The sequence below is a fragment of the Phormidium tenue FACHB-1050 genome (assembly GCF_014696925.1).
Classification (GTDB): domain Bacteria; phylum Cyanobacteriota; class Cyanobacteriia; order Pseudanabaenales; family Pseudanabaenaceae; genus Pseudanabaena.
This window is the reverse complement of sequence record NZ_JACJQY010000029.1, coordinates 1-57,671: the sequence shown is the minus strand read 5'-3', so window position 1 is coordinate 57,671 and position 57,671 is coordinate 1. Positions and strand designations below refer to the sequence as shown.

Genomic DNA, 57,671 nt, shown 5'->3' with positions numbered 1-57,671 from the left:
AAGAAAATATGTTTTTGAGAGGAATAATTATCAATGTCAAAGCTGCCACAAAATCGACCTTACTGCTAAAAACTTACAAGTCGATCATATTATTCCCCTCGCGCAAGGTGGAGCTAATGACTTGAGTAATCTTCAAACTCTTTGTGCAAAATGTAATCGAGAGAAAAGTGCCAAACTTGATCCACGCTTTCGGAGATTGTATAGCGATTAAAACAAAAGCGGCGCATTGCGCCGCTTTGTTTAGACTGGTTGAAAATAGAATGCAAATCCTAGAATTGCGTATGTCGCTACTAGCAAAGAGCCTTCTAGCCAATTCGATCGCCCATCGGAACTAATCGAGTTGGCAATCAGTACTGCTACCGCAACCGCCACTAACTCAAAGGGATTAAAGTTTAAATCCATTGGTTGCCCCATAAACCAACCAATAATCACCAGCAACGGTGCAACAAATAGCGCGATTTGCATACTTGAACCCACGGCAACCGATACCGATAGTTCCATTTTGTTCTTCATCGCTACCGTAATCGCTGTTGTATGTTCGGCAGCATTACCGATGATTGGTAATAGGATTACCCCAGTAAATAGTTCTGTTAGTCCGAGTTGAGCAGTTGCTTCTTCTAAAGTTCCTACTAAAAGCTCAGATTCTAAAGCAACTAACAAAGTCACACCAAGTAGAACGGAAATCCACAATTTAAGATTGATTTCCTGTGGATGCCCTTCCTTCTCCTCAGCATCATCTGCTTCTGATTTGCCCACATCATAGAGATAGGCATGAGTTTTCATCGAGAAGAGGAGCGTTAAACAATAAACAACGATCAGCACGATCGCCACTGAGATCGATAGGTTTTGTAAAATTTCTTCACTGATCCCCGCAGTTGTAAAATTTGCAGCCGTTGGTAACAAAATTGCAATTACAGCTAAATTCATGACAGAAGCATTTAATCTCGCCATAGTTGGCTGAAATTCCTGTTCTTTATAACGTAGTCCACCCAAAAACATGGACAAACCCATCACCAGCAACAGGTTGCCAATAATTGAACCCGTGATACTAGCTTTGACCACGCCAGTAAATCCTGCATTCAGAGCCACGATCGCTATGATTAGCTCCGTTGCATTACCAAAAGTCGCATTTAACAAACCGCCCCATGAAGGCCCCAAAACTACCGAGATTTCCTCAGTTGCCGTGCTAAGCCAACCTGCTAAGGGCAAAATTGCGATCGCTGAGGTCACAAACACCAGTGTCGAATTCCATCCTAGCAAGTGACCAATGACCGATATCGGTACAAACGCAAGCAAACCATAGGAGAAGATTTTCTTAAACATATTCAGCCGTTGTAGCGTCAAGGCTAAATATACCAACAAAACCCCAAAAAGTTAGGGTTGGTTGCGAAGTAACCGACCCTAACTTTTTGGGGTTAATTTTTTCTAAGCATTATGACGGTTGCGATAAAATGTTTTAGCAACTCAATACTTGACTGCCGCTCAACAGGAATCCTTTATGACTGAACTTACTGCCGAACAACATCGCACCAAGATGCAACGCCGCCAAGAGGTACAACATCAGCGAGTCGCAGAGCGTAAACTCGAAAAAGGGCTGATTATTATCAACACTGGTGATGGCAAGGGTAAAACTACAGCCGCTTTGGGGATGGTATTGCGATCGCTAGGGCATGGATATAAAGTTGCGATCGTCCAATTTATCAAAGGTGCATGGGAACCTGCGGAAAAGAAAGTATTTGAAATGTGGCAAGATCAACTCGTTTTTCAGGCTTTGGGTGAAGGATTTACATGGGAGACCCAAGACCGCGATCGCGATATCGCAAAAACTAAAGAAGCTTGGGAAGTAGGACTGGGCTATATCAAAAATCCTGAATACAAACTAGTTTTGCTAGACGAGGTAAATATTGCTCTCAAACTCGGCTATCTTGATGTGGAAACGGTGATTACTGGTTTAAAAGAGAAACCTGCTGATTCCCATGTGATTCTCACTGGTCGTGGCGCTCCTGCCGAACTAATTGAAGTTGCTGACTTAGTAACAAGAATGGAACTTGTCAAACATCCTTTTAGAGAGCAAGGTGTTAAAGCTCAAGCAGGAATAGAGTTTTAGAAAGAGTGCTTTGCACTCTTTCTAAAGTGGTTTCTTATTTAAAATTTACCCCACCCTAACCCCCCCCTTGCAAAGGGGAGGGAATAAGATTTCTAGTTTTCCCCCTTTGCAAGGGGGAATTAAAGGGGGTAAGTCCGACTCAAATCATTCAAACAATAAAAAATATGTCGAAAATTGGTGTTGGTATTATTGGAACAGGATTTGGTCAGATTATCCATATTCCTGCTCTACAAATTCATCCTGATACAGAAGTTGTGGCGGTATACCATCGCGATCGCCTCAAAGCTCAGCAAATAGCTGATAAATTTAATATTCCTCATGCTTGCGATCGCCTTGAAGATTTACTTGCACTGCAACAAGTCCAAGCTGTCACCATCTCCACACCGCCAAGTTTTCATTATGAACAAGCAAAAACCGCGATCGAAGCTGGCAAGCATATTTTGCTAGAAAAGCCTGTGACCATGAATTTTCAAGAAGCGATCGCACTTTATCGTCTTGCTCAAGAACGACAAGTGATCACTGCTACCGACTTTGAATTTCGTTGTGTCCCGCAATGGCAATATTTCAAACATCTCCTAGATCAGAATCATGTGGGCAAAAAAAGACTGATTCAAATCGATTGGCTAGTGCAAGGACGTGCCGATCCTAAGCGGGTTTGGAATTGGTATAGTCAAAAAGCTTTTGGTGGTGGTGCATTAGGTGCGATCGGTTCCCATGCCTTTGATTATGTACGTTGGCTATTTGGCGATATCAAAAGTCTCTCAGGTCAACTCAGCACAGGCATTACTGAACGTCCCGATGCAGACGGTGTTATGCGTCCCGTCGATGCTGACGACACCTGTAACATTCTTCTAGAACTTGCCGATGGAACTCCCTGCAATATTTCCCTTAGTACTGTCACCTATCGCGGTCGTGGGCATTGGCTGACGGTTTACGGTGAAAACGGAACCCTTGTACTGGGTAGCTCCAATCAATCGGATTATGTTCATGGCTTCAGTTTGCGACAGGGCAAAATTGATCGCACCGACATGGAAATCCTACCAATTCCAACCGAATATGAACTTCCAAAAACCTATACTGATGGTCGCCTTGCGCCTGTGCTAGCCATATGCGATCGCTGGGTCAAGTCAATTCAAACTGGTCAACCGATGACCCCGAGTCTTTATGAAGGTGCATGGTCACAGTTGCTCATGGATTTAACTCAAGAGTCTCACCAGCAAAAAAAATGGATGAATGTACCTTTGTCTATCTAAACTGACGAGAGTTCGATATCGCCATTTGTGGCGTGCGAAGCACGCCGCAAATGGCAGACAATGGCGTTAACCTGATGTTACAGGCAGCAATTCTAATTATAAAAATCGATTGTTTGAAAGTCCGCCGTTGGCGGGCTTTCAAACAATCGATTTAGGTATTTCCAGCGCCGAAGGCGCTGGAAATACCTAAATATAAGAATTGCTGTGTTACAGGAATGAAGATTGTTAAACATTCCTTAATGCATGATTAGCAACAAATCAAGGCAAATCAATCTATGATTTTAGTCAACCTGTAGACTGATGTGTTATGCAAACAAATCGTAAACCTTATACACAATCACAGATTTCCGCTTGGTTACGCGGACTCATGAGCGTAGCCCTTGCAGATAATGATTACAGTGAACAAGAGCGTACCCTTTTCGATCAAATTAGCCATAGTGACGAATGGGGAGAAGAAATAACAATTTCTAATTTTGAACCAATTAGTGCTCAAGAATTGGTTGACGCATTGGGTAGCGATCGCGAGGTAGGCGAAAACTTCTTGCGAATGGCTGTGATGATGGCTCTTGCCGATGGTCAATATACAGATACTGAAGATCAGGTCATCCAAGGATTTTGCAAGGCGCTCAACCAAGAAGTAAAACCCATTAACGATTTACGTAAAAACCTAGAAGCTAACTCTCACCACGAAGAACATCACCCCAGTGTATTAGAGCCTGTTAAAGAATGGCTTGATCATATGGATATTCATGATTCACGCCTTGCTAATTTAATCTGTAAGGTTGTTCCTGCACAATGCCCTTTTGAGCGTGATATTGTCTTGTTCGGACGCAAAATTATGCATATACCTGCAATGTGCGAGATTAATCCTCTATATGATCAATTAGTGGGATTGCGGTTTAGATCGCTAAGTTATCTCGCTGATAAAGGTGAAGATGTCTCAAAATATTGTTAGTAATAGGGGCGCAAAGCGCCCTTATTACTTTTTTGGAAGAAAGCGGAAAACGTTATAGTATTTACTGGTTTCATAAGCAGCCCCACTAAAACAATGCCCAGAGAACTAAAAAATTCCAAAAAAGAAGACGACAACAGTGATGTCTCGCCCAATGTCTTGCGCGTTGTTTTAGCATTTCGGCGGTGGGGCTGGACTGCTTTTTGGACACAAGTCGTTTTATGTGTAGTTTCTTCGGTTGTCTTACTGCAACTTTTCTTGTTTCCTAGGGCTGGACAAGTAGTTAGTCCCACAGGATTGGATACTAGTCCTGCGACATTACCAGGACTGAGCTTTGCTTGGGCAGGTGTGGCTGTATTAGGTGCAAGTATTTTTTGGAATTATCGTTATACGCAAATGGCAAAAAAGCTGCGATCGCCTGATCGTCCAACTAAAAGCCAAACTGTATTTCAAATCAAAATTGGATTGATTATTAATCTGATTGGAATGTTTGTTACTTTACTGGGAGCCTTTGCGATTATCGGTGCTTTAACACTAAGAGCAGGACAAGGACAAGCAATATTACCTGGTGCAGGCAGCTTTAACTCCGTAATTCAGCCCCTCGACTTTCAAATTATTCAAGCTAGTTTCAATATTATCTTTGCTCACTTTGTTGGTTTGGTCTGCTCTTTATGGCTACTAAACAAAGCCACCGATAAACCTAATCGCGAATAAAAGTTTATTGGTATTTACTATAAAATAAGAGCCTTTTTATTTATATCAGCACGATGATCATGGCATCAATGAAGTTTGGCAAACATGAATAAATTATATTCACTTATCTTGATAATTATTGGTGTGATAGGTCTATTTTGCACAATTTTTTATACAATTAATTTACTTTTATTATCTGTATTTACTGGAAAAAATTTATTCCTAATATTAGCGATATTGTTACCACTTATAGTGGCTCCAAGTTGTGTTTGCTTAATCAGATTTGGTCATAGACTAGAAAAAGACGATTAAGATAAATTTTCTTTTTCTCTCAAAGCATATTACAGCAGCAAAACCCAAGAAGAGAATGGCGGCGCTTCGCGCCGCCATTCTCTTCTTGGGTTTTATGTCCTCATACATTTAATCACCAGATGCGAGATCGCTGCCCCATTCTAGAGTTATAGCAATGTAAGAGATAGCTCGGACAAAAATCAAAACCCAAAAGATGAGTGGCGGCGCGAAGCGCCGCCACTCATCTTTTGGGTTCAATGTCCTAAGCAAAACTTACATTGCTATAGAAGCTACTGAAATAATACCAATTCCCGAAAGTGTGGCTACACTTTCGGGAATTAAAAACTAAACCCAGTAAGGGTTTTAAAATCACAAAATGGCGTAGCCATTTTGTGATTTGGTATAACTCTCCAAATAGTAATTCGCTTAATCCGCAATTCGCATTTTTATTCGCGATAGAATATATAAAGAAATGTAAAGAATGGCAAAAACGATGGAGTGGAAGCAAATCGAAGATAACTGGGTATTAACACCACCCAAACCCAAGGGCGTAATTCACTTTTTGGGTGGAGCATTTTTTGCGGCGGCTCCCCATGTTGCCTATGGTCGAGTCCTAGAGCAACTTGCTAAAAATGATTATGCGATCGTGGCTACGCCATTTTTAAATAACACCTTCGATCATCGTCAAATTGCTCGCGAAGTCCACACCTCATTTCGCAAGGTACGCAGCAAACTATTTCTCGATTATTTCCCCGTATTTGGTATGGGACATAGCATGGGCTGCAAAATCCATCTATTAATTAATTGCCTGTACAAGCCTACCCGTGCTGGCAACATCTACATTGCCTACAACAACTACAGCGCCGATCGCTCAATTCCGTTCTTCAAAGAACTAGCTGGCAAGATTCCCGAAATGTCGTCAATGGATTTCACCCCCACACCCAAGGAAACTGAACAGCTTATTAATGCCAACTATCAGACCGCAAATAATTTATTAGTCAAATTTGTGGACGATGGTATTGATGAAATTTCCATCCTTGCTCAACTACTCAAACAAAAATTCCCTAAAACTATCAGCTTGCAAACCCTCGAAGGCACTCATCTCACATCTATGGGGCTGGATGTGAAATGGCAAGCAGGTTCTAGTTTTTCGGCGATCGATGCGATCGCGCAATGGGTTAAGCAAGAAATGCACAAAAATAATCAGAGCTTAGAACTAGTCTTACTAGCATGGCTGACACAGCAAATCGTCTAAAAAAGTAGGGGTGCTTTGCACCCCTACTTTTTTTAGCAATAATAGCAATGAGTAAAAATACTCTATTTAAATCAATAGATAAGCTAACAACAAAGTCAGATCAAAATCAATTGATTTTGTATTTATATATAAGTCATTAGGATTTCTAATATTGTTTTAATCTTATTAAAATTCCTAACTATTCATATTAGTTTTTGTGTTGGTATGTATCAGCCGATCACTAAAATAGATTGCGAGATTGCTATTTTTCTTAACATAAACTTATAACTAGACTTATCCACAAATCCTTATTAATCAAGGTTTTGGGGTTGTTGGTTTAGGAATATCTCGCAAAAACAAGTACTAGGGGATATATCTACCTTATTAGAGTTATATAAATTTTTTATATGAATTTGTTACCAAAAATAGCGAGTTTCAAAAATTTTTTTGCAAAAAAAGTAAATGTGGATACGCACTTTATGTTTAAATTAGAGACATCGCTCAAGGAATTCACACGAAGGATTCCTGATAGGATTAACTTATATAAAGCAAAAAATTATTCCAAGAAGAAGCAGACATCAAAGGGCTAATTAGATTTTTAATAGATTTTTAATCTTTCTTTAATTTTCGATTTGACTATTGACTCTGACTCTTAAGTTTTTTTTGCAGAGCTTCGTGCAGTTTACTGATTCTCATTTAAATCTAGTAAGGAGATATTAATGTCTTACTCAAAAACACAGTCTAAAGCTAAGGCTGGGTACGACGCAGGTGTTCAGGACTATAAACTAAAGTACTATACCCCCGATTACACACCCAGAGATACTGACCTTCTCGCCGCTTTCCGTTTCGTGCCTCAACCAGGCGTACCTCCAGAAGAAGCTGCTGCTGCGGTAGCTGCTGAATCTTCTACAGGTACTTGGACAACTGTATGGACAGACTTGTTGACCGACCTCGATCGCTACAAAGGTCGTTGCTACGATGTTGAACCAGTACCCAACGAAGATAATCAATACATCGCTTACATCGCCTACCCTCTTGACTTGTTCGAGGAAGGTTCTGTAACCAACTTGCTCACCTCATTGGTCGGTAACGTATTCGGTTTCAAAGCTCTTCGCGCACTTCGTCTAGAAGACATCCGTGTACCTATTGCATACCTGAAGACCTTCCAAGGACCTCCTCACGGTATTCAAGTTGAACGCGACAAGTTGAACAAGTACGGTCGTCCTCTATTGGGTTGTACCATTAAGCCTAAATTGGGCTTGTCTGCTAAGAACTACGGTCGTGCAGTATACGAATGTCTACGCGGCGGTTTGGACTTCACCAAAGACGACGAAAACATTAACTCTCAGCCTTTCATGCGCTGGCGCGATCGCTTCCTGTTTGTACAAGAAGCAATCGAAAAAGCTCAATCTGAAACTGGCGAAATCAAGGGTCACTACTTGAACGTTACTGCTCCTACCTGTGAGCAAATGATGGAACGTGCAGCTTTCGCAAAAGAAATCGGCACTCCAATCATCATGCATGACTTCTTGACTGGTGGTTTCACAGCTAACACCACTCTTGCTAAGTATTGCCGTGACAATGGCTTGCTCTTGCACATTCACCGCGCTATGCACGCAGTTATTGACCGTCAAAAAACCCACGGGATTCACTTCCGCGTTTTGGCTAAGTGTCTGCGTATGTCTGGTGGTGATCACCTTCACTCTGGAACCGTTGTTGGTAAGCTCGAAGGCGAAAAGGGCATCACCATGGGCTTTGTTGACCTAATGCGTGAAGACCACATCGAACTCGATCGCTCTCGCGGTATCTATTTCACTCAAGATTGGGCTTCTATGCCTGGTGTACTTCCCGTTGCTTCGGGTGGTATCCACGTATGGCACATGCCTGCGCTCGTTGAAATCTTCGGCGATGACTCTTGCTTACAGTTTGGTGGTGGTACTTTGGGTCACCCATGGGGTGCTGCTCCTGGTGCAACCGCTAACCGCGTTGCGCTTGAAGCTTGCGTACAAGCACGTAACGAAGGTCGCGACATGATGCGTGAAGGTGGCGACATTCTTCGTGAAGCTGGTCGTTGGTCTCCTGAATTGAATGCTGCTCTTGAACTCTGGAAGGAAATCAAGTTCGAGTTTGAAGCAATGGATACCGTCTAATTGATTAGCTCCATTACTATAGTGTTTCGCATTGTGAAACACTATAGTAATAAATCTTGGTTAAGTTCAGCCTATGGATATCAAGCGCAGTACTAAGTCCACAGCCAAAATGTTGATCAATTTTTTGACCTTCGAGGCTGTCAAGACAATTGCCGAGCAATTGGAAGAAACCGATAAGTTAAAAGCTCTCTGGTTTAATCAATTCTCGACGCGCGAAAGACTCCAAAATGGCGAGCTTTATATCAAAGACCTCTTTGAGGTTCACCAAGAAATGGCTTTTCGGGTTATGACAGTACGGGAGCATCTTGCTAATGAGATTTTAGAATTTCTGCCAGAAATGACTCGTACTGGCATCCAACAATCAAATATGCAGCTTCGTCGTCAGCATTTTGAGCGCATCATGAATGTTCAGGCTTCTGAAGGATATGCAGAATGTGAGAATCTTAGTTCTGAACCTGATTTAGAGAGTAATCTGGAAATTAGTTCAGAGGTTGTTCTCGAAAGTTCTCCAGAAGTTGCTGCTGACTCAGATGTTGAAGGCGATCGCGCTTCCACACAAAAAAATCAATAGCAATATAATTTCAATCGCGAGGAAATAATGCAAACTTTACCAAAAGAGCGTCGTTACGAAACTCTTTCTTACCTTCCCCCTTTGAGCGATGCTCAAATCACTCGTCAAATCGAGTACACCTTGAAGCAAGGTTTCTATCCTGCGATCGAATTTAACGAAGATTCCGATCCTGCTGTTCACTACTGGACTCTTTGGAAGTTGCCCTTGTTCAACGCCAGAACTCCTCAAGAAGTTTTGAGCGAAGTTCAAGCTTGCCGCTCTAGCTATCCTGGTAGCTTCATCCGTGTTGTTGCTTTCGACAACATCAAGCAGTGCCAAGTCCAAAGCTTCATCGTACACAAGCCTAACAGCGCTCGTTACTAAGCTTTAACAAACAAAAAAACCCCGCATTGCGGGGTTTTTTTGTTTTATGGTTAGAAGTCAAATGTTCTGGATAGTGAAAGATGACATGAATCGAAAGATAAGTGTAAGTGGTTGGCAACTCATCGCCTCGGTCATAATATTTGGTGTAGTCATTTACGAATTGATGACTGGGCAGATTGTTGCAAGGCCTAAAAGCAATCCAATTACGCGAGTAGATCAACCAATTTCATTTTGGGTAATTGTTGTCATAAAAGTGACAGTTGCATCAACCTTCGCAGTTATGGGTATTGCTGGACTTAAAGAAGAATCTAAATAAAATGAAATTTTAGGGGATTTTGACTTGCCAAAGTTGATGTAGGAATTAGAAAATGATAAATTAATTTTTAGTAATGATGCTTGCTCTTACTAGCAATTAATGAAGTTAAATGTTTTACAAGCCGAATAGAATATTTTGTAACTATGGAGTTAGATAAAGTTGATTCCAGATTTTCAGACCGCTATGTTGCCACTACTAGAGAAAATGCAAGACGGTAACATCTATGACTCAAATTTACTCAGAAATCACGCAATAAATTACTTCCAAATAACAGAAGAAGAGAAGCAAACCAAAACGCCTAATGGTAAACAAATACTATTTTTTAATAGAATTGCTTGGTCTATTTCTTATTTAAGGACTGGAGGTCTTATTTTTAGTCCTGAAAGAGGAAAATATAAAATTTCTGATTTGGGGTTAAAGGTTTTAAAATCTCCTCCTAAAAAAATAACCATAAGATTTTTGAAGGAAATTAACCCAAATAAAAATATTGAAAATATAGATACTAATTCATCCAACGAGCAATCTGATATCTCGATCCAAACTCCTGACGAGATGATAGAAGAGGGTTATAAGAGAATTAGAATAGAGTTGTCAAAATTACTACTAAAAAATTTAGAAGATATTTCACCTTACAAATTTGAAGAAATTGTATTAGATCTTCTGATAAAAATGGGCTATGGTGAATCAAATCTTGCTAATGGTAAAGCAACTCAAAAATCTGGTGACGAGGGAATTGATGGAATTATCAAAGAAGATAAATTAGGGCTTGACAAGATTTATATCCAAGCTAAAAGATGGAAAAAAGAGACGAAAATTGGAAGACCAGAAATTCAAAAATTTGTTGGTGCATTAGATGGAAAAAGGGCAAAAAAAGGAGTTTTTATGACTACAGCTTTCTTCACCAAAGAAGCAATCGAATATGCCAATAATACAAGCAATGCAGCTATAGTCTTAATTGATGGTGAAATGTTAACTAATTTAATGATCGAACATGAAGTTGGCGTTACTGTTAAAGAAATAATCAAAATCAGTAAAATTGATTCAGATTATTTTATCGAAGAATGAATAAAACTATTGATGCTTTAGTAATCGCAAGTCATTATTTTGGAGAGATGAATTGGCGATCGCTGGTTCTTGATTTTGATTAGAGGCGATCGCCTTGTTTTGGGAAGATGAAGGGGCGATCGCTTTGAGTAATATTCAAACAACCCATCAAATCGCTTACAATTAAATTTTAAACAATGCAAGATACTGCTGAATATACCTGTGCTTTTTGTGGCGAGACTAATACGACATTTGTTGATTTTAGTGGAGGAATGCAACAGTCGTATGTGGAAGATTGTCAAGTTTGCTGTCAGCCCAATATTCTATATATTGAGATTGATGAAGACACCCTAGATATCGAAATTAACAGTGAGCCAGAAAGTTAGCAAACTTTCTAGTGAGAAATCCATTAACGCTCATTCTTCATATCTTGCAAAAATTTTATCAACAATTACCCGTCATCCTCTTTAATTGACGATAATTACCGTAAAGATAATGGAACTACAAGTCTAATATGACGAATTTGTGGATTGAAGGTGGAAGTAAGAGTGGCAAGACTGAGCGAATAGTTCAGCGGTTTTGTGATTGGGCGGAAACGGATTTTGCTTATCAGTCCAATCCCCAAGCGGCTTCCCAAAAAGTTTTGGTGCTTACCGTCGATTCTCAACAACGCCGTGAACTTAGCGATCGCCTAACCATTGTCACCCACGGCAGCTATCCCGTCACCGCTGTCACCCCCATCAGTTTTTTTCGTGATGAAGTGCGCTTGTTTTGGACATTATTAGTTAAAAATCTCGATCTCAAAGCCCAGTTCCCTTTAATCTTAAGAGTTGAGAATGAGCAGGAACTTGCGAATAAGCTCTGGAAAGATCGCATCGAAACAGGAACTTTGCAAATGGAAGGGATCGGGCGCGATCGCCTAGTTCGGAGATTATTAGACCTATTTCTACTAGCTGCCTATAGTGATCGCCAGATCACCGAAATTCCTGCAATTTTAAATGCTGGTATCGAGACTAATGTAGTCGAAAATCCTGAAGATGCTGGGAATAGCATATTAGAGCAATGGCAAGAGATTGGTGAAGCTTTATTAGAATGGCGCAAATATTGCTGGGAACGAGGCTTACTTACCTATGGAATCATTACGGATCTGTTCGCCCATTACTTGCTTCCTAATCCTCAATATCAACGGAAACTCAAAGAGAGATTTCGTTATGTAATTGTTGATCGCGCCGATGAGATGCCAGCGATCGCCTGTGATTTATGCAAGTTTCTGCTTAAGAATGGTGCGATCGGCATGTTTACTTTTAATCCTGATGGATCGGCAAGGTTGGGATTAGGAGCAGATCCTGAATATTGGCAAGAACTCAAATCTGAATGTGAAATCATCAATTTACCCCATGCTGACAACACTTTGGGTAGTGAAGTCGCTGAATCAGTTTTGCAAGTCGTTAACGAACCAATTTTACAATTTATCGAGCCTTACGCTAACATTCATTCCATTGAATCAGTTTCACGGGCTAAGCTGTTCCGCAATGTTGCTGAAACAATTGTGGAAGCGATCGCCTCTGGTGCAGTCAAAGCCAACGAGATTGCAATCATCGCCCCTGGGTTAGACAATATTGCCAACTACGCAATTATCGAAATTCTTCGCAAAAAGAATATTAAGATTACTCCCCTCGACGATCAGCGTCCATTATCCTATTCCGCTCAAGTGCGATCGCTGCTAACTCTAATCTCACTGGTCTATCCCAACCTTGGTCAACTGGTTAGCCGAGATCACATTGCCGAGATGTTGGTGGTACTTACTGAAGCGATCGATCCAGTGCGGGCGGGAATGCTTGCTGACTATTGCTTTGCCAGACATCCAGAAAATCCACAACTACTAGAAGCTGAAACCTATAACCAATGGAATCGCCTTGGCTATGAAGCTACTCAAGCCTACGAAAAATTACGGCAATGGATTGAACAACAATCGTCCAAGGATGCACCACTATTATTTATTGATCGCGCTATTCAGGCTTTCTTTAAACCGCGCAAGCTTAGTTATGAACATACTGCGACTTTACAATCTCTGATTGAAACTGCTCAATATTACTGGCAACTGGGATATCGTCTCGATCTAGAAGATGCGGTCATTCTCGAAAATTTTATTCAACTGATTCGACAAGGTACTGTCACGGCAAATCCCTATGCGCCTAATCAACCTGAAGATAGCGTTGTCCTCGCAACAATTATTCAATATCGGATGGCAAGGCGATCGCATCGTTGGCAATTTTGGTTAGATGCTAGTTCTGATCTGTGGTTACAGGGTGGAGCCGCTTCTCTCTTTGGTGCGCCTCTTTTTCTCAAAAGTTGGAATGGTGAACGATGGACAATCGAGAATCAACGTGATGCCGATATGCAAAGGTTACAGAGGTTGCTGAGGGATTTGTTGGATCGTACAGGCGATCGCTTATATCTCTGTCATAGTGAACTCAGCACTAATGGACAGATTCAAAACGGGGTATTACTTCCACTAATTGAGATTAGCACCACAATCTCTTCCGATAATATTCAAGAAACCATTTAAGAATTACTTGCTGCGATTAAAAGCCAAGCAGGGCAACCACGGGGGGATTGCCCCTACCTAAAAAATTTAGAACCTTGTAAGGGCTGCGCCCCCGTGCCAGCCCAAGACTCACGCAATTGCTGGAAATCCTTTCACCTAACAACAGTTATGATTAACACATACTAGAACACAAATTGCGGGAGTTATTGGTGTCAGAGTCCTTATTTGATCAGGCAAGCGAGAGACTAGCCGATGCGATCGCCCATGTGAATATTTCTGAAGATGCGATCGAGCGATTAAAATCTCCGAAAGCAAGTTTGCAGGTTTCCATTCCTGTGCGAATGGATGATGGAACCTTAAAAGTTTTTCAAGGCTATCGGGTGCGCTACAACGATTTGCGAGGACCTACTAAAGGAGGGATTCGCTTCCATCCGAATGTGAACATGGATGAAGTAAAGTCCTTAGCATTTTGGATGACATTTAAATGTGCGGCGGTAAATTTACCTTTTGGCGGTGCAAAAGGTGGTGTAGCAGTCGATCCAAAGCAATTATCCAAGTTTGAATTAGAACGTCTCAGTCGTGGCTATATCGATGCGATCGCTGATTTTATCGGTGCAGATGTGGATATTCCTGCGCCTGATGTGCAGACTAATCAGACGATTATGGGATGGATGGTGGATGAATATAGCAATATTCAACGACGGCTCTGTCCAGCCGCAATTACAGGCAAGCCGATCGCAATGGGGGGTAGTCTAGGACGCGAAACCGCAACGGGATTGGGAGCTTTTTTTGCGATTGAAACTTTGCTGCCATTGCTAAAATTGCAACGTGAAAGGACAACCGTGGCAGTACAAGGCTTTGGCAATGTAGGTGCAGCGATCGCCGATCTGTTGAGCAAGGCAGGTTACAAAGTTGTGGCGGTAAGTGATTCTAAAGGTGGGATTTATGCTAAGCAAGGGCTAGATGTACCGAGCATCATTAGTTATAAAAATTCGGCTCGCAGTTTTCAGGCTGTGTACTGTCAGGATTCAGTCTGTAATATTGTCGAACATCAAATCATTACCAATGAAGAATTACTCAAACTAGATGTCGATATCTTGATTCCTGCGGCGCTAGAAAATCAAATCACTGAACATAATGCTCACGAGATCTGTGCTAAATATATTTTCGAGATTGCTAACGGACCAGTCACACCTGCGGCGGATGCAATTTTAGAAAAACGCGGGATCATGGTATTTCCTGACATTTTAGTAAATGCAGGTGGTGTCACCGTTAGTTATTTTGAATGGGTACAAAATCGTAGTGGCTTGTATTGGACAATCGAAGAGGTCAACGATCGCCTCAAACACAGCATGATTGCCGAAACTTTAAGAATCTGGAAGATTGCTGACCAAAAACAAATCTCCATGCGAACCGCAGCCTATGTCCATGCCTTGACACGCCTCAGTGAAGCGATCGATGCTAAAGGTACAAGAGCTTATTACGCGCAATAAACCAAATAAAAAAGTCTTGCTTCGCAAGACTTTTTTATTTGGTTTAGCGATCGCTTCGGTTATCCGAAGCTTGTAATCTCAACAGTCGGGTAATATATACTTGTAGTCCAAAATCGTATTAAATATCACGTTTGGCGCATCCCCTGTTTTAACTGCATTCGGTAGCTATGTTTAACCTAAAAAACCTGATTGGCGATCCTAATAAGCGTAAGCTTGACAAACTCCGTCCCGAAGTGGCTCTCATTAACTCCCTAGCCCCAGAGTTAGCGGTGCTAAGCGATCGCGAATTGCAAGGAAAAACAGGAGAGTTTAAACAGCGCCTCGAAAAAGGAGAACCACTTGATGACCTCCTACCTGAAGCCTTTGCAGTTGTCCGTGAGGCTGCTACGCGCGTTCTAGGCTTGCGTCACTATGATGTGCAGATGCTTGGTGGCATGGTACTGCATCGAGGTGAAATAGCCGAAATGAAAACTGGGGAAGGCAAAACTCTCGTCGCCACATTACCCAGCTATCTCAATGCCCTTTCAGGAAAAGGCGTTCACGTAGTTACGGTTAACGATTACCTCGCCCGTCGTGACGCGGAATGGATGGGACAGGTGCATCGCTTTCTAGGGATGTCGGTTGGCTTGATTCAAAACTCAATGGAGCCATTTGAGCGGCGCAAAAACTATGGCTGTGATATTACCTATGCCACTAACAGTGAGCTAGGTTTTGATTATTTACGCGACAACATGGCGACTAGCATCGAAGAAGTGGTGCAGCGTACCTTTAATTTCTGTGTAATTGACGAAGTTGACTCGATCTTAATTGACGAAGCTCGCACACCCCTAATTATTTCAGGTATGGTCGAGCGTCCAACCGAGAAATATATTGGTGCTGTGACGATCGCCGATCAATTGCAAAAAGAAACCCACTACGAAGTTGACGAAAAGCAGCGCAACGTGATCATGACTGATGAAGGCTTTGAGCTTGCCGAAAAACTACTTGGTGTGACGGATTTATTTGACCAAGCTGATCCTTGGGCGCACTATGTATTTAATGCGCTCAAAGCAAAAGAATTATTCCTCAAAGATGTCAACTACATCGTGCGCGATGGAGAAGTGACGATCGTTGATGAGTTTACAGGTCGGGTCATGCCTGGTCGTCGCTGGAGCGATGGATTGCACCAAGCGATCGAGGCTAAAGAAGGTACAGATATTGAGAATGAAACCCAAACCTTAGCCACAATTACCTATCAAAACTTCTTTCTGCTCTATCCTAAGCTTGGCGGCATGACTGGCACAGCCAAAACCGAAGAAGCTGAACTAGGAAAAATCTATAATCTTGAAGTTACGACCATGCCTACCAATCGCAAGAGTGGACGTAGTGACTGGTCAGATGTAGTTTATAAAACAGAAGCTGCTAAATGGCGTGCCGTGGCTGAGGAATGCCGCGAGATGCATGAAACAGGTCGTCCTGTACTGATCGGAACTACCAGTGTTGAAAAGTCTGAAGTCTTAGCAAGGTTGTTGAGTGAAAAGGATATTCCTCATAATCTATTAAATGCGAAGCCTGAGAACGTGGAACGGGAAGCAGAAATCGTTGCTCAAGCAGGGCGTAAAGGCTCGATCACGATCGCTACCAATATGGCTGGTCGTGGTACAGACATCATCCTCGGTGGTAATGCTGACTACATGGCGCGTTTGAAGGTGCGTGAAAGCTTTATGCCAATGATTGTTCGTCCTGAAGATGATGATGACTTCACCAATGAAGGTCAACGCATGTTTAGCGATCGCCCTCAAAAGGGACAAGGATTCGGCTCAACGGATGGCAAAAAGAAAAAGACTTGGAAAGTATCCGATAGTCTCTATCCTTGCGAACTCTCCAAAGATGCCCAAACGATGCTCAAAGAAGCTGTAGATTTTGCAGTTGAGAAGTTAGGCAGAATGAGTCAATCGGAATTGGAAGCGGAAGAAATGCTGGCGGTTGCTTCTGAAAAAGCTCCTACCGATGATGAAGTTATTCAAAAGCTGCGTGATGTGTTCACCTTAATCAAGCGTGAATATGAAGAAGTCACTGATGCTGAGCATGAGCTGGTAACGAAACTTGGTGGATTGCATGTGATCGGCACTGAGCGTCATGAATCGCGGCGTGTGGATAACCAGTTACGCGGTCGTTGCGGTCGCCAAGGTGACCCAGGTTCCACCAGATTTTTCCTTAGTCTTGAAGATAATCTGATGCGGATTTTTGCAGGCGATCGCGTGGCTGGTTTGATGAATGCCTTCCGCGTTGAAGAAGACATGCCGATTAGTTCAGGAATGTTGACCAGCGCTCTAGAAAACGCCCAAAAGAAAGTAGAAACCTACTATTACGACATCCGTAAGCAGGTTTTTGAATACGATGAAGTGATGAACAATCAACGTCGTGCTATTTACGCGGAGCGTCGTCGCGTGCTGGAAGGTGAAAACTTACGCGATCGCGTGATCGAGTATGCTGAGCGCACGATGGATGATATCGTCAACGCCTACGTGAATCCAGAACTCCCTCCCGAAGAATGGAACCTTGTGGCGATGGTGAAAAAGATCAAGGAGTTTGTGAATCTCCTACAAGATCTTGAACCTGATCAGCTGGATGATATGTTCTTGCCTGAGATGCAAGCTTTCTTGCGGGAAGAAGTTCGCCGTGCCTACGAAATTAAAGAAGCACAGGTGGAGTCATTACAAGTTGGCTTAATGCGTCAGGCTGAACGTTTCTTTATCTTGCAACGGATTGATTCTCTATGGCGCGATCACTTGCAAGCAATGGAAGCTTTGCGCGAGTCAGTTGGTTTGCGCGGCTATGGACAAAAAGATCCTCTGATTGAATATAAGAGCGAAGGTTACGAGATCTTCCTAGAAATGATGACGCAAATTCGTCGCGATGTTGTCTACTCTCTATTCGAGTTCGATCCACGTCCTCAACAACAACCCGAAACCATCGAAGCTGAATTTGTCTAAAAGCAAAGGGAGTGCATTGCACTCCCTTTACTAAATTAGGAGTGGCGGCGCTTCGCAACGCCACCTATCTTTTGAGTTTTGATTTATTACCTATCCCTTGCGTTGTTATATATAGCTGTAGCTACGTTTGAGGTTCTCTATGAAATGAGTTGATAAGTCTCTAATAGCTATTTTTTCCTCATCAGGCTTGTTCTCATAGGCATGAATCATTAGTGACACCCTGCCATTTTCAATGAAGCTATGACGATGCTGATCGACAAAATTCCAATATAGATAATTGAAGGGACAAGCAGAACTACCTGTTTTTTGCTTCACATCATAGGTGCATTGGGAGCAGCAATTACTCATTTTGTTAATGTAATTCCCCCCTGATACATAGGGCTTGGAGGCAAGTACACCACCATCAGCGAACGTAGACATGCCTAGAACATTGGGAAGCTCAACCCATTCGTAGGCATCGACATAGGCAAGCCAGAACCAGTGATTTAGCTGGCGTGGATCAGTGTTGGTTAGATTGCTAAAGTTACTTAAGACCATCAGTCTCTGAATATGATGTGAATAGCCATAATTTAGAACATGAGTAATAGCATCTTTTAGGCAGAGTAAATCGGTATTAGCATCCCAATAAAGTTGCGGTAAATTATTAAAAAATTCAAAATAATTACTCTCTCGCACTTGGGGCATTTGCGCTTCGTAATACACACGAATATATTCGCGCCATCCTAAAATTTGGCGGATAAAACCCTCAACAGACTTGAGAGGGGCGATGTTTTGTTCATAGGCTACGATCGCCATTTTGCAGAGTTCCTGCGGTAATAACAAGCCATTGTTGAGATAGATCGATAACACAGAATGAAATAAAAAGGGTGCGCCAACTTTGATGGCATCTTCATAAGCTCCAAAATTCGCTAAGCGAGTTTTGATGAATACTTTCGCTAGTTCTAGGGCGCGATCGCGGGTTACAGCATAGCCAAATTGGTCTAGTCTTCCAAAGTTATCAGGTAAATAGTTGTTGACTAACTCAATTACTTCCTGAGTAATTGCATCAGGTTCGACTTCAGGAACCATGGGAATCACTACATTTTTCGGTAAAGCTTTACGATTCTCTTTGTCATAGTTCCAATTACCGCCAACGGGTTTACCATCTGCCATCAAGTAACCAGTTTGCTTACGAAGTTCTCGATAGAAAGTTTCTAAGCGATATCCTTTTTTGATTTTTGGCTTAAATTTTTCAGCATCCGCAATAAAAAAGCTATTGGGAAGTATTTCGATGCGATCGCTAAATTGATCATTTAACGCCAACATCTGCGATCGCGTATCCCACTCTGATGGCTGCATATAGGTAAGCTTAAGCTGAGGATATTGCGCCAAAAAATCAGCGATCGCCTCAGCATGAAATCCTTCGGTAAATAAATTTAGTACGGGAAAGCCCTGTTGATGACAGGCGATCGCAAAGTGTCTCTGAGAACTGAGGATATAAACTAATTTTTGCTTATGGTGAGGAATAAATGTGGCATATTTTAGGGATTCTACAAAGATTAATAATGGCTTTTGTGCGAGTAATTCTTTGGGAAATACATCCAGATTTAGTTGATCATGAAGGATAAACAGGGCGCGATCGCTATTTCTTAATTGCTGTTCTATCTTTTCTGAAATCGGATCGTTTTCTATTTGCGAGAGAAATTCACGGGCAGTTTCTAGCATAAATATCGATTTACATACAATAAAGGCGTTGCATTGCAACGCCTTTATTATAGATTAGACCTTTGCTAAACCGCTATGACGGAGTAGTGGTGCAGTGCTAGGTTCACGTCCTCGGAAGGTTTTGAATACTTCCATCGGATGCTTGCTGCCACCGAGGGCAAGAACTGTATCGCGATAGAGTCTACCCGTTGAAGCGATCGCCTCTTCGTTTTCCAATCCTGCTTCCTCAAAAGCAGCAAAGGCATCAGCACTGAGGACTTCCGCCCACTTGTAGCTGTAATAACCTGCGGCATAGCCTCCCGCAAAGATATGACCAAACGAACATAGGAAATTATCTTCTGGCAAGGGTGGAATTACCATTGTGGTTTCCGCAAGGCGCGATCGCAATTGCATTGGCGTTTCCGAGCCGCCGACTTCATAGCGATGGTGTAACTCGATATCGACAAGGCTGAAATGCAACTGACGGAGCATTCCTGAACCGCTCATGTAGTTTTTGGAGTCAATCAACTTTTGGAAGTAGCTTTCGGGAAGGGTTTCGCCTGTTTCATAGTGTTTCGCCATGCCAAACAAAGTAGCGCGATCGTAGCACCAGTTTTCCATGAATTGACTGGGCAATTCCACTGCATCCCATTCGACGTTATTAATACCTGATGCTCCTGAATAGTCAACCTTGGTCAACATATGCTGCAAGCCATGTCCAAACTCATGGAAGAGAGTTTCCACTTCACCAAAGGTCATCAAGCTAGGCTTACCATCAACGGGGGGCGATTGATTACAAATCAGATAGGCAACGGGTAAACGGGTAATCGTCTTACCATTTTCGGTCACCTTGGCACGTCCGATGCAATCATTCATCCATGCACCACCACGCTTTTCCGCAGGACGACTATAGGGATCGAGATAAAAATAAGCGATCGCTTCATTACTCTCATTCTGAATCTCAAAAAAGCGTACACTTTCATGCCAGATTGGTGCTTTCCCATCCGCAGGTACTACCGTCACGCCAAACAAACGTTTAACTAGTGCAAACAGACCTTCAAGAACTTGAGGTAATGGGAAGTAAGGGCGTAATTCTTCAACGGTGAAGTTAAACTTGATTTCACGCTGACGTTCTGACCAGTAAGCCGTATCCCAATGCTTCAGTTCCTCTGTTTCGCCTTGAGACTTAGCAAATTCCTTTAATTCAGCAAACTCCTCAGTCGCTGCATTGTAGCTAGATTGACGCAGTTCTTCTAGCAATTTCTCAACTGCTTCAACATTAGGAGCCATCTTCCGAGCAAGACTGAGTTCCGCATAGGTAGAGTAGCCAAGTAAATTTGCCTTTTGTTTACGCAATTCGAGAATGCGATCGATTAATGGAGAATTGTCAAACTCACCACTTGCGGCGCGACTAACAAAGGCGCGATAGAGTTTTTCTCGCAAATCACGACGACGGCTATGTTGCATAAATGGCACATAACTGGGGTAGTCGAGGGTGATACACCAAGGTCCATCTTCGGGTGTGGCTTTATCATCGCCATCTAGACGCGAAGCTTGAGCTGCTTGAGCTAATAGACTAGGAGGCAAACCTTCAATCTCTTCGGGTTTGTTCAGCGTCATACTAAATTCTTTGGTAGCATCAAGCACATGATTAGAGAAGTTAGTGGAGAGTTCAGCAAGTTCCATTTGGATCGCATTAAACTTCTCTTTGGCTTCACCTTCCAAACCAACGCCCGATAGCTCTGCATCACGGATGGCAGCTTCAACGATACGTTTTTGAGCAGGTTCGAGACTGTCCCACTCCGATGATCCGTAAATTGCCTTATAAGCCTTATAGACTGGCTGGCTCTGACTAAAGCGGTTAAAAAATTCGATAACCTTAGGCTGCACGACTTTGTGAGCTTCACGCAAGGCTGCACTATTTTTTACACTCAATAAATGCTCGATCGCACCCCAGCCCCAACCAATGCGCTCAGTCAAACGCTCTAGAGGTTCGACTAGCCCTGACCATGTGGGCTGGAGGTTTGCTTCTAGTTCAGTCAATCCTGCGCTAGTTTCTTCAAGCAATTGGGTGATCGCAGGAATTACATGTTCAGAAGTAATGTCTGGAAATGGCGGTAAACCTTTGCCAATCAAGAGCGGATTAATAACATCACTCATAAATAATTTTGGTTAATCTTTAAGATTTGTAAATTAGCTATCTTTGATTATATCGCGATCGCTAACCGCATTAGAGGAAAACTGATTAGGCGACTAGGTTAAAGGTTATCGACTCATGTGTGGGTCTGGTTTGGTTTGTGCAAAGTACTGTAATTGTGTACATATACTTAGGGTTAGTTACAGACTTACAGTGCTTCGCGCTTAAACACAAACCAAAAGTTTTTTGGTTTGTGTTTAAGCGCGAAGCACTTTCAAAAAATCTGTTGGTTCGGGTTTGAGCGCAAAGCGCTGTAATAAACGATGGAACTACTTAAGGCTGTAATGGAAGATCCCAAAAGCAACAACAATCAGATGTGGAAACACATCAATAATGCCCAACTAGTTCGTTACTTGTTACTATTCGCTCTTGCTTGGGTGATCGCACAGGTATTGGCATATTTTGCAACAGTTCTAATCATCTTTATTTTTGCTGCCATTCTTGCATTTTTATTGAACTATCCAGTCAAATTTATATCGAGGTTTATGCCGCGATCGATAGCGGTATTACTTGTATTCTTACTTGCTTTACTCGTTATTGGTGGTTTAACGGCTACATTAGGATTAGCAGTCATTGCTCAAGCACAGCAACTAATTGCACAGGCTCCCAAACTTTTAGAAGCGATGATCGCCCAGTTGCAAATAATCCAATCATTTATGGATAATCAAAATATTAAAGTTGATTTCAGTGCTTTTGAAGGACAACTTCGCGATCAGGCTCTCAGTGCTATTGGTAAAGGCTTAACCACATTACAAAATGTGCTATTTAACCTACTAGATATAATTTTGGTTGGAGTGATCAGCTTTTTTATGTTGTTGGATGGCAAGAGATTATGGCATCTAATTATGAGACTATTTCCATCACATTTACGCTACGATCTAACAAAATCAATTCAAAAGAATTTTCTCGGTTTCTTTTGGGGGAGACTGCTGTTGTCGGGTTTCTTTGGAATCTCTGCTTTTGTGGTATTGATCGTACTAAACAGTCCCTATCCATTAGTTTTAGCATCTGTTGTTGGTGCATTTGACCTCATTCCTGGAATTGGAACAACGATTGGAATTAGTTTGATTTGTTTAATTATTTTGCCTCAAGGAATTTTCCTTAGTTTGAAGGTTTTAGCGGCTTGCATTATTTTGGAGCAAATAGAAGAGAACTTACTCATGCCGCGAATTATGAAAGGCTCGATCAACATAAATCCTGTAATTATGTTCTTGGCACTTTTGGTGGGGGCGCGAGTGGCTGGATTGATTGGGGTTTTTCTATCCATCCCCATCACAGGCGTGATCATAAGTATCCTTGATGTTGATGAAATGCGCGGAGAAGTAACTAAAAAAAAATCTAGTTAAATATCAAGCTTTTAAGACAAGTTAGCAACCCCTGTGATTAATCCTCGACAAACTTGAGTGAGAAATTCTAAGTCGAGTGTTTCTAGTTGATCGCTACTTTTGTGATAATGCGGATTTCGCATATTCGCAGTATCGGTAACCATCAAGGCTTTGTAGCCAGCATCCCAAAAAGGAGCATGATCGCTGCGGCGAGTATCGGGTATTGCTAAGCCCCGCCAACCTGCGGGAAGCCATTCACAGGAAACCACAGATTTCATGTGATACTGTAAATGGATCAGATCGGGAATTGTGGGAATGCTACCAATAAGTCCAATAAAGTCTCCTGTGTTGGGATAGAACTTGTCTAATCCTGCGGGATAATGCTGTGAATTGGGAGTGCGATCGCAATAGCCCAACATCTCCAAGGAAATCATCAGGCGTATTTTTTGGTTTTCATGCTTGAGCTTATCTGCATAGGCTGCACTACCTAATAGTCCATATTCCTCCATGTCGAAGGCAATTAATTGAATGGGATACTTAACAGGATTTGCTGAGAAATATTCAGCGATTTCAAGAAGTACCGCAACACCTGAGCCATTATCATCAGCACCCACACAGCCTGCTACCGTATCGTAATGTGCGCCAATAATCAAAGGCGATCGCTTTTTAGCAGAGTTAGACTCAATCTGCAAAATTAAGTTCTGATGAATATTGCCATTGACTTCAAACTCATGGATGAGAACTTCACCGAATCTTGCAAAATGCGATCGGATATATTCACGAGCAAATAAATGTCCAGCCGATGCATAGTAAGGATTACGTTCTATAACTAATCTTTCCAGATGTTGAGTTAATCGAAGTTGTAGTGGTTCCATCATTTATCACGAATAACTTACAGCGCTTTGTGCTGACTTAGAATTTAGAAATATTTTTGAAAGCGGCGCGAAGCTCCGCTTTCAAAAATATTTCTGTATTACTTAAAACATCAGTAAACTGTACAGTGCTTTGCACTTTTCCAAAACCTAAGAAATTTTTAAAAATGTTGCTTTGAAATATAGCAAAAAAAGAGTTAGCTAGTACAAACCAAAACCCAAGAATTGGGTGGTGGCAGTTCGCACCGCCACTCGATTATTGGGTTTTATGTCCTAAGCAAAACTTGCTTTGCTATATTTTTAAAAATTTTTTGTACTATAACTGTCGCTATTCTTTTGAGAACATAAAATCCAAATAGTATGAGGCGGCGCAAAACGCCGTCTCATACTATTTGGGTTTTGATTTGTCCTGATACAAGTAGCTATAGCTATACATAAAGTCTAAACAGGATGTCTCGTCAATGGAGGTCTCAAGAAGTTTCAGTGCCTGAGCTTATAAGGAAGATTGTCTCAAAAGATATTAGTACAAAAACATTGGAGAAATATTTTTTTAAGGATTTAGAAAATCATAATTGGGAAACATTTTTGCATTTACAAAAACAACACCAGAAGTTGATAATTATTGTATTAGTCATTGTGGTAATCATGATATGGGAATAATGAAGGCTAAGGTTGCAACTAAACTGAAAATACGTCCAGTAGACTCGGCGCAACTCACAAAACCTAACGAGACTATTGATGTAGCAGTGGGTAAAACCTATGGATTTGATAAGTTTGAGCCTGCTGAAAATGGACATCTAAAAGTTATATTGGCGGCTGGCAGTGGAACTTTTTTTGTGTTTCCACCGCACTGGGATGGTTTAGAGCCTGATGTTCCCCAAATTGTTAGTAAAAAGCAAGCTGATGCCTTCTTTGGTAGGCAAATTAGTGATGTCCAACTGCAAGATTTAAATTCTTGTCTTGTTCGGTACAATATTACTACTGCACCTAGATTACGACATTTTCTTAGTCAAATTGCCCATGAGTCGGGTGGTTTGCGATATACACAGGAAATTGCTAGTGGTGCAGACTATGAAGGTCGAGCAGATTTGGGCAACGTAAATCCAGGAGATGGACCTAAGTACAAAGGTGCTGGGGTGATTCAGCTTACGGGACGCGCTAATTACCAAGCGTTTAGTAAGGCGATCGGTGATCCTAAAGTGATGGATGGAGTTGCCTATGTTGCATCGAAGTATCCATTTACTAGTGCTGGTTTTTGGTGGGACAATAATAAGATGAATGCTTTGTGCGATCGCGGGGCTACTGTCAAAGAGGTAACTTTGCGGGTGAATGGTGGCTATAACGGTCTAGAGGATCGCCAACAATATTACGACAAAGCTTGTGGCATCTTTGCCTAATTCATGTCTAAATTTTGAATAAAAAAGCACTGCAATGCAGTGCTTTTTTATTCAAAGTTAAGCTGGGGACGAGACTCGAACTCGTGACCTACTGATTACAAATCAGTTGCTCTACCAACTGAGCTACACCAGCAAATTTAATCCTTTGATACAATAACAGACGTGCGATCGCTTTAGCAACATTTATTGTAAAAGTCTGTTGGTTTATGTCCTAAGCAGATGATGACTTTAGCTGTCAAGTGGTTGACGTTCTCAGAATATCCCTACAAAATGCTTAGTAGGAAAAGTTTTGCTCTGCTCAGAAATAATATTTCGACAACATCGAAATTCTTAAATATTCGGCATGAAAAACATAAAAATATCACCGCAAACGTAGATTAATCACAAGGACATGGCTAGGACAAGCGATCGCACTCAACAAGTAAATCATTATAAAACCCTGAGAATTAGCTATAATGCTGCTCCTGCTGAGGTCAAAAGTGCCTATCGTGGTCTGGTCAAGGAATATCATCCCGATTGCAACCATCATCTCGATAATCATGATGATATCGCCTCAATCAATCTGGCTTACGAAGTCCTTAGTAATCCCCAATCTCGCGCCTATTACGATCGCAGTCTTGGCATTAAACACTCACCTAATGGTGCATCTCAAGGAGTAAAGCGATCGCCATCCAAGCGGGAAACCCACCTCAACGAAGATCAGAAGCTTGATCGCTGGTTTAAGCAAGTGTACGAGCCGATTACCGAGATGCTCGAAGTAATTTTGGATAGTCTAGACGAGCAGATCGACGATCTCGCGGCTGATCCCTACGATGATGGTTTGATGGAAGATTTTGAGGACTATATTGATGAATGTCGTGGCTCCTATGCCAAGGCACAGATTTTCTTTCGAGCTTTCCCAAATCCTGCTTCCGCCGCAGGAATTGCTAGCTATCTGTATCACTGTCTCAATGCGATCAGTGATGGAATTGAAGAATTAAATTACTTCACTCTAAATTTTGACGATCATCATTTGCACACAGGACAAGAACTATGGCGCAGGGCTGACGAAATGCGTTATTGCGCTCAAATGGCAATGGAAAACTTGCAAACAGTTTAAACTTGACTTGAAACTGTTTGTATGGTGCGTTGCAACAGAATGTTCTCTTTAACTACGTGGCAATGCGAATTGAGCCATACAAGAGATATTTGGGCGATCTTGCCAGATTCTAATGTGACGATGGAAAAGTTACGGTACTCTTCGTTATTGCTTTGGACAATTCTGGGTGTACAGGCTGCGTTAAGAAAAACTGTTCCCTTTTCGTTAGTTACTAGCACTTCACGAGTACGTTTAGAATTAAGCCGTAAATTGTGATGCATATGCCCAAAAGTAACTAGAGAAACTGTTTTGAGCATTTGATAGGATTTAGAAATTGCTTCGGTAAAATCTGGATCGCCATAGTCTCCACCACCAGCTTTCCAATCTTTGCCACAAATAGAATATTCTTCGCTTCCCAATCCGAAAGGTCCATTATGTCCCAGAAAAACTATATTGTCATGGGCAGTGTTGGCAACAGATTCAACAATCCGTTGTGTTGATTCTTCAAAACTTTTAACACCAAAGCGATCGCTATAAAATGCTGCTTTCTTCCATCTAGAACTTCCCCAACTAAAGGGACGCGCACCAACTACTGAAAGATTTAATTCAGGAAAGTCTAGCCAACTATAACCAACATGGAGCTTACCTAAAATATCTAATTGCTGCTGCACGCGATCTTCTTTAGTGCGATCGTAAGGACATTTCTTTTTATTGAGCTTTTTTTGATTGTCAGTGGCACTGTACCAAGCATCATGATTGCCCAAAATCACAGCTTTCGGCATATCAAGATTCGCGATCGCCCTTACAACTTCCACTGACTCATTGCCAATATCACCAACAAATAGAACTAGATCGACACCTAAAGCCTGAAGAGCTAAGCGGTCTTCAACGGGCTGCCATAAATCATGAATATCTCCAACTACAGCTATTTTGACCGATGACTTGGGCATGATTGGCAGATACTTAGGGGTAGATTAGTAGTATAGCAAGCCAATAAAAGAACAAACCCAGTAAGGGTTTTAAAAACACAAAATGGCGTAGCCATTTTGTGTTTTGGTATAAGTTATGCGCCGACTATACTAAACTTAAATTTAATCCAGATTGGGAGTGCTGTGAGCCATGTCCGCAAGTAATGGGAGCTTTGTCACAAGTTTACAAACTAATTTCAAAAGAAATTTCTGGAATTGGCGCACGATCGCTCAGTTGATTTTTTTAGCGATCGTAATTACTTGCAGTATTTTGGCATGGAATACCCTAGCTAGAAATATGCGAAATTCTGGGCTAGCAATTAGTTTTGACTTTCTCAGCGATCCTGCTTCCTTTGATATTGCCGACTCCCCTTTTCCCTATAAGGCTTCAGATAGCTATACAAAAGCTCTACAAGTTGGATTACTGAACTCTCTAAAGGCGATCGCCGTTAGCATCATTTCGGCAACTGTCGTTGGTGTCACAGTTGGCGTATCACGGCTATCAAGTAACTGGCTGCTCAAGCAACTGGCTCGTATTTACGTAGAAGTCCTCCGCAATACGCCCTTACTGTTACAACTATTTTTCTGGTATTCGGCAATCTTTTTAACACTTCCATCCGCTAGCGATCGCATCTCCCTAGGATTCGCCACTCTTGCCAAAGATGGCATCACAATCACCGCTTTAAAAATGACCTTGAGTTCTGAGTTTTGTGCTCTAGTCTTAGGATTGACCATGTTTTCCAGTGCCTTCATCGCTGAAATTGTCCGTGGGGGGATTCTCTCAGTTCCTAAAGGACAAACAGAAGCAGCTAAAGCGCTGGGATTAACTAATTTCCAAACGATGCGAAAAATCGTGTTACCCCAAGCATTACGTGTCATCATTCCGTCACTGACTAGTCAATATGTGAATATCGCTAAAAACTCTAGTCTAGCGATCGCGATCGGCTATACCGATATTTATCGCATTGCTTCAACCACAATTAATCAGACAGGAAGACCTGTAAATGTAATTTTGATTATCATGGGTGTATATCTAGCAATGAGTCTGACAATTTCCGCAAGTATGAACTTACTAAATCGCCAGTTCCAAATTGTTGAACGCTAATCTAATAAATGCTCAACCTTTTATTTTTATGTAGAGGCAATTCATGAATTGCCTCTACATAAAAATAAATAGAATATTGATATGAATAGTCAAAATATTTTAGTTTGGTTCCGCAATGACTTGCGATCGCATGATTGCGAAACTTTATATCGAGCGGATCAAGAAGCTCAACTGACGGGCGCACAGATATTTCCTGTCTATTGCTTTGATTATGCTCACTTTGATAAAACTTACTTTGGATTTGAGAAAACTGGAGCATTTCGCGCCAAATTTCTGATCGAGAGTGTGACAAATTTACGGGAAAATTTGCGATCGCTTAATTCTAATCTAATTGTCCGCATCGGTAATCCCGCACAAATTTTGCCTGAACTAGCACAGCAATTAGAAATTAACTCAATTTACTACCATGCAGAAGTCACTACTGAAGAGAAAAATCTAGAAGATCAATTGCGTTCTATTTTCAAAAAACAGAACGTAAATTTTAAAAGTTTCTGTGGAAGTACGTTATTACATCAACATGATTTACCCTTTGAAATAGCTAATCTTCCTGAACTCTTTACCAACTTTCGTAAACAGGTTGAAGCTAATCTCACAATTCGGGAAGCTTTTCCCATGCCAAAAAATCTTCCCCCCTTACCCGAAAGCGTTGATATTGGCAAAATTCCTACTTTAGACACACTAGGACTCAAAGAACCAATACCATGCGATCGCGCGGTGTTGCAATTTAAAGGCGGCGAAACTGAAGCTCTAAAACGACTTGAGTATTATTTCTGGACTAGCGATCACCTCCAAGTTTATAAGCAAACTCGAAATGGAATGCTCCATGCTGATGACTCTTCCAAATTCTCACCTTGGCTTGCCTTGGGCTGTCTCAGTCCACGATATATCTATGAACAGGTTAAAAAATATGAAAGCGATCGCCTCGCTAATGACTCGACTTATTGGTTAATCTTTGAGTTGTTATGGCGTGATTATTTCCGCTTCGTTGCCGCAAAACATGGTAACAAGTTATTCCATCGCTCAGGGTTACGCGGTATGGATATACCTTGGAAGCAAGACTGGAAGCGCTTTGAAATCTGGCAAACAGGAAACACAGGCTTCCCTCTAGTTGATGCAAATATGCGCGAACTCGCGGACACTGGATTTATGTCCAATCGTGGTCGTCAAAATGTGGCAAGTTTTCTCACCAAAAATCTCGGTATTGATTGGCGAATGGGCGCGGAGTGGTTTGAATCACGGCTGATCGATTACGATCCTTGCAGTAACTGGGGAAATTGGAACTATACCGCAGGAATAGGGAATGATGCTAGAGGATTCCGATTCTTTAATATCAATAAGCAAGCGCAGGATTACGATCCACTAGGGGAATATGTTAAGCATTGGCTACCAGAGCTTGCAGATCTTCCGACCAGTAAAGTGCATCAACCTTGGAAGCTTTTACCAATTGAGCAGAAACGTTTTAACGTTCGTCTGGGTGTTGACTATCCCCATCCTGTTGTCGATTTGTTTGCTTCTGCAAAAGTAAACGAAGAAATTTATAAGAACACATTCTAGTTCGCATAGATTACTTACTTCTTTCGCCCTACCGTTTTGAGTTCATAAGTTTTTTCTTTGAGCTTAGGGACTTGCGACTTAATAAAATACCAAATATAAAACCAGAATCAGTGGGGCGGCTCTGCCGCCCCACTGATTCTGGAAAATCTGGATTGGTATCTTATTTTTTTGTAAGCCCCTTATAGCGCTTTTCAAGCAAGCGAGGTACCAAGGTTTTTTTCGGCAGGGAAACAAACCCGTTGGCATATTTTTTTTGCAATCGCGCAAGCGCGCAAGACTGATATAGCAAAAAAGAGTTAGCTAATACAAACCAAAAACCAAGCATCGAGTGGCGGTGCGAAGCACCGCCACTCGATGCTTGGTTTTTATGTCCTAAGCAAAACTTGCTTTGCTATTTAAAGATGCTATTTTCACAGCGATCCCAAAGAAATTGCTAAAAGATTACAAACAATTGCCCCTCATTCTGGAAATAAATGACAAGATAGACCGTATGTCAATCTGTCCTGATTTAGAAACGAGCTGCTAGTAAGCTCCAATTGACCCAGATCCACTCTATAGGAGCAGCAAGATAGGGCAACCTAGTCATGAAAAAAAACAACTTAATTTCAGTGGTCGTAATCATTGGGCTGATTTTTGCAGCTAGCATTTGGTACGCACGCAATAATGGCTTACTACCAGTTGCCGCAGGTGACGAAGCAGTCTTATATGACGGGCTTTTTAATACGATCTTGGCGATCGCCTTCGGGTTTTTCCTGATTGTTGAGGGCGTATTGATCTATTCGATCATCAAGTTTCGCCGTCGTAAGGGTGATAACACCGATGGTCCCGCCATTCATGAAAACTTAAGCCTTGAAATCGTTTGGACAGCCATACCCACCGTAATTGTGATGTGGGTAGCCATTTATAGCTTTGACGTATACACCGCTATGCAAGGTACGCAAGATCTTGGTGGCATGGCTCATGGCGGTATGCATCAAACTGTGGCAAATGCTAATCATGAAAGAGGGGGAATGCCGATGTCAAAAGCAACTCTTGCCTCGTCCAATAGTGATGGTGTGCTAATGGCAGGTACATTACCTGCTGGTAGCGATGATGTTGTCGCTATTAATGTCAGCGCCATGCAGTTCGCTTGGATTTTTAACTATACCGACGAAATCGCAACGGCTGAACTCCATGTGCCAGTTGGCAAAAAAGTACGATTAAACATGAATGCTGTGGATGTACTTCATGCTTTTTGGGTTCCTCAATTACGCATCAAGCAAGATGTGATCCCCGGTCGTGAAACCTATCTCGAATTCACGCCGCGTGTAGTTGGCGAATATCCAGTAGTCTGTGCTGAATTATGTGGCTCGTATCATGGTGGTATGCGTACCACGATGGTAATTGATACCCCTGAAGACTATCAAGCATGGTTAAAGGAGCAGCAAGAAATTGCCAGTAATGATCCTGAAGCGATCGTGGCGACAAATTCAAGCTCATCAGTATCTCAACTGTCTGAACAAGAATATCTAGCTGGGAAAGTTGCTCAACTCGGCGGCGAACATCAGCACATGATGATGAACCATTAATCAATGTGGCTAAGTCAATGTGGCTAAGTCCAGATTGTTAAATACCAAAACAGCAATTATTTTACAAACATTCTCCTATGACCCAAACCCTTATCCCAACCGAAAATTCGGGCGCATCGGGACTAGAACCCCAAAAAACTCTTTGGTGGGAATTTTTCACCTTTAGCGTCGATCACAAGATTATTGGGATTCAATATCTCGTTACATCTTTTGTGTTTTATTTAGTCGGTGGGGCGCTTGCCTCTGTGGTACGTGCAGAACTAGCAACACCCGATTCTGATCTAGTCGATCCTGCCTTTTATAACAGCTTGTTCACAATGCATGGCACGGTCATGATCTTTTTGTGGATTGTGCCTGCGGTAACTGGTGGGTTTGGTAACTACCTCATCCCCTTGATGATTGGGGCGCGTGACATGGCTTTCCCTCGCTTGAATGCGATCGCCTTTTGGTTGACGATTCCTGCGGGATTATTGCTAATGAGCAGTTTCTTTTTTGGTCCCGCTTCCACAGGTTGGACAGCCTATCCACCTTTGAGCATTTTGACCAATGAGCATGTTGGACAAGTGATCTGGATTGGCAGCATTCTGTTGGTGGGAACCTCATCAATCTTGGCGGCAGTGAATTTCATTGTCACCATCTGGGCGATGCGGATGCCTGGTATGGATTTGTTTACCATGCCCCTGTTTTGTTGGGCGATGATGGCAACCTCAGTACTTGCTCTTTTGGCAACACCTGTATTAGCTGGAGCAATGGTGTTACTAGGTTTCGATTTGTTAATTGGCACAAACTTTTTTAACCCTACGGGTGGCGGTGATCCCGTCGTGTATCAACACTTATTCTGGTTCTATTCGCACCCTGCCGTCTATGTGATGGTTTTGCCTGTATTCGGGATCATTTCTGAAGTTTTGCCTCCCCATAGCCGCAAACCGATTTTTGGTTACAAGGCGATCGCCTATTCCAGCATGATGATTTGTGCTTTGGGCTTGTTTGTTTGGGCGCACCATATGTTTACGAGCGGCACACCTGACTGGTTGCGTGTTTTCTTTATGGTGGCTACATTGCTAGTTGCAGTGCCAACAGGCATCAAGGTATTTAGTTGGGTGGCAACACTTTGGGGTGGTAAGTTGCGCTTAGAGAGTCCTTTGCTATTTGCGATGGGCTTTATCTCCACCTTCTTAATTGGTGGCCTTAGCGGCGTGATGCTCGGTTCGGCTCCCATTGACATCCATGTTCACGATACTTATTTTGTAGTTGCTCACTTCCATTACGTTCTTTTCGGTGGCAGCGTTTTTGGTATTTACGCAGGGCTATATCACTGGTTTCCCAAAATGACGGGTCGGATGTTAAATGAGTTTTGGGGCAAGGTACATTTTGTGCTGACCTTTATCGGAATGCATTTAACCTTTGGTCCAATGCATATTCTGGGTTTGCAAGGTATGCCGCGCCGCGTAGCTCAGTACGATCCTCAATTTGCGCCAATCAATGTGATCTGCACCATTGGTGCTTTTGTACTGGCGATTTCTACAGTTCCTTTTGTAATCAATGCTGTTTATAGTTGGTTTAAGGGCGAACAAGCACCTGATAACCCTTGGAATGCATTGACTCTAGAATGGACAACCTCTTCACCTCCAATCCCCCATAACTGGGTGGGTGAGCCTGTTTTATCAACTGGGCCCTATGACTACGGTGAAGAATATAAAGATGCTCGCAAAGAGGCGATCGCTGCATCTCAAGCTGCAACCTAATTTCCAAGTTTCCTAAACAAGGGGCTTCAAGCCCCTTTTCTGTAATCCTATCCATTTATCCAAACATTAATCTATGCAAGGATCGATCGCTCCAGTTACAACACAAGATGAAGCAATTCATGCTCATACCGCCGAAGCTGGTCACGCTGAACATCCAGATCTAAGGGTGTTTGGCTTGATTGTTTTCCTGATTTCTGAAGGAATGCTTTTCTTTGGCTTGTTTGCTGCTTATTTGACTTTCCGCTCAGTTGCCACGTCTTGGCCTCCTGAAGGTACACCCGAACTTGAACTTCTCTTACCTGGGATCAACACAATTATTCTGGTATCAAGTAGTTTCGTAATTCATCAAGCTGATCACGCGATTAAAGAAAATAAAGTCAAAGCGGCTCAGCTATGGTTTCTCGCCACATTTATCATGGGTGCGATCTTCATTGCTGGACAGATCTATGAATATCAGCATTTAGAGTTTGGGCTAACCACGAATCTGTTTGCTAGTACCTTTTATGTCTTGACAGGTTTTCACGGCTTGCACGTAATTATTGGCTTGTCGCTGATTGCCGCAGTATTAGTGCGATCGCTTAAAACTGGACATTACAGCAACACTAGTCATTTTGGTATCGAAGCTGCCTCTGTATATTGGCACTTTGTCGATATTGTCTGGATTGTCTTATTTTTATTGCTTTATATTCTGTAGACATCAAAAAAGAGGCGACGCAATGCGTCGCCTCTTTTTTAAGCTTTGGTATTTTCAGCGCCACAGGCGCTGAAAATACCAAAGCTCATTTCTCAATCTTGAAAGAGGTAATAAAGCGATCGACATCGGATGCAGCAATTTTATCAGCAGCTCCTAAAGCAAATACTTGATACAGACGATTGTCTGCAAGACAAAATCTTCCTTTCATCGATACATCAGTGGTTTGAACTTTGCCACTAGCCTCAAAATCACGGCAGGGAATATCGCCGAGTAAGTATTCTTTTTCTGACTTGATTTCGCCTTTGAGATTAGCAACCGAACCTTTGACAGAATCTGCTAAACCTTTTTGAATAGCCGCAGGATCAGCAATTTTGTTAGGGAAGTCGGCATAGCCCACAAAATATCCTGACTCATTGGCTTCCGCAATCACCATATTCAGCTTGATTGTTCCCACGTCAGTCTTTTGGTCTTGAGATTGCTCTTGTGGCTTACTAGGGAGTTGCACACTAAATTTCCCAGTCGATGATTTGTAATCTTGCCAAGCATTAGTGGTTACAGGCTTATCGTCTGTTTTAACTTCTGGTGCAGTTGTAGGTTTGTCAGTGGGTGTTGCTGTAGGTGTTGCTGTAGCTGTAGGTGTTGGGAGAGGCGTTTTCTCAGCTACAGGTGTAGATGGAGTGCAAGCACTGACTGCAAATAAGACTAAACCAGCAGCAAGGGAAATATACTTTTTCATGTGTGATTAAGTTACGACCTTCGATTGGGCAATAAGCTTGAAGCTCGTTAGATACTATATCGTGACTTGGAATCGCGTGATGATTAAATATAGACGAGCTAAGCTCGTTTATATTTAATCATCATCGGTGTCCAGATTTTGATGCTCACTGCGCCGAGACTCTCGGCGATAGCGCTTTTTAAGTAACCTTGGCTCCTGTTGTTGCTTACCATCACTAGTGTCTTTGACTTTGACTGAGGCATCGGCGCTAGCTGTATTTTTTAGTTTTTGCTGATAAACGATCGCCTCTTCTAAATATGCCAAGTAATGCTCATAGCGTTCCCAATCGCCGCGCACCACACAATCAGGTTCATCGCGACGATGCCAACAGTTATTAAAATGACAAAGGTTGCCTGAGGCTAATCTCTGTCTGGCTTCAGGAAAACAATCTGTTAATTCTTGAGGTGTAACTGTCAAATTAGGTTGCATAAATCCTGGGGTATCCGCAAGATATCCTCCCGCAGGCAATGCAAATAGCTCGACATGGCGGGTCGTATGTTTTCCATGCCCTAAGCGTTGCGAAACTTCACCAACACGGACTTGTAAATCAGGAATTAATAGGTTAATTAGGCTAGATTTGCCAACACCTGATTGTCCCGCTACAACGGTTACACCAGTTTGTAAATGTTGCGCTAGTTCGTTAATACCTTCCTTGGTATAGGTGCTAATCGCGATCGGTGAATACCCCCACGACGTTAAGCGATCGCACCATGTCGCCCATACTTGATCATTTACTAAATCGCGTTTATTTAGACATAACAAAACGTCAACTTGAGTACTTTCGGCTTTGACTAAAAAGCGACTTAGTTGATGCGGGTCGAGAGTGGGTTCAGCTAACGCAAAAACTAATAAGATCCGATCAACATTCGCCACAGTTGGACGATCCAGCAAGTTACGGCGCGGCGATACCTCTGATATCGCTCCCCGCCCCCCTTGCCAATCTGGTTCTTCAACCGTGACGCGATCGCCTACACAGATCTGCTGTCCAATTTTTTTGAGTCGCGCCCGACGAGTGCAGAGTAACTCATACACAAGCTGGCTAAATTTCTGTCCAGATTCATCAAGCAACTCTAGACTGAAAGCTTGATCTAACATGACGCGATAGTAGTTGGCTTGTACAGCCAAAACTGTACCTGTTATAGCCAACATAGGATAATTTGCATCATGCTTTTTGGACTGTCAAAGCAAAAAAACGATCGCGTTCTTCAATCCCTTTGACCTGATGACCGTCTGAGATCAGGCTATTAGGAACTTGCTCAATTGGTTCCCCCCCATCCAGCAATACTTCCAGCAACTGTCCAGTCTCTAGCTTTTCAAGGTGCAATTTAGCCCGCACAAAACTGAGCGGACAGGGAACGCCACGTAAATCGATAGACTTGATAACCTGAATGCACATACTCTTTCTCTACTACAGATATTTTCGATTTACCCTTCTCAAAACCTTTGCATGGCTTTTAGAAAACTAAATATTACTTTTGGTTGCCTAATGTGCCACCCAAAATATCACCTATTTCACCACGATTACCTAGTCATTGTCAGGTTGCACAAACAAATATATATACAGATCGCCTGATGGCATACCATGTAATCCTGCATCCCCTTCGTTTGCAACCCGCAATCTTGTGCCACTATCGACACCAGCAGGAATTGTGATTTTCATCTCTTTGGTAACTTGATTGAGTCCCGACCCGTTACAGTTTTCGCACTTCTCTTCAATGTAGGTTCGTGGTCGAGTACTAGGCTTGGCTCCAGATCCGCTACAAATGCTGCAATTTTCTAGATGCACAATTTTGATTTGTTTTTCGCAACCAAAAACGGCTTCACGGAATTCCAGTTTTAAGTCAAGCCTGATATCTTCGCCTTTAGTTGATTCACTTTGGCGGCGGTCTTGTTGCTGTTGACCTATACCTGAAAAGCCACTAAAGAAACTTTCAAGAATATTATTAAATATACCCATGTCAACCTCTTTAATCTGCTACAGGTATTTTCGTCCTAGCTTTCTAAAGTCCATGCAAAGCATGGACTTTAGAAAGCTACTCTTACTTTTGGTTGCCAAATATACCGCCTAAAATGTCCCCAATTCCACCTTTCGCGGCATTACCAAACTGCTTTTCCTTAAGTTTTTCAAGGACTTCGCGTTCTTCGCTACCGATTTTAGTGGGGATATCGATCTTGATTCTAATTAAATGATCACCACGAGCGACAGGATTGCCCAACTTAGGCACACCCAATCCCTCTAGTGTCAAGACCGTATCTGGTTGTGTCCCTACAGGAATCGTGAGAGGCTTCTTGCCATCTACAGTATTAATTGCAATTTTGTCGCCCAAAATTGCTTGTAGATAGCTAATCTTGATCTCTGATAAAACATTGATGCCTTCACGCTCAAACTCATTGTCCGCTTGCACAAACAAGTAAACATACAGATCACCCGAAGGACCACCACGCTGTCCCGCATCACCTTCACTGGATACCCTTAGTCTGGTTCCACTATCGACACCAGCGGGAATCGTAATTTTTAGCTTTTTGGTAACTTGATTTAGTCCTAGACCATTACAGCTTTCACACTTGTCCTCAATGGTTTGACCAGTGCCGTTACAAGTTGGACAGGTAGACACTTGTGTAAAACTGCCAAAGGGGGTACGAGTGGCTCGACGCACTTGACCAGTACCGCTACAAGTTCCGCAAGTGCGAGGGCGTGTCCCTGGCTTTGCGCCTGAACCGCTACAAGTTCCACAGGTTTCTAGGTGAGAGATCTTGATTTGCTTCTCTCCACCAAAAACTGCTTCACGAAATTCTAGTTTCAAATCGAAACGTAGATCTTCTCCGCGAGTGGGACCACTACGGCGGCGTGTTTGTTGTTGCCCCGTATTAGAAAAGCCACTAAAGAAGCTCTCAAAGATATCGGCAAATCCGCCCATATCGCCCATATCAGGTGAGCCACCTCCGCCACTTGATACGCCAGCTTCGCCAAAGCGATCGTACCTTGCACGGGTTTCTGGCTCTGAGAGAACCTCATACGCACGGTTAATTTCTTTAAATCGTTCATCTGCCCCCGCTTCTTTGTTGACATCGGGGTGATATTTTCGAGCTAAACGTCGATATGCTCGTTTGATTTCCTCTTTGTCAGTATTGCGATCGACTCCAAGGATTTCGTAATAATCACGCGCCATAGGGGGTTTCTCTGTCGCCTAAAGGATTCATAGACAATTATTCTAGTTTAACGTAGCACTTAATCGTTGGTTCGGACACATAAGTAGGAGTACGTTTTACCGCACATCTTTAGCTAATAGCGGCTAGCGATTAGCTATTGGCTATTGAATTCCTTCCTGAGTTTTAGGTGTACAGCCCAAAAGCTAAGAAAGAGCCAATAGCTAAAAGCCAAAAGCTATGGTCTAGTCTTTACACTTACATTTCCTTGATTGACCAAAGTTTGACAAGCGAGACGGTAATTATTGGGTTTGTTTTTAAGCTTTTTTTCTTCAAAGTCAGTTTTTGGTGATAGGTTTTCAAGCCCATCGACAATCTCAACGACACAGGTGGCACATTGTCCATAACCATTACAGTTAGTGAGCTTCGCAACAAATTTATAGATGTCGATGTTGTTTTCGAGAGCTTTTATGCGAAGGTTTGCGCCGTCCATCGCGATCGCCTCTTTTCCTTCATTCACAAACGTAATGTTTGCCATAGCTGAGTGTTAATTTTTTGTTAATTTTTATTACTTACTTATTATCCTATCAAAAGGCGAACAATAAACATTAGGGCTTAGCCGTAAAATAAAGAATCTAAAGAATCGATTTTTGATTGCAAGGCAAAGCCACACCATCAAAAATAGAGAGGGGGTAATTACATGCCAAGTGCGGCTTAATATTAATCTATATGGCTAAAATTCCTTCAAATTCAGATATCAAAGCTCTTTCTCATGATTTACATAAGCTAGTTGATAGCCTTGATTCAAATGATCATGGAGAGCTAATTTACAGTGCCTTAAAGGCGATTACCCAACTGAGCCAAAATGACGCAGAGCGCTTAGACTGGAAAATTCTGGCGGGTTCTTTGCAAGATATGCAAAAAGCGATCGCCATGTTTTATCCCCATCGCTTTAATCGAAAAGTGAGCATCTTTGGCTCAGCACGTACTGATGTGAATGCGCCTGAATATCGTCAGGCTTTTGAGTTTTCTCAAAAAATCACCAAGCAAGGATTTATGGTGATTACTGGTGCAGGTGGTGGCATTATGGCTGCTGGTAATGAAGGTGCAGGTAATAATTCCTTTGGCTTAAATATCACTTTGCCCTTTGAGCAATCAAGTAATGGATTTTTGGCTGAAGCCTCACGACTAGTCAGATTTCGTTACTTCTTTACGCGCAAATTGTATTTTATAAAAGAAAGCGATGCGATCGCTCTTTTCCCTGGAGGATTTGGCACGCAGGATGAATTCTTTGAATGTTTGACACTTTGCCAAACAGGGCGGACAACGCCGCGCCCAATTGTATTAATAGATAAAAAGGGTGGTGACTATTGGAATGATTGGGATGTATTTGTCCAGAATAATTTACTCGAAAGAGGCTTGATCACGAAAGAAGACCGAAGTTTATACAAAATCACTGATGATATTGATGAAGCTTGCCAATTTATTGCTTCGTTTTATAGTGTTTATCACTCTTGCCGATGGGTTGGAGATTTATTTGTAATTCGGTTGCATGTTGAAATTACTGATGAACATTTAGAGCGCCTGAATGATAATTTCAGCGATATTTTAATCAGGGGCAAGATAGAACGTAGTGCGGCTCTTCCCAAGGAGGCTAATGAGCCACATATTATTGATTTGCCACGTTTAGCCATGCACTTTAATCAGCATGGGTTTGGACGTTTATATGAGTTAATAGCAGCGATTAATGACACTTGTGATAGTGGCAATCCACTAATTTGTCATCCTGAACAACGTTAGGCTAAAAATGCTTTTATAGCTGTAGACGGACAAATCAAACCCCCAGAAGACAGTTGCAGCGCTTTGCGCCGCAACTGTCTTCTGGGGGTTTGTTCTAACAAGACCAGCAACAGCTTAGAGTTTTATTTAATCTTTTTTCCCTTGCACTTTGCTTTTAGTAATTTAATTGCTTCTGAATCAGCTTGTTTTAACCAAACTAATCGATGCCCTTGTATTTCCGCACAATGTTCTTTTAATTTTTGTTGCCAGCCTTGCCAATGTGAAATATCTTTCATGTTTTCTAGCAATCCCCAACTTTCTTCCTGTTTGGTTAATTTGGCAAATTTTTCATACTGTGGGTAGTCGGATAAGACATAGGTATTTTTGCAATGCAGTACGGGGGGATTATCGGAGTTGTGATAGTCACGATAGCGAACCTGTAAATCTCTAAGGTCAATTTGCATTGAGGCTTGCATTTTTGGGTGAGGATCTCGATCAAAGTCAGGATAAAAAAGATAGCTGATTTTCGGTTTATGAAGATGGAATTTGATCAGCGTGGCTCCATCCATTCTACCAATGGTACGACTGGCACATCCTTCATAGAGTCTGAGCATAGTATCAAGATGTTCTAAAGCCGAAATGTGAACATAGAGGGCTTGATCATCCAGTCTGCCAATTCTGCTGTTTCGACAACAGGTAGCGATGAAACCTTCACGACCTAAATTAAATAACATCAGGTCAGCAGTAGTACTTGCACCTTGATAAGAGCCAAATAGAGATTTGATATCGGTTTGGTATTGCGTTGAAAGTTGGCTTAATTTGAGTCGTTTGTAAGGGTTATCAAAATTGCTGAGGGCTAGGAATACCAGAATATCTTGGCGGTGCTTATCGGCGATCGCATCCCATTCATTTTGATTAGTAGTGCTGACAATCAAGTTAAAGGCACGGCGGACTGTTCCAAATTCTGTTAGTAACGGCTCAAAGCTAGGCAATTCTTCGCCGACGGGTAATCTGCCGCGCTCAGTAAAGAAAGCCATTAGGGGGGTAAGTAATTCGCGATAGTCTTCAAATCGTTTGGAGACAAGTCGGATTCTGGGTGTGGTGGCTCTAGAACGAAAACGTGATGCTCTAAAGCTTTGTGCTTGCATTTCATCGCGAAACACAAAATAAATGCCGAGAGCTACAGGGACTGAATCTACGCCTAATACTTGATCGATATAGAGTTTGAGTTCTTCTTGTTCGTAGTATTTCTGAAATGTGTTACGGCTACTCACCACACCGTCACTATAAGCGATTTGTCCTTTACCCACATCACCAATTAATACTTGTGCTGATACTATCAATACTTTTTGTGTTAATTCCCATGCTTTGATAAGGGCTTCTCTTCTTTCGATCTGTGATTCGATGACGTTGATGATATAGCCGAGGTTGACGATTTCGGCGCTGGTACGATCGCCTGTTGGTCGATAGTATGGGTCCCAACCTGTGCTAGTAAAGCCGCGATCGCTAATTCTTTTGATATCTTCACCATGACCACAGCCATAGTCAAAAAAGGTTGAGCTTTCTGTAAATAGTCCTGCTTCTAGGGCAAGTCGAATGGGTTTAGATAGATCTGGGCGATGAATTGCGGCTTTATGGCGATCGATTTTGATGTTTCCCTCACCCACTTCGACAAGCTCAGTGCATCGCCCAGCCCCTCTCCTAGAGGACGAGGGGAGCAAAATTACTTGATGATCTTTAAGTTCAACATTGTATTCCTTTAACCTTTGTTCCCATCCTTTACGAGTGCCGATGGTGCGTGTTTCATGAAATAGCCCGATCGCTTCTTCTTGTTTGGTTAGTTGAGAAAATAATTGATAGTGGGGATAGTCAGAGGTTACAAAGGTTTCTTTGCGATGCAGGATTGGCGGATTGGGAGATTGATGATAATCGCGCTGTTGAGTGGTTTGGGTTTGGAGGTCAACTTGAATACTTTGATGCAATGCGGGATGTGGGTCAGTATCAAATTCTGGATAAAACAAATAGGAGATCTTGGGTTGTTCGTAGTTGAATTTGATAATGGTGAATTTGCTTTTTTTGGGAAGTAGTGATCTGGCTTGGCGATCGCATTCTTGTAATTGTGGAGCTAAAGAGGCGATCGCTGATATATGAACATAGAGCGCAGTGGGTAGCTTTTTGCCAACTTTGCTTTGTTGACAGAGGGCAATGAGTTGGTTGTGGCTATACTCTGTGATCATTGCGACAAGAGCTTTATTGAATGTTTAGATTATACTAGTAACACTTCATTACCCAAGTAATTGCCAAGGTTAAGCCATGACTCTAACTTTAACTAAAACGGCTGATCAATACCTCGTCAAGCAGGCTGTGACATGGGAGCAATTCAAGGCTCTGCAATCTACGTTTGCAGAAATTGGCGGAGTAAGATTAAATTATTGCGAAGGAGTAGTAGAAATTGTGGGCATTGGTTTGCTGCATGAAATGGTATCTACCTTGTTGGGTGCGTTGCTTAATTACTATTTTTTAGTTAAACGGATTCGATTTACTGGTACAGGTGCTTATACCCAAACCATTGAGCCTAAGTTAGAGTTTCAAGCAGATTTATCTTTTGCATTTGGTGACAATCCTGAACTTACAGATTTATGTATTGAGATTGTGGTGACTAGTGGCAGCGTCAAAAAGCTAAGAAAGTACCAGTTAAGAAATATTCCTGAGGTTTGGTTTTGGCAAGACGGCAAGATCAGGATTTATCGCTTTCAGGATGGAGAATATGCACAGGTTGAAGCAAGTGGATGTTTAACTGATTTGGATATTGCTCATTTGGAACAATGTTTGCTGATGGAGTCACAGTTAGAAGCAATGTTGGCTTTTCAGGAAAGATATAAATGATGGAGCGATCCGCTGTTGACCTGTGCGATGTATTCTTGTTGCAACGTGTTTTAACAATAAACTGAGTGGAGATCGTTAATGAGTCAAGGCGCTAATGCATTACCAAAGTCCGAGCAGCTAAATATTGAAGCATTTTCAAAACTATTTACGCATACAGCAAACTCTTACAAATATTTATTTTTCTTGGCGTTGTTGAACATTCTGAAGCAAAGAAAATTTGATCATACTCCTATTGCACTACAGGATCTTATGGTTGAGATGTTGGTCATTGCTTGGCAGGCATATCATCCCCATCGGTTATCGTTTGGCAATAAGGACATGATCGCTGGCAGATTTGATGTTTTTGATGAAGTTGGGAGAAATCTGTCAGGAGAAGAGTTGCGAAAGGCGATCGCTTCTAAAATGTTAAGTACTACTAAGGAGTTAAAAAAATTTGCTCCTTATCGTCTGATTAGACCATTTTTTGAAATGGAACTTAAGGGAGTTAAAAGTGGTGAGACAAATCAAAATATCGCCGCATTATCCTGCGATCGCTTTCAAGACAAAAAGCCTTTATACTACATTAACGATCAAGATGAAACAATTTCATTACATCCTGAATGGATAGAATATTTAAAGACAAATTATGATGTTGTTTACCAGTGGGCTTTTGCTGCATGGCTAGGATATATGCAAAAGTGTAATTCTAGTATTGACAATCTACCCAAAAAGCTAGCTTTTGTGTAGGTTGAGGTGTCTATTGACATAGCATCAATTGACATAGCATCAATTTTTTGCAGCCTGATAAAGTGCTAATCTTCAACGTGGCTAGCAAGAAGAATTAAGTTCTCAATCTTTTTAAGATTTGGATCGCCTGATAAGTAGCCAATGCCACGATTGAGATGTAAACGAAACTGTGTAGCAAGGGTTTCTTTGTCTGTGCCAAGTCCATCGTTGTGACAGCGTTGTTTTAGAGCAACTATGAGAATGTCTGATAAGTTGCCAGCAAAGACTTGCCAAGTCATTTCCACATTGCTATCAGTGACAATATTAATAATTGATGGAGGAGTTGGTTCAGCTAAAGATTTACATAGCGCCCATCGACAGAGAACATTCCAATTCTCGATATGGGTAGAGCGTTTGAGTTTGAGTAGTTGCTCTCTGGCATTTTGGGAGATACGGATGCGGTCAATAGGGGGTTCCATATGTTAGATGATTGGTGATTGGTGATTGGTGATTGGTTACCAGAAGTATCCAGATCGCACTTCAGTCCGATTGATTGATTCATCGTAATCTAGGATATATTCATGGGCGATTAGTTGATTTTGTCGTAAGCGAGTTACTTCTTCTTTGCCGATTTCGGTATCAGTTGAAAGCAGAATCACTTGTTGGCTGGCATTGGGGAAATAGCGATCAAGCAGATTTAAACGATGGGATGAGTCTAGACGACCAAGAGGTGTGTCAATGACGACGGGCAATTGGCATCCTGAAACACGGGCTAATCCCCATAAAAAGGCGATCGCTAACATCTGTTTTTCACCTGCGGAAAGGCGATGTTTGGGGATGGACTTGCCTTCAGCATTGTATAGCTCTAGACGAAAGGTTTCAGGCGCAATCGTGATGCGATGTACAAGACGAGATTTGTGTAAAAGATGGAGAAAACATTCAGTGACACTGTTTTCTAGTTGAGCGATTTTATGGGCAGTAAGTTCTCTTCTGAATGAATCCATTGTTGATTGCACTTTAACAACAGACTGAAAGAAAAATTCTAGATTGCCTCTTGCGACTATGGTTGTTCCATAATTTTCCAGTTCTCTTTTACTAGAAGCTAACTTGCGTTCTAAAAGTGCTAAGTATCGTTGAGAATCATCTAGTTGATTGACTAAAGATTCACACAGTGCTTCAGCTTCTTCTTTTTTTTGTAAGAGTTGTTGATAGATTTCTGGACTTGCCGCAGAGGCAATCACATTTTGGATTTGAGAGCTTTCGCGATCGCAAGATTCTAGTTTTTGCAATGCGTTACTAGACAAAGAAAGGGTTTTGGGTAAATCCTGCTCTAAAAGATTTGAGAGCGAGTTTACTAGATCGAGATCACTACCCAGCCATATTTCTCCATCCTGTGATTCATCTTCCAGTTGGGCAAGTTCAGTTTCTAAAAACTCTTGAACTAAGCGAGTGTACTTCTTAGGGAGGTTCTGCTCAGCAAATTCTGATAGTTTGCGATCGCGTTCTTTGATCAGATCTAGGGCGGCTTTCGCTTTTTGCAGATGTAGCTCTTTTTGGCTTTGGGAGAGTGCTTGTTCTAACAGAGGCGATTTAATCAACATCAGGGGTAAACAAGTTTCTGCTAAATCTAGCAATGCTTTTCTTTGCTGATCGGCTTCTTCTTTAAGTCTCTGATAGCTTTGTTCCAATTCGTGCTTATCTCCCGCCGCTTTTCCGCCTTTACGCATAAACTCACGTTCGGCTTCCGCAAGATTAACTTTGGCTTGTTCTAAGTCGTTTTCTAGTTGACTTTTATGGGCAGCTTCTAAATCAATTTCTGCGGATTGTTGGGCAATTAGGGCTTCTATCTCTGTAAGTTTACTAAAAGCTTCTATATCAGATGATTCACGCCGTTTTTTGCTGGATAAGACTTCTAAATCAATTTCTAAGCGATCGACTAGCTCTAATCCGAGAATTGTGCGAATAGCATCAACAATGCCCTGTGTGGGAGTGTCTTGCAGTGCAAGTTCTCGCACTTGTTCTCCATCAAATAGAAATAGACCCGAAATACCGATGGGCATTATTTCTTCGATAAATTCATCCCATGTATTAGTCAGGGTTTCGTTATTCCAGCCATCAACACGGACTTCTAAAATATCGCGCCCATTTTTGGGTTGCTGTGTCCAGCGACGGGAAATCGAGATAGGTACTTGGCGCAGTTCGGATTTATTGAAACTAGCTTGTTCAAAGACTAATTCGATCGCTGCTTCTTCGCCGATTTTGGCTTCACGATTGACGCTTTGAGAGAGAAATTCGCCATAGTTTAGGTTGCCTCTTGTGGAGCATTGGGCTTTTGCACCATATAGAGCCAGTCGGATGGCATCAATAAAGGTCGTTTTACCCCCACCATTTAAGCCGCCTAAAAGAACAATCGGTGGATGGTCTTGACTGACATCAACAGAAAGATTGATCGTGTGCTTTCCTTGATAAGCACCAAAATTTTGCAGGGTTAATTCGCGAAAAATCAAGACTGTACCTCTGCAACTGGGGAGCCAAATTTCATAGATGCCCAACTATTAGCTTTTTGGGGAGACTCTGATTCGGCTGGTTTGACTGGTTGCCCTAGCGCAAGTTGACGAACTTTATTAGCATCTCCTTCCTCCGCTGCATCTTTTATATTTTTGACCCTATGGGCATTTTGAATTGCTTCTTCTGGCGATCGCGAACTGGTTTCAAAGCATTTTTCGAGGGCTTCATAGATACCGACGCGGCGCATTTTGCCATAATGTTGCTTTTCAACGCTGAGCAGTTTGGTGGTGAGTTCGAGGTGCATGGCATTGTCGCCGCAGAGTCGCGCTAGAATTTCCCACTCATCGGCTCCTAGCAAGCTTTGATTGTTGGGATTGTTTATATCTTGGAATTTTTCGCCTGTTACTTCGAGATAAATATGGGGCAGTGCGTCATCAAATTCATGTTTATCTTCACGCCAAATTCGTCTAATTTCGCTAAGTTCAGCTTGAGTAATGAGTTCGATCGCTTGCATTTCAGGAGGAGCATTTTTACGTGCTTCGGTTTGCGCTTTGAGTAATTCCCTCAGCCAATGTTCGCGCCATTTTTTGGTGTAAGGACCGGGGATCGGCTTGACTTCTTGTTTGCCGTCGCTGTTGTGGGTAAATAGCTGTACATTGCCACTCATACGGCGAAAGTCACGTTTGTCCCAGTCATCGGGGCTATCGAGGGCATTGCGTAGATCTAGCATGGGCTGCATCCATTCTTTTTCGTCATCATTGAGGATCATTGCTTCCATCGATTTGTCTTTATTGACGAGGGTGCAGACCCAACAACCAAAGCGGGAGTCACCACAGCTAGGTGTATTGCTATCGATTACCAGAGGACATTCATTGTCGGCGGTTGCGCCGCGATACATGGTGAAGAGGTCTTGATTGCTATTGCCCCAAGGGTTGGGATATTGCATGAGGTATAGCCATACTTCACTGTTGCTCCAGTCGGCAATGGGGCTATAGATCAGTGAGTTGGGTAGGCTGCCGCTATAAAGCAGGGAGGTGAGATTACTGTCACCAATGCGATCTCCTATGCTACCCATTTCGTGATCGCTCATCGATCGCGATCGCCTAGAGCTTTCGGCTTTGCGTGTGCCAAGGACAATGATTACTTCGCCTTTGGCGCGGACAACGTTTTGGACAAATTGGTTAGATGGTTTGATTTTGAGGCGTTCGGTACACCATCTAAAGCCATTGCGGGGTGCGGGGTAGCCTTTGCCGATGAGATTCACCCAGAAGGTGTCTTTGACATCGGGGACTAGTAAATTTGCAGAAATTGGTAAGTCTTGCTCAGTGGCGGCGGCTTGCATATTGGCGATTGATCGCTTGACCCATGCAGCGACGATGGGGTTTTCAACGCGAGTGTCGGTGGTGATCACATGAATCTGTTTGGTGCGGCGATCGCTTGGTAGTTGTTGGAGGGCTAGCCAAACGAGTTGGAGGGTGGCGGTAGAGTCTTTGCCGCCTGAATAGCCAATAATCCAAGGGATTTCATCATGGCAATACAACTGCTGGATCTCAGTTATCAGGGCTTTGATGTCTTCGATTAACTGGGGTGCAGTGCGTTGTGGTTCGGTCATGGTTGGTAGATTTGCCTTGTTTTTCGGGATATCCCTATTACTGTTGTAGTCCAAATGGACTACAAATGGCAAGATGAAAACTAAAGCCTGTGAATTGGCAAATTAGAATTAGCAAATTATTTATCCCCGAATCACGGTAATATTTCGACCTGCGGGACTGACTGCTCTTTCTGTAGTAGTGCGATCGCTGAGTGGTGGCAAACCCTCACGGCGATCAAAAATTACTAGCCAACCCGTATCTAAATTCAATCCCGATAGATATTTATCTAATTGTTTTAAGCCTTCATTAAGTGGATCTGGTTTCTTGTCTCGCCATACTTTTAACTCCATTCCCAAAGTCACCTTGCCATAGCGTAAACATAAATCCATTCTTCCCGAACCGATCGCATATTCGCGTTCTAATGTCCCTTTACCATTGACCACCCGATGCAAAAAAGCCATCAACACTAAATGGGGTGCAATCTCTGGATAGGGGGTGCTTTTAAACAATGGTTCTCCATGCTGTCGCCAAAATTCTAGAAATGACTCTAACAAGCGTTCAGGTAGAAATTCACCCTGTTCGTTTAGCCAAATTGGTTGAATGTATCCCATAGAAGCAGATGTCACATAGGCAAGCACTCTGGGCAGTACCTCTTGATAAATGGGATTAGCGATCGCTAATCCATTCTCGTTACTACACAAGCCTAAATCCAAAACATAGCGCACGTCATCCTGTGGCACATCTGGTAATTCCTGCCCAGCAAGGATGGGCTGAATGATGGCTCTGACTCGTTCTTCTCGCAATCTTTCAGCTAGGCTATCTAAATGGGTATCTTGTCTTTGAATTAAAATCTCTTTGGCTTGGGATACTAATTCAGATGTAATTAGAGTATTGGGATCTTTGGCGATATATTCGGTGATTTCCTTGGCGATCGCATTGACGAGCCAAGGCTGACCCTGTGTTAAGTAAAATGCTAAATCTATTGCTTCTGGTGTAAATAGTTGACCTGTGGCTTCTGTATGTTGTTGATAGAGATTTCTGACTTCTGCAAGGCTAAAATTACTCAGTGTGAAGGAACGTACTTTGATGTTAAAGGGGCTTGAGGTATTGAGTCTCTCGCCTCCTCCTGATGCATATTTATAATCACGGACATCGCGCATTCCTACTAAAGCAACTGACTGCGGAAATCCCTGTGGACGACGGGGAAACCCATCTCTTAGCTGTCGCAATACTGTTATTAAAGTTTGATTTTGGAGGGAATCTATTTCGTCAATAAATATAACTAATGGTCGGGGTGAAGTCTCTGCCCATACTTTTAAAAAATTACCGATGCGTTGTGGCGGTTGATTAGGATTGTGAATGGGTGGTTTTAATTTGTCTGTCAACCAAAAATCTGCTGCATCTCGCCATGCTGATAGGATTGCTTGTTCTGCTTTTTCGGGTTCATCGGGAAATGCTGACCCTACTTCTGCTGATACCATAACGGCGCAATATTTGCCACTGGCGGTTAGCTCCTGCGCTAATGACATCATGGCAGTAGTTTTGCCCGTCTGCCTTGGGGCATGGATGACGAAGTAATTTCGCTGATCGATTAGATCAACTAATTCGGGTAGGCGATCGCTTGCTGGCAGCATATAGTGAATGTCTGCTTGACAAGGACCTGCGGTATTAAACCATTTTTTCATCATCTTAGTTATTTAATATAATTCAAACTTAGCAGAACTGTTTATCCCCGAATTACGGTAATATTTCGCCCTGCGGGACTGATTGCTCTTTCTGTAGTAGTGCGATCGCTGAGTGGTGGCAAACCCTCACGGCGATCAAAAATTACTAACCAACCCGTATCTAAATTCAATCCCGATAGATATTTATCCAATTGCTTTAAGCCTTCGTTAAGTGGGTCTGGTTTCTTGTCGCGCCATACTTTTAACTCCATTCCCAAAGTAACCTTGCCATAGCGTAAACATAAATCCATTCTTCCCGAACCGATCGCATATTCGCGTTCCAAAGTTCCCTTACCATTGACCACCCGATGCAAAAAAGCCATCAATACTAAATGGGGCGCAATCTCTGGATAGGGGGTGCTTTTAAACAGTGGCTCTCCATGCTGTCGCCAAAATTCTAGAAATGACTCTAATAAGCGTTCAGGTACAAATTCACCCTGTTCAGTTAGCCAAATTGGTTGAATGTATCCCATAGAAGCAGATGTCACATAGGCAAGTACTCTGGGCAGTACCTCTTGATAAATGGGATTAGCGATCGCCAATCCATTCTCGTTACTACACAAGCCTAAATCCAAAACATAGCGCACGTCATCCTGTGGCACATCTGGTAATTCCTGCCCAGCAAGGATTGGCTGAATGATGGCTCTGACTCGTTCTTCTCGCAATCTTTCAGCTAGGCTATCTAAGTGGGTATCTTGTCTTTGAATTAAAATCTCTTTGGCTTGGTTTACTAATTCAGGTGTAATTGGAGTATTGGGATCTTTGGCGATATATTCGGTGATTTCCTTGGCGATCGCATTGACGAGCCATGGCTGTCCCTGTGTTAAATGGAATGCTAAATCTATTGCCTCTGGTGTAAATATTTGTCCTGTGGCTTCTGTATGTTGTTGATAGAGATTTCTGACTTCTTCAAGGCTAAAATTACTCAGCGTGAAGGAACGCACTTTGATGTTAAAGGGGCTTGAGGTATTGAGTCTCTCGCCTCCTCCTGATGCATATTTATAATCACGGACATCGCGCATTCCTACTAAAGCAACTGACTGGGGAAAGCCTTGTGGACGATTTGGGAAACCCGATCTTAATTGCCTTAATACAGAAATTAATGTTTCATTGCTCAAAGCGTCAATTTCATCTAAAAAGACGACTAACGGGCGGGATGATTGTTCTGCCCAGTTGCTTAAGTTTGTACCAATTCTTGCGCCTGCGTCTGCTTCTAACCATTGTTGTGGTTGAAGTTCTTTGGGCAAGCGAAACCGTATTGATTGCTTCCATTCGTCTAAAATAGCGAGTTCGGCTGCTCCTACGTCGTCAGAAAATACTGCACCAACTTCAAGAGATAGCATCACCGATGTATATCGACCACTAGCGGTTAGCTCCTGCGCTAATGACATCATGGCTGTAGTTTTGCCTGTTTGTCTTGGGGCATGGATGACGAAGTAATTTTCTTGGGCAATTAACTGCTCTAGCTCTGGCAGGCGATCGCTTGCGGGTAGCATATAGTGAATGTCAGCTTTACAAGGACCTGCGGTATTAAACCATTTCTTCATCATGTTAGCTATTTAACAGGGCATCATATACTCTTTCAATATATAGCAACGCACTAGCGCCACTTTCTAATTCACTGCATCACAGCAGATTTGTCTGACAATCAAAAACAATAAAGAATTTAACCGCAGGGATGCGCTTCCGTAAAAACTTTAAATGTTCTTCTGCGTCTACTCTGCGCCGAAATCTTCCTACGATTACGCTTTGAATATTATTGGGGAGAGGACGAGCGATCGCCCAAGGGTGAAGCATTTCTTGGTAGCTCATGACGTTAGTAATTAAATAGTAAAAGTTTCGTAGTCCAATTAGTCTACAAATTGAATAAACGACTCCAAATGGACTACAAAATTATACACTCTTGTAGTCCATTTGGACACGTTTCTTTACAGGCTTAACATCCTCTGACACGATCAAAGGTATGGGTAAAGCAGGTAAAACACTCGGACAAGTTCTTGAAAAATACAGTATTAGCCAAACAAATCTGGCTAATGCTTTAGGCGTTGGTCGTTCAAATATTTATCGTTGGATCAATGAAGTTAGAGATCCTAACTCTGAAACGGTTTTACGGATTGTTGCAGCGCTAGAAAAAATTAATCCCAACGCAGCAAAAGAATTTAAGAATCTGTATATGAGCGACTAGTACTCTAAAAAGAGTTGATCGCCTTGATTAAAAACATTTTCTCGATGCCATCGTAAAGCTTCAATTCTTGGCAAATAGCTTTGTTGTGCTGGCAAAACGATATTCTGACCGTGAAAATCTCGCATTGTCTGGGCGTGAGGTGATTCTTCCCTAAGATCATTAGAGACAACTATTCGATAGTCATCATCAACCGTAAACCAACCACGATCAAAAGCCCAGTGATGATTTTTGCAAAGGGAAAGCCCATTATCAAAGCGATCATCTCGAAACTGTGAGAATGGCTTGATATGCGCTCCATCAACGATATGTTGATTTAGAGAATTGAGAACCCGTAACTCACAAAATGCACATCGATATTCATAGGCAGAGACAACTATTCTACGGAATGCTGCATCTCGCACAATTAATTTAGATTCATCTTCTACTTCATCAACTGAATAGACAGCACCACCTCTATCTCGTAAGCGATCTTGAAATTCTTGAAAAGAGTTGATTTGAAAAAGTTGTTCAATTTGTGACGATTTATCAGAAAACCAAGTACTTACAAGGATATCAATCAAACTATTTCTTGATGATAGATTCTGAATTAACTCAAAAAGTTCGTCATCAAAGTAAGCATATTGCACCGAATCTCTCAACCCATTTAAGGTTTTGATTTTCACTTTAGAGTTAATTACAGGTTCAAATCCAGCCTTTGCTTTTAGATGCCAAAAGCCTTCACTTTGAAGATGAAAGAAGGGCTGAGCAATATCTGAACGATGGGATTCTGAACCCAAAAAACTCCAGTATTTGAGAAATGTGGCGATTAATTCAGGTGATAAAAATATTCGATTTTGTCTGATTATTCCCTGTTGGATTAGCGCGATCGCAGATAAAAGCAATATTGGTTTATGAGGTGCAATTCCCCGCACACGGTCTACACGCAACTTCGCAAACTTTTTGGAATAGTACAGTAAATCTTTGCTCATAGAAATCTACTCAAATCGAAATCTTCTAAAGATTCTTGATCTTTTTCAGCTAACAGCATCAACAAAATTGCATCTGTATAGTCCACACTTCCTTGTAAAGTGTTCTGTAAAACTTCAAGACCTCCATTGGCATACTCTTCAAAGATTTGAACGCGGATATTTCCAGATTCTTCGTCAAGGGCAAGACTTTTAGGATCTTTGGTATGGGCGATCGCAATTAAATTAATTACAGGTTCATAGCCTCTAGCTACAAACTGATCTTGAGGAATAGGATCGGGTTCTTTTCTTGATGTTTTACCAAGAGGAAGCTTTTTTCCTCGCTTAGCCCCAAGGACAGCCGCAAAAGTCATCACGTCAGCATAGGTCTGAAATGGCGCAGTAGGATTTTCAGCAGATCTTAAAGAACGTACCAATTCAGCTTTATCTTCAGCAATATAGACTCTACGAATGCTCATTATCTGCCCCAAACTCCGCTTTATCCTTCGCGATCTTTACCCTTGCATCAGCCATTCTTACTTATTCCTTGATACCCAATCTAAAAACATCTTACACACAAGCGATCAATTCATTAACTTCAGTCACCATCAAACCAGCCATCATCAACAAGCGATCATCTTTTACAGTGCGTTATAATCTTTATATATTTTACCTGAATATATTATTTCTTCAAATCAATTTAAATGAGCAGCACTAACTCTGAGAATTTTAAATTTAACCTATCTACACTTAGCATTGCGAACTTAAATGATGAGGACAAAGAAGATCGTGCATATTGGCTTCTGAAAAGCCCAAAAGAGCGATTAATTGCCCTAGAATATCTACGTCAAGTAATGTACGGCTATGATCCAAATACCTCCAGACTTCAAAGAGTTTTTGAGATTGCTAAACTTCCTTCAATTTGAATACTTATTAATTGGCGGTTATGCAGTTGGTTACTACGGGTTTGTAAGAGCTACAGGCGATATGGATATTTGGGTAAAAATTGACCCAGTATTACTCCTCAATACCATTTAACAACATCGCCACCTGCTCAGGCGCAGGCAACTGATTCCTCAACTCCTTCGGCAGCGTTGATAACCGATAAGTTGCCACCCCAATAGGCTTACTCGCATCCTTCAAAGCATATTCCACAATCGTCTGCTCCTTCGACTTACACAGAATAATTCCTATCGATTGCCTCTCATCCACCATCCGCACCTTATCATCCAATACCGCCAAATAAAACTGCATCTTACCCACATACTCAGGCTTAAACTTCCCAATCTTCAACTCAACCGCTACCAAACAGCGCAAATGCCGATGATACAGCAGCAAATCGATAAAATACTCATCGTCTCCCACCTCTAACCGATACTGACTACCCACAAACGCAAACATCCCACCCATCTCTCGCAAAAATGGCTCAACCTGAGCTAAAATCGCCGCCTCAAGCTGCCTCTCACTATGTTCATCACCCAATTCTAGAAAATCAAAGGTGTATTCGTCCTTAATCGCCAACTTTGCGCGATCGCGAATATCCTCCGATAGAGTCACATCAAAATTTGTCTGATTCAGCAAAGTCTTTTCATAGGTTTGATTCTCGATTTGGTGAATCAACACATTTTTTGTCCAGCCAAACTTGCGCGTCATCCGCAAATAAAACTCACGCTCTAAATCATCTTCGCATTTCTCCATAATGACTAAATTATGCGACCATCCAATTTCTCGCACCATTGGCGCGAGTTTTTCATTGTCACCATAAGTTTGATAAAAAAGTCTCATTCGCCAAAGGTTAGCCGCAGAAAACCCACTGACACCTTGAAACTCAGCTTGCAAATCTTTAGCCAACTGCTCCACAACCGACTTTCCCCAAGTTTCTCCCTGCTGACGAGTGACAATCATCCTGCCAAGATCCCAATAAAGCATTACTAGTTCTCGATTAACCGCTCTCAAAGCCTCATATTGAGCAGTCCGAATCCGTTGCTTTATCTCAATTAATAACTCATTATAGGTATCAGATAAACTTACAGAATCGCCTGCCATATCCCTACCCATTAAAAGTTTGCAATAGCCATCTCGCGATCGCGCCATCATCTTCAGTTTGACTGCGTTTAAGTGCCTCTTGTACCGTGGTAATTTCCAAACCTTCGAGAACTTGAGAGCGCTCAACTATGCCGCTACGTCCATCAGCGATTGTAAAAGCAAACACCTCAGAAGTTTGAGCATTCACCACCCAATATTCTAGAATCCCTAAACGCTCATACAATAAGCGCTTATATCCCAAATCATCTTGCAGCGTTGTTGAAGAGATTTCCACAATCAGAGTTGGCAAATCAAACTTATTGAGATCCACAGGTGCATTATTGCGAGGTGGCAACTTCAAGTCAGCCCCTAGATAAAAGGCAATATCTGGCTGACATTCACTCTCGCCTTTTTTTCTAAAACTACAATTTGTATATTCATAGATGTGAATATTTCTAATCGTCGCAAAGAGCCGAACCACATTAGAAACAATGGAGTTTTCATGGGCATGTATTGGTCCAACTGGTGACATCTCAATCCTCATTTTATGATTGTCATAATAAAATCTACCTGTCTCCAACTTAGGATCGTCTGCAAGCGCTAAAAACTCGTCCCACGTTGCCTTAACCCAGCGATCGCTGACAATTTCTGCTTTAGGAGCCGTAGTTGTATTAACCATGATTCACCTCCAAGACTTCGGTATATTCATAATCATAGGCACTCTTTCGCACTAACGGATAGCTCTTGCCATAGAGAACGATGTCATCGGTTTGGGTGTCAGGTTTATTAGAGTTGAATACAAACACATATTCCTTGCCAATGCGGGAAGTCATCTCTTCTTCAACTTCCACCCGCCACTGGGTTTTAGAAACCATCACTACAAGCTGGTTTGCCAACTGAGGAATCAATCTTGCCACCTGCCGACGGTAAATTTCATCTAGACTCCCAAAGGGCGAATCCATTACCATCGGGAAAGTACTGCTATCTGGCCCCATCACTAAACCAGACTTACTCCATTCCCTCACGCGATCGATGATGCTACCGATAAAAGATAAACTGAGAATCTGATTCTCCCCTGTTGAAGCACCCGACTGAACCTCTTGACCAGCCACAGTTTCCACTAAGCTAAGTTCATATTTTTCACTCAGTCTCGGTGTTTGCGCTTTGAACGAGATCTGGCTAAAGATTTCACAGATCCGAGTTTCCAATTGCTTGCGGAATAGCTCATTACGATTGGTTTTTAACTCACTCAGGAGATCGATCGCTTGTTGCGCCGCATCAATGCGTTTCTGAGCAAGCCTTTGCTTACCTTCATTTTGCTTACTGCTCTTAATTTGCTTCTGAAGATTTTCAATTTGCCCTTGATAATCAGTCCATTTCTGGAGCTTTTTACCTTTCTCTAAGGTTAAATCTTCAACCTTGCGATCGATCTCATCAAGGCGAGCTTTCATGTTACGAACATCCTCAATGGGACTCTTGCGTAACTGGTCGCTAATTGCTTCTAACTCTAACTCAAGACGAGAAAGAGTATTTTTTACATTACTGATACTTGCTTGCTTAGTATCAATACTCTGCCAAAGATCTGTAGCCTGTTTCTCCACTTCATCAACAAAACCTTCTAGCTTCAAAGTTGCAGTTTCCACATCCGCTAACCCAGCTTTCTCTAGCCAAGACTTGACCTGTTCATAATTAGGAGAACCATCATGTAATGCTGCACCACAGATGCATTTGCGCCGTTCTAATAGATCAATCACAAAGGTCTGTTTGATATCCGCAGGCAATTCACCCCGTTCATGCAGACCACCTACTAACTCTCGAAAATCTGCGATCGCACCCGTCAGAAATACACTATAGCCCTTGGTAGAAATATCTGTCTTTAGTTGGTTCTTTAAACCTCGTAAATTACTGCGGTTTTCCCGTTCTTGTTGTTCAAGAGCCTCACGCCGCTTTTGGATTTCATCAATACCACCCAATTCTGTCAATCGTTGATTGCAAGATATCTTTAGTTGGTTTTGTGCTTCTAGTTCCTGTTCGATTTCCTTGATTCTTACTTCAAATTCAGTGCTATTACTCTCTAGATTCTGCTTTTGCGAAATCAGGGTTTTAGTTTGAGCATCGCCAATACTTTTGAGTTCATCCTCAAGGGACTTTCTAGCTTCTTTAAGATGTTTAATCGCATTGTCCAAAACCTGCACACCCAAAAGCTTTTTGGTTGCTTCCGCAATCTCATTGCGATTGTCCGATCTCACGATTTGCTCAATTCGCTCACCATCAAAAAAGAAGTACTGATGCAAACTCTTCGGTAAAATGCCATTAATTACGGCTTCAGGATGATTTTGAGTCACCCAACGTCCATCATCCCCCGCCACTTGCAAAAACAACTCACTTTTGTTGTACTGAATATTTTTCTCGCCATTATTAGCAAGCTGATAGGCGCGAGTTAACCGCCGCACCCGATAACGCTTAGCATCATGCTCAAATAAAACTTCTGCCCAGCATTCCACAGGCTGATTTAATTGTGATTCCGCGATCGCCTGACGATTGACGAGCTGTTCAGAGTCGCCAAAGGCTGAGGTGAATTTTTCGTATAACACCCATGTAAAAGCATTGAGCAGCGAGGTTTTACCCGTGCCATTGTTTCCATGCATGATCGTGATATTGCGATCGTCCAGTCTTGCCAATACGATCTCAGGCGTTTGTTGATAAAAACAGCGAAAATTAAACAGCTTGATCGAGATTAGCTTCATTGCACAGCTTCCTTAACAATTTTGAGAATATCCTCATTAATCCGCCCCAATTCATTTTTGTCGAGCCGATCCTTTTCGATCTTTAAGACATTACGAATAATTTGTTGAACTTCAGGTGGAGCTTTTTCAATTGGCTCATGAAGACTACTTAGACTTTGAACTTTACTCATTTCCAAATACTCATACGTTTATCGATTTTATCTCAGATAAAGCCTAAATTTTCATGAATCTGCAAGTTGTCGGACAAATATGCTTTATACAAAAGAACGAATCGTAAGGGCAATTCATGAATTGCCCTTACGATGCAAATACTATAAATCCATCAACCCATAGCGTTGTTGTAAATCCAATAACTTTAGTCTAGCCTCACCACCGTTAGGAATGAAAAACAAATAACTTGTGCAAATTAGGATAATCTCAGACAAAGAAAGAAAAGGAATAATTTTGGGTTATTACAGCGAAGAACTTGAGACAGAGA

The 57,671-nt window shown here is 42.1% G+C and carries 51 protein-coding genes, 1 tRNA gene and 1 pseudogene (1 of these 53 running past the window's edge); 28 read left to right on the top strand and 25 right to left on the bottom strand.

From position 1 onward, the window contains the following. On the top strand, positions 1-211 hold the 3' portion of the coding sequence (locus H6G05_RS16695; RefSeq protein ID WP_190579509.1) for an HNH endonuclease. 41 nt of this gene lie to the left of the window's left edge; only the last 211 of its 252 coding nucleotides appear in the window; its start codon lies beyond the left edge, outside the window; it ends in the stop codon at positions 209-211. Positions 212-240: 29 nt separating this feature from the next. On the opposite strand, the gene cax is transcribed toward H6G05_RS16695, so the two are convergent. After that, the gene (gene cax / locus H6G05_RS16690; RefSeq protein WP_190579507.1) at positions 241-1,323 is read right to left on the bottom strand and encodes a calcium/proton exchanger; all 1,083 of its coding nucleotides are present in this window, start codon (positions 1,321-1,323) and stop codon (positions 241-243) included. 175 nt (positions 1,324-1,498) lie between these two features. Here cax and cobO point away from each other — a divergent pair, with 175 nt between their 5' ends. The 14 genes from cobO to secA all read left to right on the top strand — a co-directional run bounded on the left by cobO (position 1,499) and on the right by secA (position 17,990). Further along, a complete protein-coding gene (gene cobO / locus H6G05_RS16685; RefSeq protein WP_190579505.1) occupies positions 1,499-2,107 on the top strand; it encodes a cob(I)yrinic acid a,c-diamide adenosyltransferase in 609 nt (202 codons plus the stop codon). Positions 2,108-2,271: 164 nt separating this feature from the next. Further along, positions 2,272-3,360 carry a Gfo/Idh/MocA family protein gene (locus H6G05_RS16680; RefSeq protein WP_190579503.1) on the top strand — a complete coding sequence of 363 codons (1,089 nt, stop codon included), beginning with the start codon at positions 2,272-2,274 and terminating at the stop codon, positions 3,358-3,360. Positions 3,361-3,667: 307 nt separating this feature from the next. Continuing rightward, positions 3,668-4,315 carry a Mo-dependent nitrogenase C-terminal domain-containing protein gene (locus H6G05_RS16675; RefSeq protein ID WP_190579501.1) on the top strand — a complete coding sequence of 216 codons (648 nt, stop codon included), beginning with the start codon at positions 3,668-3,670 and terminating at the stop codon, positions 4,313-4,315. A gap of 93 nt (positions 4,316-4,408) precedes the next feature. After that, positions 4,409-5,026 carry a DUF3611 family protein gene (locus tag H6G05_RS16670; protein ID WP_190579499.1) on the top strand — a complete coding sequence of 206 codons (618 nt, stop codon included), beginning with the start codon at positions 4,409-4,411 and terminating at the stop codon, positions 5,024-5,026. A 751-nt stretch (positions 5,027-5,777) separates the two neighbouring features. Then, positions 5,778-6,551, top strand: coding sequence for a DUF1350 family protein (locus tag H6G05_RS16665; RefSeq protein ID WP_242025584.1), 774 nt, complete (start codon positions 5,778-5,780; stop codon positions 6,549-6,551). 698 nt (positions 6,552-7,249) lie between these two features. Beyond that, positions 7,250-8,680, top strand: a complete 1,431-nt coding sequence (locus tag H6G05_RS16660) for a form I ribulose bisphosphate carboxylase large subunit (protein ID WP_190579497.1) — start codon at positions 7,250-7,252, stop codon at positions 8,678-8,680. A 73-nt stretch (positions 8,681-8,753) separates the two neighbouring features. Beyond that, complete coding sequence (locus tag H6G05_RS16655; protein WP_190579495.1) at positions 8,754-9,251, top strand: chaperonin family protein RbcX; 498 nt, start codon at positions 8,754-8,756, stop codon at positions 9,249-9,251. Between the two features lie 27 nt (positions 9,252-9,278). Next, positions 9,279-9,614, top strand: coding sequence for a ribulose bisphosphate carboxylase small subunit (locus tag H6G05_RS16650; RefSeq protein ID WP_190579493.1), 336 nt, complete (start codon positions 9,279-9,281; stop codon positions 9,612-9,614). A 46-nt stretch (positions 9,615-9,660) separates the two neighbouring features. Next, a complete protein-coding gene (locus H6G05_RS16645) occupies positions 9,661-9,930 on the top strand; it encodes a hypothetical protein (protein ID WP_190579491.1) in 270 nt (89 codons plus the stop codon). A 183-nt stretch (positions 9,931-10,113) separates the two neighbouring features. After that, positions 10,114-10,995: a restriction endonuclease gene (locus tag H6G05_RS16640; protein ID WP_190579529.1), complete on the top strand. Its 882-nt coding sequence runs from the start codon at positions 10,114-10,116 to the stop codon at positions 10,993-10,995. A gap of 176 nt (positions 10,996-11,171) precedes the next feature. Further along, on the top strand, positions 11,172-11,360 hold the full coding sequence (locus tag H6G05_RS16635) for a CPXCG motif-containing cysteine-rich protein (RefSeq protein ID WP_009626932.1): 189 nt from the start codon (positions 11,172-11,174) through the stop codon (positions 11,358-11,360). 128 nt (positions 11,361-11,488) lie between these two features. Further along, positions 11,489-13,543 carry a hypothetical protein gene (locus tag H6G05_RS16630; RefSeq protein ID WP_190579489.1) on the top strand — a complete coding sequence of 685 codons (2,055 nt, stop codon included), beginning with the start codon at positions 11,489-11,491 and terminating at the stop codon, positions 13,541-13,543. A gap of 188 nt (positions 13,544-13,731) precedes the next feature. Then, positions 13,732-15,015, top strand: a complete 1,284-nt coding sequence (locus H6G05_RS16625; protein ID WP_190579487.1) for a Glu/Leu/Phe/Val family dehydrogenase — start codon at positions 13,732-13,734, stop codon at positions 15,013-15,015. A 167-nt stretch (positions 15,016-15,182) separates the two neighbouring features. Continuing rightward, complete coding sequence (gene secA, locus H6G05_RS16620) at positions 15,183-17,990, top strand: preprotein translocase subunit SecA (protein WP_190579485.1); 2,808 nt, start codon at positions 15,183-15,185, stop codon at positions 17,988-17,990. A 105-nt stretch (positions 17,991-18,095) separates the two neighbouring features. Here the strand turns inward: secA and H6G05_RS16615 are convergent, their stop codons facing one another. Together H6G05_RS16615 and H6G05_RS16610 are read right to left on the bottom strand one after the other, a co-directional pair. Further along, positions 18,096-19,694 (bottom strand): cryptochrome/photolyase family protein, encoded by a 1,599-nt coding sequence (locus H6G05_RS16615; protein WP_190579484.1) that lies wholly within the window; start codon positions 19,692-19,694, stop codon positions 18,096-18,098. 54 nt (positions 19,695-19,748) lie between these two features. Then, on the bottom strand, positions 19,749-21,833 hold the full coding sequence (locus H6G05_RS16610; protein ID WP_190579482.1) for a M3 family metallopeptidase: 2,085 nt from the start codon (positions 21,831-21,833) through the stop codon (positions 19,749-19,751). A 300-nt stretch (positions 21,834-22,133) separates the two neighbouring features. On the opposite strand from H6G05_RS16610, the gene H6G05_RS16605 reads away from it, so the two are divergent. Then, entirely contained in the window at positions 22,134-23,216 is a 1,083-nt protein-coding gene (locus H6G05_RS16605) for an AI-2E family transporter (protein ID WP_242025582.1), read from the top strand. 11 nt (positions 23,217-23,227) lie between these two features. Here H6G05_RS16605 and H6G05_RS16600 read toward each other — a convergent pair whose 3' ends face one another. Next, positions 23,228-24,073: a M28 family peptidase gene (locus H6G05_RS16600; RefSeq protein WP_190579480.1), complete on the bottom strand. Its 846-nt coding sequence runs from the start codon at positions 24,071-24,073 to the stop codon at positions 23,228-23,230. A 644-nt stretch (positions 24,074-24,717) separates the two neighbouring features. Between H6G05_RS16600 and H6G05_RS16595 the strand changes: the two genes are divergently transcribed. Beyond that, on the top strand, positions 24,718-25,464 hold the full coding sequence (locus H6G05_RS16595; protein ID WP_190579478.1) for a glycoside hydrolase family 19 protein: 747 nt from the start codon (positions 24,718-24,720) through the stop codon (positions 25,462-25,464). 60 nt (positions 25,465-25,524) lie between these two features. Here H6G05_RS16595 and H6G05_RS16590 read toward each other — a convergent pair. Then, a tRNA-Thr gene (locus H6G05_RS16590) sits at positions 25,525-25,597 on the bottom strand. 258 nt (positions 25,598-25,855) lie between these two features. Between H6G05_RS16590 and H6G05_RS16585 the strand changes: the two genes are divergently transcribed. Continuing rightward, on the top strand, positions 25,856-26,563 hold the full coding sequence (locus H6G05_RS16585; RefSeq protein WP_190579476.1) for a J domain-containing protein: 708 nt from the start codon (positions 25,856-25,858) through the stop codon (positions 26,561-26,563). On the opposite strand, the gene H6G05_RS16580 is transcribed toward H6G05_RS16585, so the two are convergent. Next, positions 26,560-27,501, bottom strand: coding sequence for a TIGR04168 family protein (locus H6G05_RS16580; RefSeq protein WP_456356025.1), 942 nt, complete (start codon positions 27,499-27,501; stop codon positions 26,560-26,562). The two genes, H6G05_RS16585 and H6G05_RS16580, sit on opposite strands and share 4 nt — an antisense overlap. A gap of 160 nt (positions 27,502-27,661) precedes the next feature. Here H6G05_RS16580 and H6G05_RS16575 point away from each other — a divergent pair, with 160 nt between their 5' ends. The 5 genes from H6G05_RS16575 (at position 27,662) to H6G05_RS16555 (ending at position 34,176) form a co-directional block, all read left to right on the top strand. After that, positions 27,662-28,615 carry an ABC transporter permease subunit gene (locus H6G05_RS16575; protein WP_190579472.1) on the top strand — a complete coding sequence of 318 codons (954 nt, stop codon included), beginning with the start codon at positions 27,662-27,664 and terminating at the stop codon, positions 28,613-28,615. Between the two features lie 81 nt (positions 28,616-28,696). After that, entirely contained in the window at positions 28,697-30,169 is a 1,473-nt protein-coding gene (locus tag H6G05_RS16570) for a DASH family cryptochrome (RefSeq protein WP_190579471.1), read from the top strand. A 584-nt stretch (positions 30,170-30,753) separates the two neighbouring features. After that, entirely contained in the window at positions 30,754-31,737 is a 984-nt protein-coding gene (locus H6G05_RS16565) for a cytochrome c oxidase subunit II (protein ID WP_190579469.1), read from the top strand. Positions 31,738-31,814: 77 nt separating this feature from the next. Further along, positions 31,815-33,482 carry a cytochrome c oxidase subunit I gene (ctaD, locus tag H6G05_RS16560; protein ID WP_190579467.1) on the top strand — a complete coding sequence of 556 codons (1,668 nt, stop codon included), beginning with the start codon at positions 31,815-31,817 and terminating at the stop codon, positions 33,480-33,482. Between the two features lie 73 nt (positions 33,483-33,555). Beyond that, positions 33,556-34,176 (top strand): cytochrome c oxidase subunit 3, encoded by a 621-nt coding sequence (locus H6G05_RS16555; RefSeq protein ID WP_094533058.1) that lies wholly within the window; start codon positions 33,556-33,558, stop codon positions 34,174-34,176. An 85-nt stretch (positions 34,177-34,261) separates the two neighbouring features. Here the strand turns inward: H6G05_RS16555 and H6G05_RS16550 are convergent, their stop codons facing one another. From H6G05_RS16550 to H6G05_RS16525, 6 genes and pseudogenes are all read right to left on the bottom strand, one after another. Continuing rightward, on the bottom strand, positions 34,262-34,912 hold the full coding sequence (locus tag H6G05_RS16550; RefSeq protein ID WP_190579465.1) for a PsbP-related protein: 651 nt from the start codon (positions 34,910-34,912) through the stop codon (positions 34,262-34,264). 114 nt (positions 34,913-35,026) lie between these two features. Further along, a complete protein-coding gene (gene rsgA / locus H6G05_RS16545; RefSeq protein WP_190579463.1) occupies positions 35,027-36,100 on the bottom strand; it encodes a small ribosomal subunit biogenesis GTPase RsgA in 1,074 nt (357 codons plus the stop codon). 13 nt (positions 36,101-36,113) lie between these two features. Further along, the gene (locus H6G05_RS16540; RefSeq protein WP_190579461.1) at positions 36,114-36,347 is read right to left on the bottom strand and encodes a sulfurtransferase TusA family protein; all 234 of its coding nucleotides are present in this window, start codon (positions 36,345-36,347) and stop codon (positions 36,114-36,116) included. A 138-nt stretch (positions 36,348-36,485) separates the two neighbouring features. Next, a pseudogene (locus H6G05_RS16535) lies at positions 36,486-36,899 on the bottom strand (DnaJ C-terminal domain-containing protein); the annotation flags it as partial. 91 nt (positions 36,900-36,990) lie between these two features. Then, the gene (dnaJ, locus tag H6G05_RS16530) at positions 36,991-38,121 is read right to left on the bottom strand and encodes a molecular chaperone DnaJ (protein WP_190579457.1); all 1,131 of its coding nucleotides are present in this window, start codon (positions 38,119-38,121) and stop codon (positions 36,991-36,993) included. A 215-nt stretch (positions 38,122-38,336) separates the two neighbouring features. Continuing rightward, complete coding sequence (locus tag H6G05_RS16525) at positions 38,337-38,636, bottom strand: 2Fe-2S iron-sulfur cluster-binding protein (RefSeq protein WP_190579455.1); 300 nt, start codon at positions 38,634-38,636, stop codon at positions 38,337-38,339. Between the two features lie 191 nt (positions 38,637-38,827). Here H6G05_RS16525 and H6G05_RS16520 point away from each other — a divergent pair, with 191 nt between their 5' ends. After that, entirely contained in the window at positions 38,828-39,898 is a 1,071-nt protein-coding gene (locus H6G05_RS16520) for an LOG family protein (RefSeq protein WP_190579453.1), read from the top strand. Between the two features lie 122 nt (positions 39,899-40,020). On the opposite strand, the gene H6G05_RS16515 is transcribed toward H6G05_RS16520, so the two are convergent. Further along, positions 40,021-42,114: a DNA phosphorothioation-associated putative methyltransferase gene (locus H6G05_RS16515; protein WP_190579451.1), complete on the bottom strand. Its 2,094-nt coding sequence runs from the start codon at positions 42,112-42,114 to the stop codon at positions 40,021-40,023. Positions 42,115-42,190: 76 nt separating this feature from the next. Between H6G05_RS16515 and H6G05_RS16510 the strand changes: the two genes are divergently transcribed. Next, positions 42,191-42,763, top strand: a complete 573-nt coding sequence (locus tag H6G05_RS16510; protein ID WP_190579449.1) for a Uma2 family endonuclease — start codon at positions 42,191-42,193, stop codon at positions 42,761-42,763. Between the two features lie 78 nt (positions 42,764-42,841). Continuing rightward, positions 42,842-43,489, top strand: a complete 648-nt coding sequence (locus H6G05_RS16505; protein WP_190579447.1) for a hypothetical protein — start codon at positions 42,842-42,844, stop codon at positions 43,487-43,489. Positions 43,490-43,554: 65 nt separating this feature from the next. On the opposite strand, the gene dndE is transcribed toward H6G05_RS16505, so the two are convergent. The 6 genes from dndE to H6G05_RS16475 form a co-directional block, all read right to left on the bottom strand. Next, entirely contained in the window at positions 43,555-43,947 is a 393-nt protein-coding gene (gene dndE / locus H6G05_RS16500; protein WP_190579445.1) for a DNA sulfur modification protein DndE, read from the bottom strand. A 36-nt stretch (positions 43,948-43,983) separates the two neighbouring features. Then, positions 43,984-45,975 carry a DNA sulfur modification protein DndD gene (gene dndD, locus H6G05_RS16495; protein WP_190579444.1) on the bottom strand — a complete coding sequence of 664 codons (1,992 nt, stop codon included), beginning with the start codon at positions 45,973-45,975 and terminating at the stop codon, positions 43,984-43,986. After that, a complete protein-coding gene (gene dndC / locus H6G05_RS16490; RefSeq protein ID WP_190579442.1) occupies positions 45,972-47,588 on the bottom strand; it encodes a DNA phosphorothioation system sulfurtransferase DndC in 1,617 nt (538 codons plus the stop codon). Before dndC ends, dndD begins: the two co-directional genes overlap by 4 nt. Before the next feature lie 120 nt (positions 47,589-47,708). Beyond that, on the bottom strand, positions 47,709-49,256 hold the full coding sequence (locus H6G05_RS16485; RefSeq protein ID WP_322096381.1) for an ATP-binding protein: 1,548 nt from the start codon (positions 49,254-49,256) through the stop codon (positions 47,709-47,711). A gap of 38 nt (positions 49,257-49,294) precedes the next feature. Next, positions 49,295-50,842: an AAA-like domain-containing protein gene (locus H6G05_RS16480; protein ID WP_322096380.1), complete on the bottom strand. Its 1,548-nt coding sequence runs from the start codon at positions 50,840-50,842 to the stop codon at positions 49,295-49,297. Between the two features lie 76 nt (positions 50,843-50,918). Further along, complete coding sequence (locus H6G05_RS16475) at positions 50,919-51,104, bottom strand: hypothetical protein (protein WP_190579439.1); 186 nt, start codon at positions 51,102-51,104, stop codon at positions 50,919-50,921. Positions 51,105-51,255: 151 nt separating this feature from the next. Here H6G05_RS16475 and H6G05_RS16470 point away from each other — a divergent pair, with 151 nt between their 5' ends. After that, entirely contained in the window at positions 51,256-51,477 is a 222-nt protein-coding gene (locus tag H6G05_RS16470; RefSeq protein WP_055074264.1) for a helix-turn-helix domain-containing protein, read from the top strand. Here the strand turns inward: H6G05_RS16470 and H6G05_RS16465 are convergent. Further along, positions 51,474-52,445: an HNH endonuclease gene (locus H6G05_RS16465; RefSeq protein ID WP_190579437.1), complete on the bottom strand. Its 972-nt coding sequence runs from the start codon at positions 52,443-52,445 to the stop codon at positions 51,474-51,476. The two genes, H6G05_RS16470 and H6G05_RS16465, sit on opposite strands and share 4 nt — an antisense overlap. Further along, the gene (locus H6G05_RS16460) at positions 52,442-52,900 is read right to left on the bottom strand and encodes a DNA phosphorothioation-associated protein 4 (protein WP_190579435.1); all 459 of its coding nucleotides are present in this window, start codon (positions 52,898-52,900) and stop codon (positions 52,442-52,444) included. The genes H6G05_RS16465 and H6G05_RS16460 overlap by 4 nt, the downstream gene beginning before the upstream one ends. 225 nt (positions 52,901-53,125) lie before the next feature. On the opposite strand from H6G05_RS16460, the gene H6G05_RS16455 reads away from it, so the two are divergent. After that, positions 53,126-53,347, top strand: coding sequence for a hypothetical protein (locus H6G05_RS16455; protein WP_190579433.1), 222 nt, complete (start codon positions 53,126-53,128; stop codon positions 53,345-53,347). A gap of 91 nt (positions 53,348-53,438) precedes the next feature. On the opposite strand, the gene H6G05_RS16450 is transcribed toward H6G05_RS16455, so the two are convergent. The 4 genes from H6G05_RS16450 to H6G05_RS16435 are packed head-to-tail and all read right to left on the bottom strand — an operon-like array spanning position 53,439 to position 57,363. Beyond that, complete coding sequence (locus H6G05_RS16450) at positions 53,439-54,467, bottom strand: PDDEXK nuclease domain-containing protein (protein ID WP_190579431.1); 1,029 nt, start codon at positions 54,465-54,467, stop codon at positions 53,439-53,441. Between the two features lie 4 nt (positions 54,468-54,471). Beyond that, on the bottom strand, positions 54,472-55,125 hold the full coding sequence (locus H6G05_RS16445) for a Uma2 family endonuclease (protein ID WP_190579429.1): 654 nt from the start codon (positions 55,123-55,125) through the stop codon (positions 54,472-54,474). Next, positions 55,118-57,193 carry an AAA family ATPase gene (locus H6G05_RS16440; RefSeq protein ID WP_190579427.1) on the bottom strand — a complete coding sequence of 692 codons (2,076 nt, stop codon included), beginning with the start codon at positions 57,191-57,193 and terminating at the stop codon, positions 55,118-55,120. The genes H6G05_RS16445 and H6G05_RS16440 overlap by 8 nt, the downstream gene beginning before the upstream one ends. Next, complete coding sequence (locus H6G05_RS16435; RefSeq protein WP_181016079.1) at positions 57,190-57,363, bottom strand: hypothetical protein; 174 nt, start codon at positions 57,361-57,363, stop codon at positions 57,190-57,192. Before H6G05_RS16435 ends, H6G05_RS16440 begins: the two co-directional genes overlap by 4 nt. Positions 57,364-57,671 lie beyond the last annotated feature (308 nt).

Bases quoted from the DNA above. Each gene is read 5' to 3' on its own strand.
- cax (WP_190579507.1), bottom strand. From the start codon at position 1,323: ATGTTTAAGAAAATCTTCTCCTATGGTTTGCTTGCGTTTGTACCGATA.
- cobO (WP_190579505.1), top strand. From the start codon at position 1,499: ATGACTGAACTTACTGCCGAACAACATCGCACCAAGATGCAACGCCGC.
- H6G05_RS16680 (WP_190579503.1), top strand. From the start codon at position 2,272: ATGTCGAAAATTGGTGTTGGTATTATTGGAACAGGATTTGGTCAGATT.
- H6G05_RS16675 (WP_190579501.1), top strand. From the start codon at position 3,668: ATGCAAACAAATCGTAAACCTTATACACAATCACAGATTTCCGCTTGG.
- H6G05_RS16670 (WP_190579499.1), top strand. From the start codon at position 4,409: ATGCCCAGAGAACTAAAAAATTCCAAAAAAGAAGACGACAACAGTGAT.
- H6G05_RS16665 (WP_242025584.1), top strand. From the start codon at position 5,778: ATGGCAAAAACGATGGAGTGGAAGCAAATCGAAGATAACTGGGTATTA.
- H6G05_RS16660 (WP_190579497.1), top strand. From the start codon at position 7,250: ATGTCTTACTCAAAAACACAGTCTAAAGCTAAGGCTGGGTACGACGCA.
- H6G05_RS16655 (WP_190579495.1), top strand. From the start codon at position 8,754: ATGGATATCAAGCGCAGTACTAAGTCCACAGCCAAAATGTTGATCAAT.
- H6G05_RS16650 (WP_190579493.1), top strand. From the start codon at position 9,279: ATGCAAACTTTACCAAAAGAGCGTCGTTACGAAACTCTTTCTTACCTT.
- H6G05_RS16645 (WP_190579491.1), top strand. From the start codon at position 9,661: ATGGTTAGAAGTCAAATGTTCTGGATAGTGAAAGATGACATGAATCGA.
- H6G05_RS16640 (WP_190579529.1), top strand. From the start codon at position 10,114: ATGTTGCCACTACTAGAGAAAATGCAAGACGGTAACATCTATGACTCA.
- H6G05_RS16635 (WP_009626932.1), top strand. From the start codon at position 11,172: ATGCAAGATACTGCTGAATATACCTGTGCTTTTTGTGGCGAGACTAAT.
- H6G05_RS16630 (WP_190579489.1), top strand. From the start codon at position 11,489: ATGACGAATTTGTGGATTGAAGGTGGAAGTAAGAGTGGCAAGACTGAG.
- secA (WP_190579485.1), top strand. From the start codon at position 15,183: ATGTTTAACCTAAAAAACCTGATTGGCGATCCTAATAAGCGTAAGCTT.
- H6G05_RS16615 (WP_190579484.1), bottom strand. From the start codon at position 19,694: ATGCTAGAAACTGCCCGTGAATTTCTCTCGCAAATAGAAAACGATCCG.
- H6G05_RS16610 (WP_190579482.1), bottom strand. From the start codon at position 21,833: ATGAGTGATGTTATTAATCCGCTCTTGATTGGCAAAGGTTTACCGCCA.
- H6G05_RS16605 (WP_242025582.1), top strand. From the start codon at position 22,134: ATGGAACTACTTAAGGCTGTAATGGAAGATCCCAAAAGCAACAACAAT.
- H6G05_RS16600 (WP_190579480.1), bottom strand. From the start codon at position 24,073: ATGATGGAACCACTACAACTTCGATTAACTCAACATCTGGAAAGATTA.
- H6G05_RS16595 (WP_190579478.1), top strand. From the start codon at position 24,718: ATGGGAATAATGAAGGCTAAGGTTGCAACTAAACTGAAAATACGTCCA.
- H6G05_RS16585 (WP_190579476.1), top strand. From the start codon at position 25,856: ATGGCTAGGACAAGCGATCGCACTCAACAAGTAAATCATTATAAAACC.
- H6G05_RS16575 (WP_190579472.1), top strand. From the start codon at position 27,662: ATGTCCGCAAGTAATGGGAGCTTTGTCACAAGTTTACAAACTAATTTC.
- H6G05_RS16570 (WP_190579471.1), top strand. From the start codon at position 28,697: ATGAATAGTCAAAATATTTTAGTTTGGTTCCGCAATGACTTGCGATCG.
- H6G05_RS16565 (WP_190579469.1), top strand. From the start codon at position 30,754: ATGAAAAAAAACAACTTAATTTCAGTGGTCGTAATCATTGGGCTGATT.
- ctaD (WP_190579467.1), top strand. From the start codon at position 31,815: ATGACCCAAACCCTTATCCCAACCGAAAATTCGGGCGCATCGGGACTA.
- H6G05_RS16555 (WP_094533058.1), top strand. From the start codon at position 33,556: ATGCAAGGATCGATCGCTCCAGTTACAACACAAGATGAAGCAATTCAT.
- H6G05_RS16550 (WP_190579465.1), bottom strand. From the start codon at position 34,912: ATGAAAAAGTATATTTCCCTTGCTGCTGGTTTAGTCTTATTTGCAGTC.
- rsgA (WP_190579463.1), bottom strand. From the start codon at position 36,100: ATGTTGGCTATAACAGGTACAGTTTTGGCTGTACAAGCCAACTACTAT.
- H6G05_RS16540 (WP_190579461.1), bottom strand. From the start codon at position 36,347: ATGTGCATTCAGGTTATCAAGTCTATCGATTTACGTGGCGTTCCCTGT.
- dnaJ (WP_190579457.1), bottom strand. From the start codon at position 38,121: ATGGCGCGTGATTATTACGAAATCCTTGGAGTCGATCGCAATACTGAC.
- H6G05_RS16525 (WP_190579455.1), bottom strand. From the start codon at position 38,636: ATGGCAAACATTACGTTTGTGAATGAAGGAAAAGAGGCGATCGCGATG.
- H6G05_RS16520 (WP_190579453.1), top strand. From the start codon at position 38,828: ATGGCTAAAATTCCTTCAAATTCAGATATCAAAGCTCTTTCTCATGAT.
- H6G05_RS16515 (WP_190579451.1), bottom strand. From the start codon at position 42,114: ATGATCACAGAGTATAGCCACAACCAACTCATTGCCCTCTGTCAACAA.
- H6G05_RS16510 (WP_190579449.1), top strand. From the start codon at position 42,191: ATGACTCTAACTTTAACTAAAACGGCTGATCAATACCTCGTCAAGCAG.
- H6G05_RS16505 (WP_190579447.1), top strand. From the start codon at position 42,842: ATGAGTCAAGGCGCTAATGCATTACCAAAGTCCGAGCAGCTAAATATT.
- dndE (WP_190579445.1), bottom strand. From the start codon at position 43,947: ATGGAACCCCCTATTGACCGCATCCGTATCTCCCAAAATGCCAGAGAG.
- dndC (WP_190579442.1), bottom strand. From the start codon at position 47,588: ATGACCGAACCACAACGCACTGCACCCCAGTTAATCGAAGACATCAAA.
- H6G05_RS16485 (WP_322096381.1), bottom strand. From the start codon at position 49,256: ATGATGAAAAAATGGTTTAATACCGCAGGTCCTTGTCAAGCAGACATT.
- H6G05_RS16480 (WP_322096380.1), bottom strand. From the start codon at position 50,842: ATGATGAAGAAATGGTTTAATACCGCAGGTCCTTGTAAAGCTGACATT.
- H6G05_RS16475 (WP_190579439.1), bottom strand. From the start codon at position 51,104: ATGAGCTACCAAGAAATGCTTCACCCTTGGGCGATCGCTCGTCCTCTC.
- H6G05_RS16470 (WP_055074264.1), top strand. From the start codon at position 51,256: ATGGGTAAAGCAGGTAAAACACTCGGACAAGTTCTTGAAAAATACAGT.
- H6G05_RS16465 (WP_190579437.1), bottom strand. From the start codon at position 52,445: ATGAGCAAAGATTTACTGTACTATTCCAAAAAGTTTGCGAAGTTGCGT.
- H6G05_RS16460 (WP_190579435.1), bottom strand. From the start codon at position 52,900: ATGAGCATTCGTAGAGTCTATATTGCTGAAGATAAAGCTGAATTGGTA.
- H6G05_RS16455 (WP_190579433.1), top strand. From the start codon at position 53,126: ATGAGCAGCACTAACTCTGAGAATTTTAAATTTAACCTATCTACACTT.
- H6G05_RS16450 (WP_190579431.1), bottom strand. From the start codon at position 54,467: ATGGCAGGCGATTCTGTAAGTTTATCTGATACCTATAATGAGTTATTA.
- H6G05_RS16445 (WP_190579429.1), bottom strand. From the start codon at position 55,125: ATGGTTAATACAACTACGGCTCCTAAAGCAGAAATTGTCAGCGATCGC.
- H6G05_RS16440 (WP_190579427.1), bottom strand. From the start codon at position 57,193: ATGAAGCTAATCTCGATCAAGCTGTTTAATTTTCGCTGTTTTTATCAA.
- H6G05_RS16435 (WP_181016079.1), bottom strand. From the start codon at position 57,363: ATGAGTAAAGTTCAAAGTCTAAGTAGTCTTCATGAGCCAATTGAAAAA.